This window comes from Burkholderia perseverans (assembly GCF_022870505.1).
Lineage (GTDB): Bacteria > Pseudomonadota > Gammaproteobacteria > Burkholderiales > Burkholderiaceae > Burkholderia > Burkholderia plantarii.
This window is the reverse complement of record NZ_CP045094.1, coordinates 622,920-664,732: the sequence shown is the minus strand read 5'-3', so window position 1 is coordinate 664,732 and position 41,813 is coordinate 622,920. Positions and strand designations below refer to the sequence as shown.

Genomic DNA, 41,813 nt, shown 5'->3' with positions numbered 1-41,813 from the left:
CACTTCAGCGCAGCGTTTACAACCACTCCTTCCCAAAACAAAAATGCCGTCCAGTTGCTTAACTGAACGGCATTAGCCCGCCTGGGCCGGTTTTTTTTCGTCCGCGCGAAGCGGGCCTGCCGCGATGGCCCGCACAGCCGTTGCGCACAGCGCCCGGTGGACAAGCACTGTGCGCGAACGCCGCCAGACCTGTGCCGCGCGGCCTGGCCAAAAAACAAACCGCCGCGCCCGTTGCCGGGTCGCGGCGGTTTGCTTCGTGCTGGACGTTCCGGCGCCGGGCGCCGGCCAGGTCGCGCTTACTGCGCGACGGCCTCGGCCGAGATCAGCAGCTTGGTCTTCATCTTGAAGCCGTACTGCTTGCCGTAGTCGACGCCGAACTCGTCGCGGTTGAATTCGCCGACGGCGTCCACGCCGCACACTTCACGCTTGAGCATCGGGTGCTGCATGCACTTGAACGAATCGATCTTCAGCGTCAGCGGCTTGGTCACGCCGTGCAGCGTCAGGTTGCCGACCACCGCCACCGGCTTGTCGCCCTCGAACTTCAGCGTGCCCTTGTAGGTCGCGTCCGGGTACTTGGCCGCGTCGAAGAAGTCCGGCGTCTGCACGTGCTCGTCGAGCTTCGCGCTGCCGGTGTGGATCGAGGCGATCTTGGTCGTGACCTCGACGCTGCCCGTCTTCGCGGCGCGATCGAGCGTCACGGTGCCGCTCGATTCGTCGAACTTGCCGCGCCACACCGAGAGGCCGCCGAAGTGGTCGGTCTCGAAGCTCGGGTAGGTGTGGCTCGGGTCGAACTGGTACGTCACCGGCGCGGCCATCGCCGGGATCGACAGCGCGGCGGCGAGCGCACCGGCCGCCATCATCAGGGACTTGTTCAAATCATTCTCCTAGCTTGCGGTTGAGCGGACGCCACGGCAGCGCGCGGCGTCCGGATACGATTCGCCGGCCGCGATCACTTCGCGGCGACGAGATGGAACTTGATCTGGACTTCGTCGGCGACGACCGAGGTGTCCTTCCACTCGCCGGTGCCGATCTCGAAGGTCGAACGCTTGATCGGCAGCACGCCGTCGAACACGCGCGTCGCGCCGCTGTCGGTCACCGTCACGGGCACGGTGACCGGCACCGTCCTGCCCTTGATGGTCAGCTTGCCGGCCACGTTGTACTTGTTGCCGCCCGCCGGCGCGATCGACGACGAAATGAAGGTGGCCTGCGGGAACCCCTTCGCGTCGAACCATTCCTTGCCGGCCACCTGGTCGTTGTACATCTTGTCGCCGAGATCGAAGCTGGCGATGTCGATGCTGACCTGCGCGCTGCCCTGGGCCGCCTTGGCCGGATCGAACTTCAGGTCGGCGCTGAACTTCCTGAACACGCCCTCGGTCGGCACGTTCATCTGCTTCGAGACGGCCGACACCTTGCTCTTGGCGAGGTCCACCTGCGCGAGCGCGCTGCCCGAGACGGCGAGCGCGGCGGCGGCCACGGCCGCGAGCACGGAACGATGCAATGCTATCTTCATGACGAGCCTTTCTTACTTGAGGAACGGGAGCATGCGGGCGAGCACGCCGTCGCGGTCGAGCAGCTGATGCTTCAGCGCGGCCAGCACATGCAGCGACACCAGCACGAGCAGCGTGTAGTTCAGCGTGACGTGCAGGGTTTTCAGCGTTTCCTTCAATGCCGGATCGGGATCGATCAGGCGCGGCAGCGGGATCAGGCCGAGATAGACGACCGGGATGTTCGAGGCCGAACTGTAGAGATAGCCGGTGATCGGGATCGCCAGCATCAGCAGGTAGAGCAGCGCATGGACGGCGTGCGCGCCGCCCGTGGCGAGCCGCGAGGTGCCGGCCGGCAGCGGCGGCGGCACGTGGGTTGCTCGCCACAGCACGCGGATCACGGCCAGCGCGAACACCGTCACGCCGATCCACTTGTGCCACGAGAAATATTTGAGCTTGGTGGGCGTGAAGCCGGGGATGTCGGTCATCACCCAGCCGAGCGCGAAACCGCAGACGATCAGCAGCGCGATCAGCCAGTGCAGCGCGATCGCGGTGCGCGTATAGGCGGCCGGCCGGTTCAGCGACAGGGACGATGCCATCGGATTGCCTCGGGAAAAACGGGGAGCGGCGCCGGCCCTGGCTGTCAGGAATCCGACACATTCAAGGGCGCCATGCTACCGCAACATGCCGGTGGCTGCGGGGGCTGAAAACTGGCCGGGACGCCGGATCCGGCCCGATCGTGCGGCAGCGGCACGGCCCGCCCGCGCCGGCCCGAAAACGGGGTTGACACCGCAAAAATCGCGTTTTGGTAAGATTGGCGCGGGTTCCCGCCCTCCCCAGCGTCCCCGTGATGGCGCGCAACCGTCGTCCCCTATGGAAAGAAACGATCTGATTGCCTGTCATGAGTGCGACGCACTGTTGCACAAACCGCAGCTTAGCCGCAAGGAAAGCGCGCGCTGCCCGCGCTGCGACGCGCTGCTGTACCGCAGCGGCTCGACCCGCATCGAGCCGCTTTGCGCGCTCACGCTCGCCGCGCTGATCACGTTCGTGATCGCCCAGACTTTTCCGATTCTCGAAATGGACGTCAACGGCATCCGCGTCCAGACCACCCTGCTCGGCGCGCTCGGCGCGCTGTGGGACCAGGGCATGCAGATCGTCGCGATCATGGTGTTCTGCTCGACGCTGCTGTTCCCGCTGATCGAGATGGCCGCGCTGCTCTACGTGCTGTTCTCGCTGCGCGCCGGCTACGTGCCGCCCGGCTTCAACGCCGTGCTGCGCGCGATCCAGCTGGTGCGGCCGTGGGGCATGATCGAGGTGTTCATGCTCGGCATCCTCGTCACCATCGTCAAGATGGTGAGCCTCGCGCGCGTGGTGCCGGAGACCGCGCTGTTCGCGTTCGGCGTACTCACGCTGATGCTGGCCGTGGTCGTGATGTTCGATCCGCGCGCGCTGTGGGACGTCGCCGACGCGCTGCGCGCGCGCCGCGACGGCGCCCCGGATGGCGAGGCTCCCGGCGCCCCCGACACCTCGGACGCGTCCGGCCACGCCGCCGCGCCCGCCTCGATCCGGTCCACCCCGCCCGCCGGCCCTGCCGGCCCCGCCGCGCCCGCCACCGGAGCCCCGCGCCAATGAAGATCGTCTCCGCGGCCCGCGAGGGCCTGGCGAGCTGCCACGCCTGCGGCCACGTGCAGAAGCTCGCGCGTCCCGACGCGCATCCGGCCGAGCCGTGCGCGCGCTGCGGCGCGCCGCTGCACCTGCGCAAGCCGGACAGCATCATGCGCACCTGGGCGCTGCTGCTGGCCGCCGCGATCCTGTATATTCCCGCGAACCTGTTGCCGATCATGCGCACCGCCTCGATCGTCGGCGCGCAGGAAGACACCATCATGAGCGGCGTCGTCTACTTCTGGGTGTCGGGCGACTGGCCGCTCGCGGTGGTGGTGTTCGTCGCCAGCATCCTGGTGCCGATGCTCAAGCTCGGCGCGCTGACGATCCTCGTGATCAGCGCGCAGCGCCGCTCGAGCTGGCGGCCGGTGCAGCGTACCAGGCTGTTCCGGATCGTCGAGCGGATCGGCCGCTGGTCGATGCTCGACATCTTCGTCGTCACGCTGACCGTCGCGCTGGTCCACTTCCGGTCGCTGGCCGAGATCACGGCCGGCCCCGGCGCGCTCGCGTTCGGCTCCGTGGTGATCCTGACGATGCTCGCGTCGATGCAGTTCGATCCGCGCCTGATCTGGGATCACGTCGTTACTTCTGGAAAACACCATGAATAGTCCGCAAGGCCCGCAGCACGACCCGAATGCGGCTCCCCCCGAACGCCCCGAACTGCCGTCGGCCGTCGTCACGCGCCGCACCGGCTGGCTGCCGTCGCTGGTCTGGCTGGTGCCGCTGGTGGCCGCGCTGATCGGCGTCGGGCTGGTCGTGAAGTCGGTGTTCGACCGCGGCCCCGAGATCACCATCAGCTTCCGCAGCGCCGAGGGGCTCGAACCGGGCAAGACCCAGGTCAAGTACAAGGACGTCGAGATCGGCACGGTCAAGACCATCAAGCTCTCGAAGGATCTCTCGCACGTGCTCGTCAACGTGCAGCTGAAGAAGGAAGCCGAGGACTTCGCGGTGAAGGGCACGCGCTTCTGGGTGGTGCGTCCGCGCGTCGGCGTGAGCGGCGTGTCCGGGCTCAACACGCTGCTGTCGGGCGCCTACATCGGCGTGGACGCGGGCCGCTCGCCCGATACCGAGACCGACTTCGCCGGGCTCGAGACGCCGCCGCCCGTCACCGGCGACGAGAAGGGCACCTCCTACGTGCTGCACGGCGATTCGCTCGGCTCGGTCGACATCGGCTCGCCGGTCTACTACCGGCGCGTGCAGGTCGGCCAGGTGGTCGGCTTCTCGCTCGACAAGGACGGCAAGAGCGTGACGTTCAACGTGTTCGTCAACGCGCCCTACGACCAGTACGTCGGCACCAACACGCGCTGGTGGCAGGCGAGCGGCGTGGACTTGCGGCTCGATTCGAGCGGCTTCAAGCTCAACACGCAGTCGCTCGCCACGGTGATCCTCGGCGGCCTCGCGTTCCAGTCGCCGCCGAACCAGTCGGCCGGCAACCCGGTGAAGAACGGCGCGACCTTCCCGCTCGGCTCCGACGAGGCCGACGCGATGCGCGACCCGGACGGCCAGCCGGTGGCGGTGGTGATGAACTTCAACCAGTCGCTGCGCGGCCTGTCGGTGGGCGCGCCGGTGGACTTCCGCGGCATCGTGCTCGGCAACGTCACCAACATCGGAATCGACTACGACCCGCAGCACAAGAATTTCCTGATGCCGGTCACCATGAACGTCTATCCGGAGCGTCTCGGCAAGCGCTTCCGCGAACTCGTCGCGAGCCAGGGCGAGGCCGCGCAGCAGGACATCCTGCGGCGCCTCGTCGAGCACGGCCTGCGCGGCCAGCTGCGCACCGGCAACCTGCTGACGAGCCAGCTCTACGTGGCGGTCGACTTCTTCCCGAAGGCGCCGCCCGCCAAGCTCGACCTGAGCCGCAAGCCGGTCGAACTGCCGACCGTGCCGAACACGCTCGACGAGCTGCAGCTGCAGGTGGCCGACATCGCCAAGAAGCTCGACAAGGTGCCGTTCGACCAGATCGGCAACAACCTCAACGACGCGCTCAAGCACGCCGACAAGCTGTTCCAGCAGCTCGACACGCAGGTCGCGCCACAGGCGCGCGACACGCTGTCGGCCGCCAAGCAGACCTTCACGACGGCCGAGGCGACGCTGCAGCAGGATTCGCCGCTGCAGTCCGACGTGCGCGGCGCGCTCAAGGAACTGACGCGCACGCTGCAGACGCTGAACAATCTCGCCGACTATCTCGAGCGGCATCCCGAATCGCTGCTGCGCGGCAAAGCCGGAGACCAGAAATGACCGACCGCATGCCCCGTTCCGTTCGCCGCGCCGCATCAGGTGGCCTGACGACGCTCATCGCCGCTGCCGTGGTCGCGCTCGCGGCCGGCTGCGCGTCGCCGCCGTCGCACTTCTACACGCTGTCGGGCGACGCCGCCACGGCGACGGCCGGCCGCGCGATGCCGGCCAACCCGGCGTTCCTGATCCAGGTGCCGGCCGTCAACGTGCCCGAGCAGGTCGCCAAGACCCAGCTGGTGGTGCAGCGCGACGCCGCGCGCGTGGACGTGCTCGAGGAGCACCGCTGGGCCTCGCCGCCCGCCGACGAGATCCGCCGCGCGCTGTCGACGGCGCTCACGCGCCGGCTCGACACGATCGACGTGGCCGATGCGGCGGTGCCGCCGGGCGTGCCCGTCTATCGCGTCAGCGTCGACGTGCAGCGCTTCGAGTCGTGGCCCGGCGAGCGCGCCGCGCTCGACGCGGTGTGGAGCGTGCGCTCGCTCGCGACGCAGTCGGTCATGACCTGCCGCAGCACGCTCAGCGAGCCGGTGGGCGCCGGTTACGACGCGCTGGTGGCCGGCCACCGCAAGGCCGTCGGCGAGCTGGCCGGGCGGATCTCGGCCGGCGTGCGCGCGATGGCCGCGCAGCCGGCCGGCACGACCGCCGGGAGCGGGATGGCGACGCCGGCCGCGGTGCGCTGCCCGCTCGACACCGGCGCGACGCAAGCGGCCGACTAAGCGGCGGACCAGGCCACGGCGCCGGCGAGGCCGGGGCGGCGGCCGATCGGCACCGCCCGCGCGCTCGCCGCCATGGCCCTCGCCTCAGGCCGCCGTGCCGAGTCGGTCGCACGGTGGCCCCATCCCTTCGATTTGACAATCCTTGTTCATCGCACGCGGAACCGGCGCCGGCGGCGCCGGTCGCCTTGCGTTTTCGCGATCGATTGACGATGCTTGACGCCTTGCGGCCCGCCGGCAATCCGCCGACGCCGCCGGCCCGATCCGCCGCGCGCCCCACCGGCCAACGCGGCGCCGATCGCGGCCGCCCCTCGTGGCCCACCCTCGACCGCCCATGTTCCGATCCCTTTCGATCCTCCTGAAGAAATGGCGCGCCTCGCGCAGCGCCAGCCACCAGCTCGACGCGCTGCTCGCGAGCGCCGACGCCGACGCGCCCTACGCCGAGCGCAGCGAATGGCTGATCGAACTCGCGCACTGGCTGCGCCGCGACGGCGCGGTGCAGCCGGGCACGGCCGACGGCGACGCCGCCGCGCCGCGTTCGCCCGCGGCCACCGCGCACGCGCGGCTGCGCTACGTGCTGCACGTGCTCGACCGCAATCCCGCCTGGAAGACTCAGGTCGCGCGCATCCTGCGCGCGCTGCTGCGCGAGACCGACGCCATCTCGCTGCTCTGCGACGCCGGCATGCCGGTCCACTCGGGATTCTTCGGCGCGCTGTTCGAGCGCATCGACGCGTCGCTGATCCCGCCGGCGCCGAACCGCCGCGAGCTGGCCGCGCTGTTCACGCTGATGTTCCCGACGCCCGGCGACGGCGCCTGGATCGAGGCGCTGCCCGACGACCTGCTGGCGCGCCTGCAGGCGCTGTTCGGCCACGACGTCAGCGAGGCCGAGCGCCACCAGCCCGGCTCGTTCTCGCGCGACCTGCTGGCCGCGCTGCACAACCTGAGTTGCCAGATCAGCTCGACCGGCCTGTCGCAGACGGTGCGCAGCCGGCTCTCCGACGACGACGCGCACCGCCCGATCGACGCCCAGCCGTTCTACCGCCTGATGCGCGCGATGCTGGCGGTGGAGGCCGCGCAGGCGGCCGTCGACGACGGCGGCGAGCCGGGCCGGCTGCTGCACGAGGTCAACTACCTGCGCATGCTGCTCGACGAATGCCGCGAATCGGCCGACGACGTCTCCGCGCATCTCTATCGCAACGGCGTGTCGGTCGACATCGTGTTCCAGGTCGAGCGCATGCGCATGCGGATCCAGCGCGCCGAATCGCTGCTCAATGCCTGGATGGCGCGCGACGACCGCCGCGGCCTCGCGCGCCTGACCGCCGAGCTGATCGACGCGAACCTGAGCAGCCAGAGCGTCGCGCACCTGGTGCGCAGCAACACCTCGCTGTTCGCGCGCAAGCTGGTCGAGACCAACGCCGACACCGGCGAGCACTACATCACGCGTGGCCGCGCCGACTACCTGAAGATGATGCGGATGGCCGCCGGCGGCGGGCTCGTCACGGTGGCCACCGTCTGCGTGAAGTTCTGGATCACCGGTGTCCACCTGCAGGCGATGGTCGAGGGCTTCCTGGCCGGCCTCAACTACGCGGCCAGCTTCACGCTGATGCACTTCCTGCACTTCACGCTCGCCACCAAGCAGCCGGCCATGACCGCGCCGACGCTCGCGCGCGAACTCGACGGCACCGGCAGCGAGGAAGGCGTGCGCGAGTTCGTGGCCTCGGTGATCGCGCTGATCCGCACCCAGGCCGCCGCGGTCACCGGCAACGTGCTGGTGGTGCTGCCGGTGTGCCTGGCCGTGCAGCTCGGCGCCCACGCGCTGCTGCACGCCGACGTGATCTCGCCCGCCAAGGCGCATGCCACGCTGCACTCGTTCTCGCTGCTCGGGCCGACGCCCGTCTACGCGGCGCTGACCGGCGTGCTGCTGTGGGCATCGAGCCTGATCGCGGGCTGGGCCGACAACTGGTTCGTGCTGCACCGCGTCGGCGACGCGATCGCCTGGCACCGCCGGCTGCGGCTCACGCTCGGCGTGGCGGGCGCGGCGCGGCTGGCCCGCTTCTGCCGCAGCAACGTGGCCGGGGTGGTCGGCAACGTCGGGCTCGGCATGATGCTCGGGCTGGTGCCGGCGATCGTCAGCGCCTTCGCGTTCGGCTTCGAGGTGCGCCACGTGACGCTGTCGGCCGGCTCGATCGGCGTGGCCCTCGGCGTGCTCGGCAAGGGCGCGCTCGAATCGGCCGAGCTGTGGTGGGCGGTGGCCGGCGTGCTGTCGATGGCGGTGCTCAACGTCGCCGTCAGTTTCGCGCTCGCGTTCACGATGGCGGTGCGCTCGCGCAGCCTGCGGCCGACCCGGGTGCGCGCGCTGCTGGCCGCGATCGGGCGCGCCGTGCGCGCGAACCCGCTGAGCCTGGTCTGGCCGCTTGCCGGGCGCGGCGGGCACGAGACGCGTCCGCATTGAGCCGGCGGTGGTCTGGATGCGGCGGTAGCGCCAGATGTCGGGCGTTCGGCGTTGGGCACCAAGCGCTGCATGATGCACGGTGCATGGCGGACGGTGCGTCATCCAGCCCGGCGCGCGATCCCGTCCGGCATCACGCGTCGCTGCCATGGCAAGGCACGAAGCGCCGGTCGGCGACGGCTCCCGGTGCCGGCCGCCCCGATGCCCGAATCGTCCGACCGCCCCATTCAGCCCGCCCGCGGAGCCATCCCCATCCGGCCTCCCGCCGCGCTCCCGACCCGCGCAGCAGCGCCCACGCCACGGCGCCTCGGTCCGGCGTCGCCGCCCGCGTACAATGACGGCTTTTGCACGCCTCGCCGCCCCGCCCCATGTCCTCCTCCCTATTCGATTTCTTCGCCCCCTGCCCGCGTGGCCTCGAAGCCGCGCTTGCGGCCGAACTGGCCGAGATCGGCGCGCGGCGCACCGCCGGCGCGCCGTTCGAGGCCGGCGCCCAGGTGCCCGGTGGCGTCCATTTCCGTGGCGGCTGGATGGCCGGCATGGCCGCCAACCTGCATTCGCGCATCGCGAGCCGCGTGCTGCTGAAGATCGCCGATCGCCCGTACCGCAGCGAGCAGGACGTCTACGCGCTCGCGCTCGAACAGCAGTGGGAACGCTGGTTCGCCGCCACCCAGACGCTGCGCGTGGACATCACCGCGATCAAGTCGCCGCTCAAGAGCCTCGAGTTCGCGACGCTGCGCGTGAAGGACGCGATCTGCGACCGGCTGCGCGAGAAGACCGGCGCGCGCCCGAGCATCGACACCGCACTGCCCGACGTGCGCGTGTTCGCGTTCCTGGCCGCAGCGCATTGCACGCTCTACCTCGACACCTCCGGCGAGCCGCTGTTCAAGCGCGGCTGGCGGCTCGACAAGGGCGCGGCGCCGCTGCGCGAGAACCTCGCGGCCGGCATCCTGCGCGTGGCGGGCTGGACCCCGGCCGTGCCGCTCTACGATCCGATGTGCGGCAGCGGCACGTTCCTCGCCGAGGCCGCGCAGATCGCGCTCGACGTGGCGCCGGGCGTGGAGCGCCGGTTCGGCTTCGAGAAGCTCAAGCAATACGACATCACCGCGTGGCAGACGCTGAAGGTGGCCGCGATGGACGCCAAGCGCGCCGCGCGCGGCAGGCGCGACGCGCTGCCGGTGTACGGCAGCGACATCTCCGGCGACATGCTCGACAAGGCGCGCGCGAACCTCGAACGCGCGGGCGTGCCGGGCCTCTCGCTGAAGCAGGTCGACGCGCGCTTCATGACGCCGCCCACCGACGCGCCGGGGCTGATCGTGGCGAACCCGCCGTATGGCGAGCGCATCGAGGTGCGTGGGCGCGGCCCGCGCGGCGACGCGCGCGAGACCGGCCGCAATCGCGGCAACGACGACGCGTTCCGCCGCACCCACACCGACGCGCCCGACAGCGAGTTCTTCATCGCGCTCGGCAACGCGCTGAAGCAGCGCTTCGCGGGCTGGCAGGCGTTCCTGCTGACCTCGGACCGCTCGCTGCCGGGCCAGCTGCGCCTGCGCGAATCGGCGAAGACGCCGCTCTTCAACGGCGCGCTCGAATGCCGGCTGTTCCGCTTCGACGTGGTGGCGGGCAGCGTGCGCCAGCGCCCGGCGGACGGTGAAAGCGGCGCGGCAGGCTCCAACGACGCATAAGCAGCACCCGCGAGCCGCTTCGCGCGGCATCGAATCAGCCCCGAGGGCCGGAATTTTCCGGCCCTTTTCGTTTCCTTTTTGATTGGATCGGTGCAACGCCGGCGAGTACGGCCTTGCCGTCACGCTCCCGCCTGCGCTCCCCGAATCGAGCCCGTCATCGCGGTCGCCGCCGGCTGCTGACAGAACGGTGTCAGCAGCCCCCCGCCACACTGCGTCTGCCGCATCCGATCGATGCGATTCCACCCGCCAAGGAGACTCAGATGACCTCGACCTCGACCACCACCCCGACCACCGCCACCGCCGCTGCGCGCACGCTCGCCTGGTTCAGCATTCCCGTCCTCGATCTCGACCGCGCCACGCGCTTCTACGAATCGATGCTCGACACGACGCTGCGCCGCGAGATCTCGGGCGGCGTGCCGATGGCGATCTTCAGCGCCGCCGATGGCGCCGGCAGCAGCGACGGCGGCCTCGTGCAGGACCCGCACGGCAGCAAGCCGGCCGCGGCCGGCGCGCTGATCTACCTGAGCGCGGGCGCCTCGGTGACGGCCGCGCTCGACCGCGCGCGGCGCGCGGGCGGCGCGGTGGACGGCCCCGTCATCGAGCTGCCGCGCGAGATCGGCTACATCGGCTTCGTCCACGATACCGAAGGCAACCGCGTCGGCCTGCACGCACCGGGCCGCTGAGCGCCGGCCCGCCCGCGACGCCACGGCGTATCATCGCGACACCGTCTCCCGCCCCGACCGCCCGATGCCCCGCCGCGCCGACCGCCTGTTCCAGATCGCCGAGCTGCTGCGCGGGCGCCGCCTGACCACCGCGCAGCAGTTGGCGGAATGGCTGTCGGTGTCGCCGCGCACGGTCTATCGCGACGTGCGCGACCTGCAGCTGTCGGGCGTGCCGATCGAGGGCGAGGCGGGGATCGGCTATCGGCTGAACCGCGCCGCGCACCTGCCGCCGCTGACGTTCACCAGCGAGGAACTGGCGGCGCTGGCGGCCGGCGCGCGCATGATCGAATCGTGGGGCGGCGCGACGCTGGCGGGCGGGGCGCGCTCGGCGCTCGCCAAGATCGCCTCGGCGATGCCGGCCGACAAGCGCGTCGCGCTCGACCGGCTGCCCCTCTTCGCGCCGTCGATGCACGTGGACGCGGCGTTCCACGAGGCCGTCGACGCGCTGCATCTGGCCATCGACGGCCGGCGCGTCGTGCGCTTTGCCTATCGCGACAAGCAGGATGCGCCGAGCGAGCGGCGCATCTGGCCGCTCGGCATGGTGTACTGGGGTGGTCAATGGACGGTGGCCGCCTGGTGCGAACTGCGCGGCGCGTTCCGCAATTTCGACATCGCGCGGATGCGCGAGATCGTGGCCTGCGAGGTCTACCCCGACGTCGCAGGGCGGCGGCTCGCCGATTTCCTGCGCACCGTGGAGCGCGGCAGGTGCTGAGGCGGCGCGCGGGGCGGCCAGCCCCCGCGCGCGCCGCCAACGAAGCGGAAAAAACGAACGAAGCGAACGGCGCTACTCGACCGCCTTCACCATGTCCTCGACCACCTTCTTCGCATCGCCGAACACCATCATGGTCTTGTCCATGTAGAACAGCTCGTTGTCGAGCCCGGCGTAGCCCGAGGCCATCGAGCGCTTGTTGACGATCACGGTGCGCGCCTTGTACGCCTCCAGGATCGGCATGCCGGCGATCGGCGAGGCCGGATCGTTCTTCGCGGCCGGATTCACCACGTCGTTCGCGCCGAGCACCAGCACCACGTCGGTCTGCCCGAACTCGTTGTTGATGTCGTCCATCTCGTAGACGAGGTCATACGGCACCTCGGCCTCGGCGAGCAGCACGTTCATGTGCCCCGGCATGCGCCCGGCCACCGGATGGATCGCATAGCGCACGTCGATTCCCTTCGCGACCAGCTTGTCGGTCAGCTCCTTCAGCGCATGCTGCGCGCGCGCCACGGCGAGCCCGTAGCCGGGCACGATCACCACCGTCTCGGCGTTGCCGAGCATGAACGCGGCGTCGTCGGCCGAGCCCGACTTCACCGGCCGCTGCTCCTTCGCCGCGCCCGCGCCGGCCGCGGCCGCCTCGCCGCCGAAGCCGCCCAGGATCACGTTGAAGAACGAGCGGTTCATCGCATGGCACATGATGTACGACAGGATCGCGCCCGACGAACCGACCAGCGAGCCGGCGATGATCAGCATCGGGTTGTTCAGCGAGAAGCCGATCCCGGCCGCGGCCCATCCCGAGTACGAATTGAGCATCGACACCACCACCGGCATGTCCGCGCCGCCGATCGGGATGATGATCAGCACGCCGAGCGCGAACGCGATCGCCGTCATGACGATGAACGGCAGCCACGCCTGGGTCAGGAAGAACAGCACGCCGAAGCCGAGCATGCCGAGCGCGAGCATCAGGTTGATCAGGTGCTGGCCCGGATAGACCACCGGCGCGCCCTGGAACAGCCGGAACCTGTACTTCCCCGACAGCTTGCCGAACGCGATCACCGAGCCCGAGAACGTGATCGCGCCGACGAAGGTGCCGATGAACAGCTCGATGCGGTTGCCGTAGGGGATGAAGTTCGCGGCGGCGGCGTCCTGCGGCACCAGCCCGAACGCCGCCGGCTCGGCCACCACCGCGTAGGCGATGCAGACCGCCGCGAGGCCGATCAGCGAGTGCATCGCGGCCACCAGCTCGGGCATCTTGGTCATCTCGACGCGCGCGGCCACGTAGGCGCCCACCGCGCCGCCCACCACCAGCGCGCCGAGCACCAGCGCGAGCCCGAGCGGCAGGTTCGCGCCGAGCCAGGCGGCCTGCTTCGCGATCAGCGCGACCGTGGTGAGGATCGCGATCGCCATGCCGACCATGCCGAACAGGTTGCCGCGCCGCGCGCTCTTCGGATTCGACAGGCCCTTCAACGCCTGGATGAAGCAGACCGAGGCGACCAGGTACAGCAGCGTGACGAGGTTCAGGCTCATTGCGCGCCCTCCTTGCCCGCCGCGCCGCCGCGCTTCGGCTCCTTCCTGCGGAACATTTCCAGCATGCGCCGTGTGACGAGGAAGCCGCCGAACACGTTGACGGCCGCGAGCGCCACCGCGATGGTGCCGAACACCTTGCCGGTCGTGCCGACGGTCAGCGCCGCGGCCAGCATCGCGCCGACGATCACGATCGCCGAGATCGCGTTGGTGACCGCCATCAGCGGCGTGTGCAGCGCCGGCGTGACGTTCCAGACCACGTGATAGCCGACGTAGACGGCCAGCACGAAGATGATCACGTTGATCACGGTGTGATTGATGATTTCCATGGTCTCCTCCGTTATTTGCGCAGCACTTCGCCGTCGCGGCAGAGCAGCGTCGCGGCGACGATGTCGTCGGCCAGGTCGATCCGCAGCGCGCCGTCCGGGCCGAGGATCAGCTTCAGGAAGTCGGCGAGATTGCGCGCGTAGAGCGCCGAGGCGTCGGCCGGCACCTGGGCGGCGAGATTGGTGTGGCCGGCGATCGTCACGCCGTGCGCCACCACCACCTGGTCGGCGACCGTGAGCGGACAGTTGCCGCCGCGCCGGCCGGTGCCGTCCACCTCGGCGCCGCGCCCGGCGGCCAGATCGACCAGCACCGCGCCCGGCTTCATGGCCGCCACCGTCTCGGCGCTGATCAGCGTGGGCGCGGCGCGCCCCGGGATCAGCGCGGTGGTGATCACGATGTCGGCCTGCTTCGCGCGCTCATGCACGAGCGCGGCCTGGCGCGCGAGCCACGACGGCGGCATCGGCCGCGCGTAGCCGCCGGTACCCTGCGCGGCCTCGCGCTCCTCGTCGGTCTCGAACGGCACGTCGACGAACTTCGCGCCGAGCGATTCGATCTGCTCCTTCACGGCCGGCCGCACGTCGGACGCCTCGATCACGGCGCCGAGCCGCTTGGCCGTGGCGATCGCCTGCAGCCCCGCCACGCCGGCGCCGAGCACCAGCACGCGGGCGGCCTTGACGGTGCCCGCGGCGGTCATCAGCATCGGCAGGAAGCGCGGATAGAGCGAGGCGGCCACCAGCACCGCCCTGTAGCCGGCGATGTTGGCCTGCGAGGACAGCACGTCGAGGCTCTGCGCGCGCGTGGTGCGCGGCGCCGCCTCGAGCGCGAAGCCGGTCAGGCCGGCCGCCGCGAGCCGCGCGGCCTGCGCGGCGTCGAACGGCTCGAGCATGCCGACCAGCACCGCGCCGCGCGCGAACAGCGCCAGTTCGGCCGCGTCCGGCGCCTGCACCTTCAGCACGAGCTCGGCGCCGAACGCGGCGGCGCGCTCGCCGAGCGTCGCGCCGGCTGCGGCATAGGCCTCGTCGGGGTAACTGGCCGCGGCGCCGGCGCCGCGTTCGACCGTGACGGCATGGCCAACCGCCACGTATTTCTTGATGGTTTCGGGCGTCGCGGCAACGCGCGCCTCGTTCGCCCGCGTCTCGGCGGGCACTCCGATCAGCATCGTGATCCCTCCAGCTTGCGCTCTGTTATTGATATCGATTGCGATGGCGAGCCGGAAAGCGGCAACCGGCTCGAAAGCAACGGCGTGTTCCACGCGCCAATGTACCCGAAAGCATCGCGCGCGCCGACATCCGGCCCTTTCCCGGTGGACAAACCGTTCCGGATCGGTCAAGGCGGCGGCGAATAAATGGGGGACGCGCCCGAAAATGCTTGCTGGACGGCAACGCCGCGCTCCCGCGCGCCTCGGCACCGATCGCGCGCAGCCGGTAAAATGCGCGGTCATGAAACCCGAACTCTGGACTCCGCACGTGACGGTGGCCGCGATCGTCGAACGCGACGGGCGTTTCCTCCTGATCGAGGAACACACGTCGGCCGGCCTGCGTCTGAACCAGCCGGCCGGGCATCTCGAGGCCGGCGAGACGCTCGTCGAAGCCGTGATCCGCGAGACGCTCGAGGAAACCGCGCATCCGTTCATGCCCGAGGCGCTGGTGGGCGTCTACCAGACGCACTTCGAGCGGCCGGGCAAGGGCGGCGCGACCTACCTGCGCTTCACGTTCTGCGGCAGCGCGGGCGAGGCGCAGGCCGGGCGCGCGCTCGACGACGGCATCGTCCGCACGCTGTGGATGACGGCCGACGAGCTGCGTGCGGTCCCGGAACGGCACCGCACGCCGGCCGTGATGCAGTGCATCGACGATTACCTCGCCGGCCGCCGCGTGCCGCTGGCGTTCATTCATACGCATTCCGTCGCGCCGTATCGCGCGACGCCCGAACATCAGGCTGTCAGCAAATGAAGAAGCAACGTGTCGTGGTCGGCATGTCGGGCGGTGTCGATTCGTCGGTCACCGCGTGGCTGCTGAAGGAACAGGGTTACGACGTGGTCGGCCTGTTCATGAAGAACTGGGAAGACGACGACGACGGCGAGTACTGCTCGACGCGCCAGGACTGGATCGACGTGGTGTCGGTGGCCGACCTGATCGGCATCGACGTCGAGGCCGTCAACTTCGCCGCCGAATACAAGGACCGCGTGTTCGCCGAGTTCCTGCGCGAATACTCGGCCGGCCGCACGCCGAACCCCGACGTGCTCTGCAACGCCGAGATCAAGTTCAAGGCGTTCCTCGACCACGCGATGTCGCTCGGCGCCGAGACCATCGCCACCGGCCACTACGCGCGCGTGCGCGAACGCGACGGACGCTTCGAACTGCTGAAGGCGTTCGACCACACCAAGGATCAGTCCTATTTCCTGCACCGGCTGAACCAGGCGCAGCTCTCGAAGACGCTGTTCCCGCTCGGCGAGATGCCGAAGACGCAGGTGCGCGAGATCGCCGAACGGATCGGCCTGCCCAACGCGAAGAAGAAGGATTCGACCGGCATCTGCTTCATCGGCGAGCGGCCGTTCCGCGACTTCCTGAACCGCTACCTGCCGACCAGGCCGGGCCCGATGAAGACGCCCGACGGCCGGCGCGTGGGCGAGCACATCGGCCTCGCGTTCTATACCTTCGGCCAGCGCAAGGGCATCGGCCTCGGCGGCAGCAGGGACGGCAGCGGCGAGCCGTGGTTCGTGGCCGGCAAGGACATCGCCTCGAACACGCTCTACGTCGCGCAGGGCCACGACCACCCGTGGCTGCTGTCGCACGAGCTGGTGGCCGGCAACGTCAGCTGGGTGGCGGGCGAGCCGCCCGCCGACGGCTTCGCCTGCGGCGCCAAAACGCGCTACCGGCAGGCCGACTCGGCCTGCTCGTTCGCGCGCGCGAAGGCCGGCGAGGCGGGCGAACCGCGCTTCTCGCTCGCCTTCGACACGCCGCAATGGGCCGTCACGCCGGGCCAGTCGGCCGTGCTCTACGACGGTGAGATCTGCCTCGGCGGCGGCATCATCGAGACCGTCGCGACCGGCCAGCCCGGCTCGGCCGCCGCGCTCGCGTCGGCACTGGGCGCCGCGAGCGCCGAACCGCTCGCGAGCGGCCTTGCAAACTGATTCCCGAAGCTTTCAACGGGCCTTCCGCGGCGCGCGCTTCGAAGCGCGCTGACACATTCTCGGTTTAGACTTGCGGCGCGCGACGATATGTCGCTGCGATCTGTCGCCGTGTACTGTCACTGACTCGTCGGCGGCAGGCGTCGCGCGCCGCAGGTTGCCCGCGCCGCCCCCACCGGCGCGCCCCGCGGCATGGCGGCCAACCGAAGAACAAGGAAACACCCCATGTTTGCAAGACGTTATCTCGCGATGTGGTGCGCGACGCTCGTGCTCGTGCTGCTCGCCGCCCTCGCCTACGGCCACCTGATCGCCTGGCCGTGGCTGCTGATCCCGGCCGCGTTCGTCGCGCTCGGCCTCTGGGATTTGACCCAGGATCATCACGCGATCCTGCGGAACTACCCGCTCTGGGGCCACTTCCGCTTCATGTTCGAGTTCATCCGCCCGGAAATCCGCCAGTACTTCGTCGAGGACGACACCGACGAGAAGCCGTTCTCGCGCGCGCAGCGCAGCGTGGTGTACCAGCGCGCGAAGAACGTGGCCGACAACCGGCCCTACGGCACCGAGCTGAACGTGAAGGCGGTCGCGCACGAATGGATCAGCCACTCGCTCGCGCCCACCCGGCTCGCCAACCACGACTTCCGGATCCGCGTCGGCGCGGCGCGCGCGCAGCCCTACGACATCTCGATCTTCAACATCTCGGCGATGAGCTTCGGCTCGCTGTCGGCCAACGCGATCCGCTCGCTGAACCTGGGCGCGAAGAAAGGCGGCTTCGCGCACGATACCGGCGAGGGGTCGCTCTCGAAGTACCACCGCGAGCACGGCGGCGACATCATCTGGGAGATCGCCTCGGGCTACTTCGGATGCCGTAACGACGACGGCACGTTCAACCCGGACAAGTTCGCCAGGCAGGCCGCTGATCCGCAGGTGAAGATGATCGAGGTGAAGCTCTCGCAGGGCGCCAAGCCGGGCCACGGCGGCGTGCTGCCGGCCGCCAAGATCACGCCCGAGATCGCCGAGACGCGCGGCGTGCCGATGGGCAAGGACTGCATCTCGCCCGCCTCGCACTCGGAGTTCTCGACGCCGCGCGGCCTGCTCGAATTCGTCGAGCGGCTGCGCACGCTGTCGGGCGGCAAGCCCACCGGCTTCAAGCTCTGCATCGGCCATCCGTGGGAGTTCTTCGGCATCGCCAAGGCGATGCTCGAGACCGGCATCCTGCCCGACTTCATCGTGGTGGACGGCGCCGAGGGCGGCACCGGCGCGGCGCCGCTCGAATTCACCGACCACGTCGGCGTGCCGCTGCAGGAAGGGCTGCTGCTGGTGCATAACACGCTGGTCGGGATCGGCCTGCGCGAGCGCGTGAAGCTCGGCGCGAGCGGCAAGATCATCACCGCGTTCGACGTGGCGCGCACGCTCGCGATCGGCGCGGACTGGGTGAACTCGGCGCGCGGCTTCATGTTCGCGGTCGGCTGCATCCAGGCGCAGACCTGCCACACCGGCCGCTGCCCGACCGGCGTCGCGACCCAGGACGAGGTGCGCCAGCGCGCGCTGGTGGTGCCGGACAAGTCCGAGCGCGTCTACAACTTCCACCGCAACACGCTGCACGCGCTGCAGGAGCTGGTGCAGGCCGCCGGCCTCGCCCATCCGGCCGACCTGCGCGCGCATCACATCGTGCAGCGCGTGGCGCCGCACGAAGTCCGGCTGATGTCGCAACTGCTGAAGTACGTGAAGCCGGGCGCGCTGCTGACCGGTGAGAAGCTCGGCCTCACGCTCTACGACACCTGGTGGCCGGCTTCGCGCAGCGACACGTTCTCGATCGGCGACGCGGCCTACGCCGCCTACGAATGAGCGCGGCGCGGCCGCCGCTCCGCATGAAAAAAACGCCCCGTCGAGACGGGGCGTTTTTCATCGGCGACGGCGGCGCGGGGACGGCCGGCTGCTCAGTCGTCCTGCATCGGCGTGTCGGCGAACGACGGCCGCTGCAGCAGCTTCGCGTAGTGCTTGTCGAGGTTCGGGTGACGCTCGCGCCAGGCGAGTCCGGGCATCCCGAAGTCGAGGTAGCCGAGCGCGCAGCCGAGCGCGATGTCGGCCAGCGTGTAGTGCGTGCCGACGCACCACGGCTTGCCGCCGAGGCCTTGCGACATGGCCACCAGCGCGTCGTCGATCTTGCGCTGCTGGCGCGCGATCCAGGCGTCGCTGCGCTGCTCCGGGGTGCGCTGCGCGTGCTCGACGCGAATCGCCTCCGCGGCGTCGAGCACGCCGTCGCCGAGCGCCTCCCAGCACCGCACCTCGAGACGCTCGCGGCCCGAGCCGGGAATCAGCTTGCCGACCGGCGACAGCGTGTCGACGTATTCGCAGATCACGCGCGAATCGAACACCGCCGCGCCGTCTTCCATCACGAGGCACGGCACCTTGCCGAGCGGATTCGCGGCGTGAATCGCGGTATCCGCCCCCCACACGTTCTCGAGCTCCAGCTTGTAGTCGATCTTCTTTTCGGCGAGCACGACGCGCGCCTTGCGCACATACGGGCTGCTGAGTGAACCGATTAGCTTCATCATCCTGCCTAAATTGAAAACACCGCCCGGGAGTATACGTCGTCGGCGATCATAACCGGGCGTCGCGGCGCGCTGGCAAGTCCGCCGGGCGGCCTGTGGATCGTTTGCAACAGCGCGGACGGGCGGCCGTTCCGGCACGATCCCGGGGCGATCCCGGGGCGATTCCAATGCGATTGCGATCGGGTCCCGACGCGATCCGGACATGGCCCGGACCCGCGCCGGCACATCAGGATTCGGCTCGCTTCCGGACGCCTCCCCCGCGCTCGCGGCCCCGCCCGGACCAGCGCCCGGCCCGCGCATCGCGACGCAGCCGGCCAACGCGGGCCAACGCGCGCCGCGCGCCACAGCGCTACAATCGCCGCATGAACGCGCCGACCGAAACCGCCCTCGTCCCCGACGTCTACCGCCAGCGCCGTGCGCGCGTACTCGCCGCGCTGCGCGCGACGGGCGGCGGCGTCGCGATCGTCCCCACCGCGCCGCAGGCGCTGCGCAACCGCGACGCCGATTACCCGTATCGGCACGACAGCTACTTCTATTACCTGACCGGCTTCTGCGAGCCCGACGCGCTGCTCGTGCTCGACGCGAACGCCGCCGACGGCGCGCCGCAATCGATCCTGTTCTGCCGTGCGAAGCATCCCGAGCGCGAGATCTGGGAAGGCTTTCATTACGGGCCGGACGGCGCGCGCGACAGCTTCGGCTTCGACGCCGCGTTCGCCAGCGACGCGCTCGACACCGAGCTGCCGAAGCTGCTCGCCGACGCCGGCGCGGTCCACTACCGCTTCGGCGCGTCGGCCGAGTTCGAGCGCCGGCTCGCGGGCTGGCTCGAGACGGTGCGCGCGAAGAGCCGGGCCGGCATCGCCGCGCCGGCCGCCGCGCACGATCTCACGCCGCTGCTCGACGAGATGCGCATCGTGAAGGACGCCCACGAGCAGGCGATCATGCGCCGCGCCGCCGTGATCTCCGCGAGCGCGCACCGGCGCGCGATGGCGGCGACGCACCCCGGCATCCGCGAGTACGAGATCGAGGCCGAGCTGCTCTACGAATTCCGCCGCCACGGCGCGGCCGGCCCCGCCTACGGCTCGATCGTCGCGGCCGGCGCGAACGCCTGCGTGCTGCACTATCCGGCCGGCAACGCGGTGGCCCGCGACGGCGACCTGATCCTGATCGACGCGGCCTGCGAGCTGGAGGGCTACGCGTCCGACATCACGCGCACGTTCCCCGCCAACGGCCGCTTCTCCGGCCCGCAGCGCGCGCTCTACGACATCGTGCTCGCCGCGCAGGCGGCCGCTGCCGCCGCGACGCGGCCCGGCGCGGCGTTCGAGGCACCGCACGAGGCCGCCGTGCGCGTGCTTGCGCAAGGGCTGCTCGACACCGGCATCGTGCCGAAGTCGCGCTTCGCGAGCGTCGACGACGTGATCGCCGAGCGCGCCTACGCGCGCTTCTACATGCACCGCACCGGCCATTGGCTCGGCATGGACGTCCATGATTGCGGCGACTACCGCGAACGCGCCGCCGCGCGCGACGCACAGGGCGCGCTGCCGTGGCGCGCGCTGCGCGAGGGCATGGCGCTGACGATCGAGCCGGGCCTCTATGTGCGCGCGGCCGACGACGTGCCGGCCGAGTTCCACGACATCGGCATCCGCATCGAGGACGACGCGTTCGTCACCGCCACGGGCTGCGATCTGATCACGCGCGACGTGCCGGTGGACGCCGACGAGATCGAGGCGCTGATGCGCGACGCGCGCGTCGCCTCGGGTGCCGTGCCGCCCGCGCGGCCGTGACCGGCACGCGCCCCTGCTCCCGAACCCGCTCCACCGCCTTCGCCCGATGACGACTTCCTCCCCGCTTCCGCCCGCCGCCGCGCCGTTCGACGCGGACCTCGCGATCATCGGCGCCGGCCCGGTCGGGCTCGCGCTGGCCGGCTGGCTCGCGCGCCGCAGCGCGACGCGCGCGCTGTCGGTGGTGCTGGTCGATGCGCGCGAGCCGTCGGCGAACGCCGGCGACCCGCGCGCGATCGCCGTCTCGCACGGCAGCCGCGTGCTGCTCGAGACGCTCGGCTGGCCCGCCGACGCGACGCCGATCGAACACATCCACGTCTCGCAGCGCGGCCACTTCGGCCGCACGCTGATCGACCGCGACGAACATGGCGTCGCCGCGCTCGGCTACGTCGCGCGCTACGGCTCGCTGGTCGACGTGCTCGCGCGCGCCGTTCGCGGCACGCCGGTGCGCTGGCTGACCTCGACCCAGGCACACGCGCCGCGCCAGGACGCCGACGGCGTGAGCGTGACGCTCGACACGCCGGACGGCGCGCGCGAGCTGCGCGTGCGCGCGCTCGTCAACGCGGAAGGCGGGCTGTTCCAGGCCGGCGCGCAAGACGACGCGCCCGACGGGCGCCGCCGCCGTGACTACGGGCAGACCGCGATCGTCGGCACCGTCAGCGCCGCCGCGCCGCGCCCGCGCACGGCCTGGGAACGCTTCACGCCCGAAGGCCCGCTCGCGCTGCTGCCGCTCGGCGGCGCGGGCCAGGCCGACTACGCGCTGGTCTGGTGCTGCGCGCCCGACGAGGCCGCGCGCCGCGCGGCGCTGCCCGACGAGGCGTTCCTGCGCGAACTCGGCGACGCGTTCGGCGAGCGCATGGGGCGCTTCACGCGCATCGCCGGCCGCGCCTCGTTCCCGCTCGGGCTGGTAGCCGCGCCGACGCTCGTCGAGGGCCGCGTCGCGACGGTCGGCAACGCGGCGCAGACCCTGCACCCGGTGGCGGGCCAGGGCCTGAACCTCGGGCTGCGCGATGCGCACACGCTAGCCGACACGCTCTCCGAACACGGCGCGACGCCGCTCGCGCTGGCCGCCTTCAACGCGCGCCGCGCGCTCGACCGGCGCCTCACGATCGGCGCGACCGATACGCTCGCGCGCCTGTTTACGATCGACTCGCGCCCGCTCGCGGCACTGCGCGGCGCGGCGCTGAGCGCGCTCGAATTCGTGCCGCCGCTGAAGACGGCGATCGCGCGCCAGATGATGTTCGGCCAGCGCGGCTGAACGGCTAGGCGGCGCCTCGCGCTTGCGCGGCGGCGTCCGCGACGCGCGCAAGCGGCCGGCAGGCAGGCAGGCAGGCAGGCAGGCAGGCGGCACGACACGACAAACGACAAACGACAAAACGACAAAACGACAAAACGACAAACGGCATCGAACCCGGCCGCGCGCCGCCCGTCTCGACCATCGGAAAGCCCCGCGTCCGCGGCATTTCCGGTGCCCCGCCGAGCCGCCTGTCATCGAATCGTCACGCAAGTTTCACGACGATTTGACGCTGTTCGACAATTCGCAATGCCCGGCCGGTGCGGCGCTTACGGTAAAATGCGCGTTTCCCACGTCCCGACCGATGCCCGCGCCCACGCGGGCGCTGCCATTGCGATGCCCGTTATCGGCCCCCATATCCTGCGCAACAACCTGTTCGTCGCCCCCATGGCGGGCGTCACGGACCGTCCGTTCCGCCAGCTCTGCAAGCGGCTCGGCGCGGGTTATGCGGTGTCCGAGATGGTCGCCTCGAACGCGCAGCTGTGGAAAAGCGAGAAGACCATGCGCCGCGCCAACCACGCCGGCGAAGTCGAGCCGATCGCGGTGCAGATCGCCGGTGCCGATCCGGCGATGATGGCCGAGGCCGCGCGCTACAACGTGGCGAACGGCGCGCAGATCATCGACATCAACATGGGCTGCCCGGCCAAGAAGGTCTGCAACGTGGCGGCCGGCTCGGCGCTGCTGCAGAACGAGCCGCTGGTGGTGCGGATCGTCTCGGCGGTGGTGGCGGCGGTGGGCACCGGCCCCGACGCGGTGCCCGTCACGCTGAAGATCCGCACCGGCTGGGACCGCGAGCACCGCAACGCGCTGACCATCGCGCGGCTGGCCGAGCAGGCCGGCATCGCGATGCTGACCGTCCACGGCCGCACGCGCGCCGACCTCTACCGCGGCGACGCCGAATACGAGACGATCGCGGCCGTGAAGGCGGCCGTGAAGATCCCGGTGGTGGCCAACGGCGACATCACCTCGCCCGCCAAGGCGAAGGCCGTGCTCGACTTCACCGGTGCCGACGCGCTGATGATCGGTCGCGCCGCGCAAGGCCGTCCGTGGTTGTTCCGCGAAATCGATCATTTCCTGCAAACCGGCACCACGCTGCCGGCGCCGAGCGTCGACGAGATCCAGCAGCTGCTCAACGAGCACCTCGAGGATCACTACGCGTTCTACGGGGAATTTACCGGCGTACGTACTGCACGCAAGCACATCGGCTGGTACACTCGCGGCCTTTCCGGCGCCAACGCGTTCCGTCACCGGATGAACACGCTCGATACCACACGCGAACAGCTTGCCGCCGTCAACGAGTATTTCGACGCGCAACGCGCGCTGTCCGACCATCTCGTCTATGTCGGCGACGAAGACGGTATATCCGACCCTATTCAATAGCAGCATGAGCAAGCACAACATCGAACAATGTGTCCGCGACAGCCTGGACGGTTATTTCCGGGATCTCGACGGCTCCAACCCGCACGACGTCTACGACATGGTGATGTCCTGTGTCGAGAAGCCGATGCTCGAGGTCGTGCTCGAACAGGCGGGCGGCAACCAGTCGCTGGCCGCCGAGTACCTGGGCATCAATCGCAATACGCTGCGCAAGAAGCTGCAGCAGCACGGTCTGCTGTAGGCGGCCTCTTCTTCCCCGTTTTCCTGGCTATTGGTGCTCCCCATCATGATCAAGCAAGCGCTCCTCTCCGTTTCCGATAAAACCGGCATCGTCGAATTCGCGACGGCGTTGTCGCAGCAAGGCGTCAAGCTGCTGTCGACGGGCGGCACCGCGAAACTGCTCGCCGAGGCCGGCCTGCCGGTCACGGAAGTGGCCGACTACACCGGCTTTCCGGAAATGCTCGACGGGCGCGTGAAGACGCTGCACCCGAAGGTCCACGGCGGCATCCTGGCGCGGCGCGACCTGCCCGAGCACATGCAGGCGCTCGACGCGCACGGCATCCCCACCATCGACCTGCTGGTGGTGAACCTGTACCCGTTCGTCGCGACCATCGCGAAGGACGACTGCACGCTGGCCGACGCGATCGAGAACATCGACATCGGCGGCCCGACCATGCTGCGCTCGGCCGCGAAGAACCATCGCGACGTGACGGTGATCGTCGATCCGGCCGACTACGCGGTGGTGCTCGACGAGATGAAGGCCAACGGCAACGCGGTCGGCTACGCCACCAACTTCCGGCTCGCGACCAAGGTGTTCGCGCACACCGCGCAGTACGACGGCGCGATCACGAACTACCTGACGAGCCTGACCGACGAGCTGCAGCACGCCACGCGCAACGCCTACCCGGCCACGCTGAACCTCGCGTTCGACAAGGTGCAGGACCTGCGCTACGGCGAGAACCCGCACCAGAGCGCCGCGTTCTATCGCGACCTCGCGGCGCCGGCCGGCTCGCTCGCGAACTATCGCCAGCTGCAGGGCAAGGAACTGTCGTACAACAACATCGCCGATTCGGACGCCGCGTGGGAATGCGTGAAGACGTTCGACGCGCCGGCCTGCGTGATCATCAAGCACGCCAACCCGTGCGGCGTGGCGCTGGGCGCGAACCCGGCCGAAGCCTATGCGAAGGCGTTCCAGACCGACCCGACCTCGGCGTTCGGCGGCATCATCGCGTTCAACCGCGAAGTGGACGAAGCGAGCGCGCAGGCGGTGGCCAAGCAGTTCGTCGAGGTGCTGATCGCGCCGGCGTTCTCGGAGGCCGCGCGCCAGGTGTTCGCCGCCAAGCAGAACGTGCGTCTGCTCGAGATCGCGCTCGGCGACGGCTTCAACGCGTTCGACCTGAAGCGTGTGGGCGGCGGCCTGCTGGTGCAGTCGCTCGATGCGCGCAACGTGCAGCCCGACGAGCTGCGCGTCGTGACCAAGCGCCAGCCGACGCCGAAGGAACTCGACGACCTGCTGTTCGCCTGGCGCGTCGCGAAGTTCGTGAAGTCGAACGCGATCGTGTTCTGCGGCAACGGCATGACGCTCGGCGTCGGCGCCGGCCAGATGAGCCGCGTCGACTCGGCCCGCATCGCCGGCATCAAGGCGCAGAACGCCGGCCTCACGCTGGCCGGCTCGGCGGTGGCCTCGGACGCGTTCTTCCCGTTCCGCGACGGCCTCGACGTGGTGGTGGCGGCGGGCGCGACGGCCGTGATCCATCCGGGCGGCTCGATGCGCGACGAGGAAGTGATCGCCGCGGCCGACGAGCACGGCATCGCGATGGTGCTGACGGGCATCCGCCACTTCCGTCACTGACCGGTTCCGGTCGGGCGGACCGGTAGCCACGGTTCGTTCGGCTCACGCCGACACGCCCGGCCGCGAGGGCTCCGCCTTCGCCGCCGGGTTTTTCATTGGCGCGGCGGGATGGTGTTGCGCGGTTGGTCGGCACGATGGCGGTGGGCGTCGGTGCTTGCCATGCGCCCTCGATCGCCGCGCGCCGACGCTCGTCCATCTCGTGCGCCTCGCACATCGAACGCGCCGGCATCGCGTAACGCCAGACGAGCTTCGCGCCAGCGCCGCGCAATCCCTCGCGTCATCACAAAACCACCGCGAGGCCGGGCACGACGCCTCGCGCGCGCCGCGATCGTTGTACCATCGCCGGAACCCGTTCTTTCCTCTCGCTTTCCTTCGGCCAGCCCATGCGAATCATCGGCATCGACCCCGGCCTGCGCGTCACCGGCTTCGGCGTGATCGACGTCCACGGCAGCAAGCTCGCGTATGTCACGAGCGGCGTGATCCGCACCCCGACCGCCGACCTCGCGGTCCGGCTCGGCACCATCTTCGACGGCGTTTCGACGCTGGTGCGCGAGCACACGCCCGACCAGGCCGCGATCGAGAAGGTGTTCGTCAACGTCAATCCGCAATCGACGCTGCTGCTCGGCCAGGCCCGCGGCGCGGCGATCTGCGGGCTCGTCTCGGGCAGCCTGCCGGTGGCCGAGTACACGCCGACGCAGCTGAAACAGGCGATCGTCGGCTACGGCCGCGCCACCAAGGAACAGATGCAGCAGATGGTGGTGCGGCTGCTCGGCCTGTCGGGCCTGCCCGGCACCGACGCGGCCGACGCGCTCGGCACCGCGATCTGCCACGCGCACGGCGGCGCCAAGCTCGAAACGCTCGGCGGCCTCGCGCCCGCGCTCGTCAAGAAGGGCTTTCGCGTGCGACGCGGGCGGCTCGTCGGCTGACGCGGCGTTGCGGTGCCCGCGCCGGACACGCTGCACAAGCGGCCACGGCCACCGCAAGCGGCGCACGACTTCGTGCGGCAGCCGTCACGCACTCCCATGCGCCAAGCCCGCCATGGCGCACGCCGTCAGCCTTCGGGCGCGATCAGCGCGAGCTTCGGAAACCAGGTCCGATAGCGCCCGACGTCGCGCGTCAGCAGCCGCGCGCCCAGCACGCTCGCATGCGCGCCGATGAAGAAATCGGGCAGCACGCCCGTTTTCGTGCCGCGCGTGCGCCGGTAGCGCTCGAACGCCTTGCCGGCCAGGAACAGCGCCGCGCGCGGCATCGGATCGATGCGCAGGCCCGCGCGCGCGACGAACGCGTCGAGCGATTCGATGCGCGCGTAGCCGATCGCCAGTTCCGCATAGACGACGTCGTTGATCGCGAGCGTCCCCTGCAACGAGGCCGCCTCGAGCTGATGCTGGGACCAGTCAGCCCAGCGCGGGTCGTCGGTGACGAGATCGAGCAGCACGTTGGTATCGACGAGGATCATGCATCGTCGCCGCGCGTGAGCGCGAGGATCTCGTCGGTGGACAGCGGCGCATCGAGCGAGCCGCGCAGCGCCGCGAAACGCGACACTGGCGCCGCGCCGCCCGCCTTGCGCACGGTCACGCGACCGTCGTCGTCCATCACGAATTCGACAGCCATCCCCGGCTCCAGCCCGAGCCGCTCGCGCACTGCCTTCGGGATCGTCACCTGGCCCTTCACGGTCATCGTTGACATCGCCGCCTCATCAAAGTAATACGTCGAATTGGTAACGTAATACTTCGCCCCGGCGGCCGCAAGCGGCGCGCTGGCCACCAGCCGGCCTCGTCCGTTGCCGCGTGCGCTACACTCGCGCTTTCCTCCCCTCGTCGTCCTCGTCATGATCGGTCGCATCGCCGGCACCCTGCTCGAAAAGAATCCTCCCCACCTGCTCGTCGACTGCAACGGCGTCGGCTATGAGCTCGACGTGCCGATGAGCACGTTCTACAACCTGCCGCCCACCGGCGAGCGCGTGGTGCTGCTCACCCAGCTGATCGTGCGCGAGGACGCCCACCTGCTGTACGGCTTCCTCACGCCGCAGGAGCGCTCGGCGTTCCGCGAGCTGCTGAAGATCACCGGGATCGGCGCGCGCATGGCGCTCGCGGTGCTCTCCGGCATGAGCGTGCATGAGCTCTCGCAGGTCGTGACGATGCAGGACGCCGCGCGCCTGCAGCGGCTGCCCGGCATCGGCAAGAAGACCGCCGAGCGCCTGCTGCTCGAACTGAAGGGCAAGCTCGGCGCCGACCTCGGCGAGCTGGCCGGCCAGGCCTCGCAGTCGGACCACGCGGCCGACATCCTCAACGCGCTGCTCGCGCTCGGCTACTCGGAGAAGGAAGCGCTCGCCGCGATCAAGAACGTGCCGGCCGGCACCGGCGTGTCCGAGGGCATCAAGCTGTCGCTGAAGGCGCTGTCGAAGGCCTGAGCGGGTACCGCGAGCCACCACTCTCGCACGGCGCGGCGGCTCGCGCGACTCGGCCGTTCGGCCAGTTCGTCGGCGCGATGACGCGCGGTACAATGCCCGCATGATCGAAACCGACAAACTTGCCGGCGAGCGCATCATCGCCGCCACGCCCGCCTCGTCGCACGAGGAGGCGTTCGAACGCGCGCTGCGGCCGCGCCAGCTCGACGAATACGTCGGCCAGGAGAAGGTGCGTGGCCAGCTCGAGATCTTCATCGAGGCCGCCAAGCGCCGCTCGGAGGCGCTCGATCACGTGCTGCTGTTCGGCCCGCCCGGCCTCGGCAAGACCACGCTCGCGCACATCATCGCGCGCGAGATGGGCGTGAACCTGCGGCAGACGTCCGGCCCCGTGCTGGAGCGCCCGGGCGACCTCGCCGCGCTGCTCACCAACCTCGAAGCGAACGACGTGCTGTTCATCGACGAGATCCACCGGCTCTCGCCCGTCGTCGAGGAAATCCTGTATCCGGCGCTCGAGGACTACCAGATCGACATCATGATCGGCGAGGGGCCGGCCGCGCGCAGCGTCAAGCTCGACCTGCAGCCGTTCACGCTGGTCGGCGCCACCACGCGCGCCGGCATGCTGACCAACCCGCTGCGCGACCGCTTCGGGATCGTCGCGCGGCTCGAGTTCTACGATGCCGGCCAGCTGTCGCGCATCGTGCAGCGCTCGGCCTCGCTGCTCAACGCGCGCATCGATCCGCACGGCGCGCTGGAGATCGCCCGGCGCGCGCGCGGCACGCCGCGGATCGCCAACCGGCTGCTGCGCCGCGTGCGAGACTACGCCGAGGTGAAGGCCGACGGCGCGATCACCGAGCGTGTCGCCGATGCCGCGCTCGCGATGCTCGACGTCGATCCGGTCGGCTTCGACCTGATGGACCGCAAGCTGCTCGAGGCGATCCTGCACAAGTTCGACGGCGGCCCGGTAGGGGTGGACAATCTCGCCGCCGCGATCGGCGAGGAGCGCGACACGATCGAGGACGTCCTCGAGCCCTACCTGATCCAGCAGGGCTTCCTGCAGCGCACGCCGCGCGGGCGCGTCGCCACGCTGCTCACCTATCGCCACTTCGGGCTGCCGGTGCCCGACGGCCCCACGCCCGGCATCCCCGGCGCCGACGACGACACGCGGCGCTAGCCTCCCCGGAATCCGCACGATGTCCGCCCCGCCCCGCCGTGACGCCGCCGCGCAGCCGCCCGGGCGCGGGCTCGCCGACCGGCTGCGCGCGCGGCTCGCGGGCGGCGTGACGCTGCTGACCACGGGCGGCGGCGGACCCTCGATCGACTATGCCGTGCCGCCCGGCGACCCGGGCCTGTTCGGCCCCGACGCGGTCTGCTGGCGCGTCCACGCCGATTTCGCCTCGATGATGACGGGCGGCATCGCCGCGCTGCTGCTGCAGGCGCTGCACCCGCTCGCGCTGGCCGGCGTCTGGGACCATTCCACGTTCCGCACCGACATCCTGGGCCGGCTGCGCCGCACCGCGACGTTCGTCGCCGGCACCACGTTCGGCAACCGCGCCGACGCGCTCGCGCTGATCGAGCGCGTGAAGACGATCCACGCCGCCGTGACGGGCACCGCGCCGGACGGGCGCCCCTATCGCGCGGACGATCCGGCGCTGCTGACCTGGGTCCACGTGGCCGAGGTGTCGAGCTTCCTCGCCGCGCATCTGCGCTACGTGAATCCCGCGCTGTCCGGCGCCGAGCAGGATCGCTACTACGCCGAGACCGCACTGATCGCGACGCTGCTCGGCGCGCGCGACGTGCCGGCCTCGCGCGCCGAGATCGCCGCCTATCTCGAACGGATGCGCAGCGAACTGGTCGCCAGCGACCGCACGCGCGAGGTGATCCGCGTGCTGCGCGACACGCCGGTGCCGCGCGCCGCGATGAAGCCGGCCGCCGCGCTGCTGTTCCACGCCGGCGTCGACCTGCTGCCGGACTGGGCGCAGCGCCAGCTCGACCTCGCGGCGCTCGCACCGGTGCGGCGCGTGGTGGCGCGGCCCGGCATCCGCCTGATCGCGCCGGTGTTTCGCTGGGCGCTCGTCAACGGCGCGTCGAAGCGCGCCCGGCGGCGCGCGGCGGCGACGCCGGACTCGTCCGTGGCGCCGACGCCGGTCGCATCAGCCACCTCGGACGCACCACCGGCCGTACCGCAATGGCCGCATCCAAACGGCTCCGGCGACGCCTCGGGCGCCTCCAGTACCCCCGCTCCCGCCCACACGGGACATCCCGCCGCCGCCGCCGGCGAACCACCCACACCACGCTGAACCACCCGCCGCGCCACGCCGGCGGCGGCACCCGATCGCAAGCACTGGCACCCGCGCACGGCCCGTCCGCCGGCGCCACGCCAATCCATCACTTCGATTTCACCTGGCTTGCGATTGCCATCCGATTATTTTCAAATCACTGTCATGTCGCGACGGCAAGCTTGCGCCTTTCCGCGCGCCGCGCGCACCCTCCTCATTCGACGCCCTCCTCATTTGACGCCTTCCTTCACGATGACGATGCCTCCTTCGCTCAGCCGTTTCGCCGTGGCCGCCTCGTTCTGCTCGCTGCTCGCGCTCGCCGCCTGCGGCGGCGACGGCACGTCCCCCGCCAGCTCGCTCGCCGCCACGCCGCAGCCGGCCGCCACGCCCGCGCAGACCACTCCGGTGCCAGCCACGCAGCCCGGCAAGTGGGCCACGGCCGCCACCGGCGACATGCTCGACGTCGCGCTCGGCGATCTGCATCCGACCCAGGCCGCGCTCGGCTACGACCAGATCTACTACAAGCTCGGCCGCTACGAACTCGATCCGACCAAGAAGTTCGACGACTTCTGCGCCGACGAGGGCCTCGGCGGCCTGACGAAGGACAGCTCCTCGTCCACCTCGACGCTGACCGACGCGACGAGCTACGGTTGCACGACCACCGACACGAGCCAGCGCGACACCAGCCTGCTGAACCCGGTGGTGGTCGGCCCGAACGGCGACACGCTGTACCTGACGGACGGCCATCACGGCCTGTCGACCTACTACGAGGTGCCCGACGGCGGCCCGACGCTGCACGTCCACGTGCTCGTCAAGGACAACCTGAGCAGCTACACGGGCAGCGCGTTCTGGGCCGAGATGCAAAGCCGCGGCTACACGCGCCTGAAGGACGCGAACGGCGCCGCCATCACGCCGGCGCAGCTGCCCACCGGGCTCGGCCTCAAGCTCGGCATGCAGGACGACGTCTATCGCTCGCTCGTCTACTTCACGCGCGACGTCGGCTACAGCAAGCCGACACCGTCCACCGACTTCCTCGAGTTCTACTGGGCCGACTGGCTGCGCGCGACGTTCCCGCTGTCGGGCTACACGCTGACGAAGCTCGGCGCGACCGATCCCGATCCGGCCACGGCCGACACCGGCTACCTGAACGCCACCTGGAACGCGTCGCTGCAGATGGTCGCGTCGACCGATCCGGTGATCGACGGCAAGACCGGCGCCGATCTCGGCCGGCTCGCGCAGATCAACGCGGGCAAGAAATACACGAAGGGAACGTTCGGCGACCTGCTCGCGCCGATCACGGCATCCAAGCCGGGCAAGCTCGCCTACGCGCTCGACTACAAGACGCGCCACGGCCTGCAATGAACGGCGCCTGAACGGCACCGGATCACGGCCCCGCGAGCGCGGGGCCGTTTGCGTTTACAGCACCTTGCGGTAGCCGTCGTCGTCGCTGCCGCCGCCGAGATGGTCGACGTCGGCCCAGCGCACGATGCGCAGCGCGTCGCCGTCGGCCTCGACCACGTTGATGCTGGTGTTGAGCAGCGCGTACTGGCGCGGCGCGTCGAGCGGCAGCGACGCGGCGTGGCGATAGACGCAGTCGAGCACGCCGCCGTGCGTGACCACGGCGATGCGCCCGCCCGGATGCGCGGCCACGATCGGCGCGAGCGCATGCAGCACGCGGTGATGGAACGCGCGATGCGATTCGCCGCCGGCCGGCTCGAAGCCGGGGTCGCGTGTCTGCCATTGCGCGTACGCATCGGGAAATTTCTCGGCGATCTCGGTGCTGTCGTGGCCCTGGAACGCGCCGTAGGCACGCTCGCGCAGCCCCGCGTCGAGCCGCACCGGCAGGCCGAGCGCGTCGGCGCCCGGCTGCGCGGTCTGCCGCGCGCGCTGCAGGTCGCTCGAATAGATCGCGTCGAGCCGCGCGCCGTCACGCGCCTCGCGCGCGAGCCGTTCGGCGAGCCGCGCCGCCTGCTCGACGCCGGTCTCGGCGAGCGCGATGTCGATGTGCCCCTGGATGCGCTTGATGCGGTTCCAGGGCGTTTCGCCGTGGCGGATGAAGAGGATTTGCGTCGTGGTCATCGGTTGGCCGGTCGGAATGCGAGGGGAACGAAGCGATAAACGAAACGGGAGGCAGCCCGGCCGGCGGCGCGGGCGTCACGCGGGCCGCGTCAGGCGGCGCGCGCCTGCAGCCAGAACGTGACGGGGCCGTCGTTGACGAGCGACACCTGCATCTCGGCGCCGAACTCGCCGGTCTCGACGATCGGGTGCCGCGCGCGGGCCGCCTCGACGAAATAGCTGAACAGCCGCGCGCCCTCGTCGGGCGGCGCGGCCGGCGTGAAGCTCGGCCGCATGCCGCTCTGGGTGTCGGCCGCCAGCGTGAACTGCGAGACGAGCAGCAGGCCGCCCGCCGTGCCCGCGCCGTCGAGGTTCGTGACGGGCAGGTTCATCTTGCCGGCCGCGTCGCTGAACACGCGATAGCCGAGCACCTTCGCGAGCAGCTTGTCGGCCTGCGCCTCGGTGTCGCCGCGCTCGGCGCAGACGAGCGCGAGCAGGCCCGCGCCGATCTCGCCCGTCACGCGCTCGCCGACGCGCACGTCGGCGCGCCGCACGCGCTGGATCAGCGCGATCATGCGCCGACCGTCACGCGCGCGAAGCGCCGCTTGCCGACCTGCACCACGTACTCGCCCGCCTCGATCTTGAGGCCCTTGTCGGAGACGGTCGTGCCGTCGATCTTCACGCCGCCCTGCTCGATGTTGCGCAGCGCCTCGCTGGTCGACGGCACGAGGCCGGCCTGCTTGAGCAGCTGGCCGATCGCGAGCGGCGCGCCGCCGAGCGTGACCGACGGGATGTCGTCGGGCACGCCGCCGCGGGCGCGGTGGTTGAAGTCCTCGAGCGCCTGCTCGGCGTCGGCCTGCGAGTGGAAGCGCGCGACGATCTCCTGCGCGAGCAGCACCTTGAAGTCGCGCGGGTTGCGGCCCGCCTCGATCTCGGCCTTGAACTTCGCGATCTCGCTCATCGGGCGGAACGACAGCAGTTCGAAGTAACGCCACATCAGCACGTCCGAGATGCTCATCAGCTTGCCGAACATCTCGGTCGGCTTCTCGCTGATGCCGACGTAGTTGCCCTTCGACTTCGACATCTTCTCGACGCCGTCGAGCCCTTCCAGCAGCGGCATGGTCAGGATGCACTGCGGCTCCTGCCCGTACTGCTTCTGCAGCTCGCGGCCCACCAGCAGGTTGAACTTCTGGTCGGTGCCGCCGAGCTCGAGGTCGGCGTTCAGCGCGACCGAGTCGTAGCCCTGCATCAGCGGGTAGAGGAATTCGTGGATCGAGATCGGCACGCCGCCCTGGAAGCGCTTCGTGAAATCCTCGCGCTCGAGGATGCGCGCCACCGTGTAGCGCGAGGCGAGCTTGATCATGCCGTCGGCGCCGAGCGGCATCGACCATTCGCTGTTGTAGCGGATCTCGGTCTTGTCGCGGTCGAGCACCAGCGCGGCCTGCTCGAAATAGGTCTTCGCGTTCGCCTCGATCTGCTCGCGCGTGAGCGGCGGGCGCGTGGCGTTGCGGCCCGACGGATCGCCGATCAGCGAGGTGAAGTCGCCGATCAGGAAGATCACCGTGTGACCGAGATCCTGCAGCTGGCGCATCTTGTTGAGCACCACCGTGTGGCCGATGTGGATGTCGGGGGCCGTCGGGTCCAGCCCCAGCTTGATCCGCAGCGGCGTGCCCGTCGCCTCGCTGCGCGCCAGCTTCTGCGCGAACTCGTCCTCGATCAGCAGTTCGTCGACACCGCGCCTGGTGATCGCGAGCGCCTCGCGCACGGAATCGGTGATCGGGAGCGCGGGCTTCGTTTGGGGATCTTGGCTCATCGGTGCGGAAAAGGAGGAAAGTCGGAAAAGCGGTGATTTTCCCATAACTTGCACGCGCATCGCTTAACGGCGCGGCGGCTTGCGCGGATAATCGGACCACGCCGGCGCGGGCACGCCGCCCGCGCGCTCGACGACAGGAGAAAACCGTGGCGCCACCTCGCAAGCAAGCCGACCATCCCGCCGACGGCGTCTATCTCGGCCTGATGTCGGGCACCAGCATGGACGGCTGCGACGGCGTGGCCGTGCGGTTCGCCGCGGACGAGCCGCCCGCGGTGCTGGCCGAGGGCTTCGTCGGCTTCGCCGACACGCTGCGCGACGCGCTGTTCGCGCTGCAGCAGCCCGGCGCCGACGAGATCGACCGCGAGGCCCAGGCAGCCAACGCGCTGGCCGCGCGCTACGCGGTCTGCTGCCATGAATTGCTGCGCTCGGCGAACCTCGCGCCCGACCAGGTCCGCGCGATCGGCGTCCACGGCCAGACCGTGCGGCACCGGCCCGAGCGCGGCTACACGCGGCAGACCAACAATCCCGCGCTGCTCGCCGAGCTGACCGGCATCGACGTGATCGCCGATTTCCGCGCGCGCGACGTCGCCGCCGGCGGTCAGGGCGCGCCGCTCGCGCCGGGCTTCCATGCCACCGTGTTCGGCGCGCCGGACGAGACGCGCGTGGTCTGCAACCTCGGCGGCATCAGCAACATCACGATCCTGCCGGCCGAGGGCGCGCATGGCGGCGCCGGCGTGCGCGGCTTCGACTGCGGGCCGGCCAACGCACTGCTCGACACCTGGGCGCAGCGCCAGCTTGGCAAGCCGTTCGACGAGGGCGGCCGGCTCGCCGCGAGCGGCAAGCTCGACGCGGCGCTGCTGGCCGCGCTGCTCGCCGAACCGTATTTCGACCTGCCGCCGCCGAAGAGCACCGGCCGCGACCTGTTCAATCCGGACTGGCTCGACGCGCGCCTGCGCACGTTTGCGCAGGTCGCGCCGCCCGACGTGCAGGCCACGCTGGTGGCGCTGACCGCCGTCACGATCGCGCGCGAGATCGCGCGCCACGCGCCCGACTGCCGGTCCGTCTACGTCTGCGGCGGCGGCGCGCGCAACCCGGTGCTGCTGCGCGCGCTCGCCGACGCGCTGGCCGAGTCCGGCGTGAGCGCGGCGGTCGACACCACCGCCGCGCTCGGCGTGCCGCCGCAGCAGGTCGAGGCGATCGCGTTCGCCTGGCTCGCCCATCGCTTCACGGCGCGCGCGGCCGGCAACCTCGCCGGCGTGACGGGGGCGGCCGGGCCGCGCGTGCTCGGCGCGCTATACCCACGCTGACGGCAGGGAATCGTCGGCGCCACGACAAAAACCCCACGCCGTGCGTGGGGTTTTCGGAATCGCGGGCGGCGGGCGCCCGCGCGCTGCGTCAGTGGCGGTCGGTCAGACCGAGAAGGACGAGCCGCAACCGCAGGTGGTGGTTGCGTTCGGGTTCTTGATCACGAACTGCGCGCCGTTCAGATCGTCCTTATAGTCGATCTCGGCGCCGACCAGATACTGGTAGCTCATCGAGTCGATCAGCAACTGCACGCCACCCTTGTTCATCACGGTGTCGTCCTCGTTGACTTCCTCGTCGAACGTGAAGCCATACTGGAAGCCCGAGCACCCGCCGCCCTGCACGAACACGCGCAGTTTCAGCTCGGGATTGCCCTCTTCCTCGATCAGTTGCTTGACCTTGTCGGCGGCTGCGTCGGTGAAGACGAACGGTGCCGGCATTTCGGTGGTGGTGGTTGCCGCGGATTCGGTGACAGCGTTCATGCGAACTCTCCAAAAAAGCCCATTGCCGCTATTGTAGGGCGGTTCCGAAGATCGTGCCGAAGTCCTCGAAATCAAGCGGCTTGCGCCCTGGTTTGCGCCCTGATTACGGCCGGCGCACGGCACGCTCGCGAACCGCACGCGCATAAAAAAACCGCCAGTCGGAACTGGCGGTTTCTGCTCGGCGGCATCGCCCGCGGGCGATGGACCGAAAAGCGCTTAACGCTTCGAGAACTGCTTGGCGCGACGTGCCTTGCGCAGACCAACCTTCTTACGCTCGACTTCACGCGCATCGCGCGTGACGAAGCCGGCGGTCGACAGTTGCGGCTTCAGCGTCGCGTCGTAGTCGATCAGCGCGCGCGTGATGCCGTGGCGCACTGCACCGGCCTGACCCGTTTCGCCGCCGCCCGTCACGTTGACCTTGATGTCGAACGTTTGAGCGTGGTTCGTCAGTTCCAGCGGTTGACGCACGATCATCAGCGACGTCTCGCGCGAGAAGTAGTCGGCGATGGGCTTGCCGTTGACGATGATGTCGCCCTTGCCAGCCTTGATGAAGACACGAGCGACTGCGCTCTTGCGGCGGCCCGTACCGTAGTTCCAGTTACCGATCATTTGGTGGGTCCCCTTAGATCTCGAGCGCCTTCGGCTGTTGTGCCGAATGCGGATGCGTCGCTTCTGCGTAGACCTTCAGCTTCTTGATCATCGCGTAGCCGAGCGGGCCCTTCGGCAGCATGCCCTTGACCGCCTTCTCGAGCGCACGGCCCGGGAAGCGTTCCTGCATCTTGCCGAACGTCGTTTCATAGATACCGCCCGGGTAGCCCGAGTGACGGTAGTACTTCTTGTCCAGAACCTTGTTGCCCGTGACTTTCAGCTTGCTGGCGTTGATAACGATGATGAAATCACCGGTGTCGACGTGCGGGGTGAACTCGGGCTTGTGCTTGCCGCGCAGACGGCGTGCCACTTCGCTGGCGACACGTCCGAGAACCTTATCCGTCGCGTCAATCACGTACCATTCACGCGTCACCTCATGGGCTTTTGCGGAAAACGTCTTCATGATCGATCCAAAAATAATGACTGCTGCCCTTGCTTTTTTCCTGCTTGGATTTGGTTGCGCTCTGGGCGCTGTGCAGGCTCTCCCTGATTCTTCTCCGCGGGCATGAATGCGGAAAACCCTGAATTATAAAGGAATTCAGGTAGACCGGTCAAAGAAATCGCTTGAGTGGGGGAACCGGGGGCCGGGTGCCCTCTGGCAATGCGGCCCACGGGTACGCCGCGCGTTGGTCCGGCCACGTTGCCGCGGCCCGGAAAGCTGCCGTTTCATGCACGCCGGACGAAAAAAAGCCCGAACCGTCGTTCGGGCTCAATCCACCTTTGGAGGAGGGTGGAGGAGACAGCCGGAGATTGCCGCAACGCGACAATCAATGGATCCAATTATAGGAACCTGCGCCGGGCAACACAAGAAAATCTACATGATGAAATCGCAACCCATAATGTGAAATTTTCATGCGGCGCCGCAACATCACCGCCTTCCCCATTGGAATCAGGGCGTTGAGCGAAATCATCAGACCATTCGTGTGCGGCAATCTAGAGCAAAACCCCTAACCCGCCGCCTCGAACTACGCAAAGCCGCGCCGCGCGGGACGTTCGATGCTTGCCATTCCCGCACCGCGTCAGCCGCGCGTGGCGACGCGGGCTACAATGCCGGTTGGTAATCGAAGCCGAAGAGGCTGGAGCACACGCATGGAATGCAAAGTTAGCTGGATGGGCCAGGATGGCATGGCGTTCGTCGCGCAGACGGGCAGCGGCCACCTCGTTGCCATGGACGGCGCGCCCGGGGGCGGCGGCAACAACCTCGCCCCGCGCCCGATGGAAATGGTGCTGGTCGGCACGGGCGGCTGCACCGCGTATGACGTCGTGCTGATCCTGCAGAAGAGCCGCCAGGAAGTGACGGACTGTTCGGTGACGCTGAAGGCCGAGCGCGCGAGCGAGGATCCGAAGGTATTCACGAAGATCCACTTCCACTTCACCGTCACGGGCCGCAACCTGAACCCGGCCACGGTCGAGCGCGCGATCAACCTGTCGCACGACAAGTACTGCTCGGCATCGATCATGATCGCGAAGACGGCCGAGCTCACGCACTCGTTCGACATCGTCGCGGGCTGAGCGGCGCGGCGGCCGGCAGCGGCCGCCCCGTTTGTTCCGTTCGCTCCGCCGCAAAACGAAAAGGCCGGCGCCAATCCTGGCGCCGGCCTTCGTTCGTGTCGGGCGGCAAAGCGGGCCGATAAGCCGGATTCTGTGCATCGCGCGTGTCCAGGACGCGCGCGAAGTGGCAGTCATTCCTCTAGGCGCGCCATTGCTGACGCGCTCAAGCTTCCTACCCGCAGACGAGACGGGGGCACCGTCCTGCATCGCGAAGATGCGCGCCTGCCTACTTGGAATTGCTCCGGGTGGAGGTTACCGTGCCGGTCTGCGTCGCCGCAGCCGCGGTGCGCTCTTACCGCACCGTTTCACCCTTACCTGATCCCGGCTTGCGCCGGGCCATCGGCGGTCTGTTCTCTGTTGCCCTGTTCCGCGTGTCGCCACGGATGGCCGTTAGCCATCACCCTGCCCTGGCGGAGTCCGGACTTTCCTCGCCCCGCACGACCGGAAGCCGTGCGGGCCGCGACTGCCTGGCCCACTTTGCGAGGCGAATTCTAGCATCGACGCGGCCTCGCCGCGAACCGGCAAAGCGGGGAACCAACCGGAGAACGCGCGGGAACCCCGGCCGCGACCCTGCCCCGTTTCAGCCGCGCGTGCGGCGCCCTGCGCGAAACACCTGCGGGTCGTCGTAGAAGCCCGGCTCGGCGTTCGCGGCGCACCAGCCCGGCACGCCGAGCACCGGGACCGGCGCGAAGCCGCCGTGCGGCGGCAGCCGCGCGTCGAAGCCGGCGGCCACGTGCGCGTCGAGCCAGTCGAGGCGCGCCCCCTCGTCCCAGTCGAACCAGGCGGGCGGCGCCTCGACGATCCAGGCATGCGCGCAGCAGGCCTTGTAGGGCGCGACGAGCTTCTCGAGCAGCGCGTGGCCGACCAGCCGCAGTTCGCAGGCCCGGCCCCAGGCCGCGCGCGCCTCGACGAACAGCGCCCGCCAGCCGAAGCGGCGTAGCGCGTCGCCGAGCGCCGGATCGGCGGTGACGAACAGCGCGCCGTTCTCGTCGAGCAGCGTCAGCGCATCGCGCAGGCCGCCGCGCGCGCCGCCCACGCCGAGCGTGTCGATCGCCGCCGACTGCCGCGCGTTGATCGCGGCCTTGAGGCGCGGGTAGGCGAACCAGACCAGCGCGTTGAAGAAATCGTGGAGATTGTGGCGGGTCGGCACGCCGCCGGTAGTGGCGATCTGCGTCTCGTAGGCGACGCCGGCCGGCAGCGCGGCCTGTTCGATGAAGCGCAGCGGCAGGCCGCGCCCGGTATCGATGCCGGCCGTGGCCGCATCGGCGGCCAGCGCCGCGAGCCAGGCGGCCTCGCCGGCCAGCGCGGCGGCCTGCCAGCGCGGCCCGTGTAGCGCGAACGGCGCGAGCCACGGCGCCTGCCAGTCGATCGCCGCGAAGCCGGCACGGGACGGGCCACCGGCGGGGCCGCCCGCGGCCCCGCTCACGCGAGGCGCCAGCCGATCGGCTCGCCGCCGCGCAGTGGCACGACCGAGGTGTCGCCGGCTTCGATGGTGGCCGGCAGCTGCCAGGTTTCGCGGCGCAGCGTGACAGTCTCGGTGGCGCGCGGCAGGCCGTAGAAATCGGCGCCGAAGAAGCTCGCGAAGCCTTCCAGCCTGTCGAGCGCGCCGGCTTGGTCGAACGCTTCCGCGTAGAGTTCGAGCGCATGCAGCGCGGTATAGCAGCCGGCACAGCCGCAGGCCGCTTCCTTGGCGTCCTGCGCGTGCGGGGCGCTGTCGGTGCCGAGGAAGAAGCGTGCGTTGCCCGAGGTCGCCGCGGCCACCAGCGCGACGCGGTGCGTCTCGCGCTTGAGCACCGGCAGGCAGTAGTAATGCGGCCGGATCCCGCCCGTGAAGATCGCGTTGCGGTTGTAGAGCAGGTGATGGGCCGTGATGGTCGCGCCGAGCGTGCCGGGCGCCGCGTCGGCATCGCGCACGTAGTCGGCCGCGTCCTTCGTCGTGATGTGCTCGAACACCACCTTGAGCGCCGGGAAATCGCGGCGCAGCGGCGTCATCACGCGATCGATGAACACCTTCTCGCGATCGAACAGGTCGATCTCGGCATTGGTGACCTCGCCGTGGACCAGCAGCGGCATGCCCGTTTCCTGCATCGCCTCGAGCGCGCCCGCGCATTTGCGCAGGTCCGTCACGCCCGCGTCGGAGTTGGTCGTGGCGCCGGCCGGATAGAGCTTCACGCCATGCACGAAGCCGCTCGCGCGCGCGCGGCGGATCTCGTCGGCCGGCGTGTTGTCGGTCAGGTAGAGCGTCATCAGCGGCTCGAACGCCATGCCGGCCGGCAGCGCGGCGAGGATCCGCGCGCGGTACGCCTCGGCCTGCGCCGTGGTGGTCACGGGCGGCTTCAGGTTCGGCATGATGATGGCGCGGCCGAACTGTCGCGCCGTATGCGGCAGCACGGCGGCCAGCATCGCGCCGTCGCGCACGTGCAGGTGCCAGTCGTCGGGACGGGCGAGGGTCAGCGAGGTGACGGAGGCGTCGGGGGAGGCGTTCGGAGCGGTCATGGGGCGTCGTCGGGGATGGCGGGCGGCAGCGCGCGCGGGCCGCCGCGTTCGCGCCCCGCGGCCCGTCGCGAGTGACGGAAAACCGCAACAGGGGACCGCGGACACGCGGGTTCCACTTTTGGCCGCCCGGGGCTCGGTGATATGCTTGAAACCGCCATTGTACCGGTTCCTCCCGGTGTTCCCCCTGCCTCGTCTGCCGTAACGTCCTATGTGCCAACTCTTCGGAATGAACTGCGCCGAGCCGACCGACGTGACCTTCTCGTTCACGGGTTTCGCGGCCCGCGGCGGGCTCACCGATCATCACGCGGACGGCTGGGGCATCGCGTTTTTCGAGGACAAGGCCTGCCGGCTGTTCCTCGACCATCAATCGTCGGCCACCTCGCCGATCGCCGAGATGGTCAAGCGCTATCCGATCAAGTCGAAGAACACCATCGCGCATATCCGCAAGGCCACGCAAGGCGCGATCCTGCTCGAAAACAGCCATCCGTTCATGCGCGAGCTGTGGGGGCGCCACTGGATCTTCGCGCACAACGGCGACCTGCCCGGCTTCGCGCCCGGCCTCGACGACGGCGTCTACCAGCCGGTCGGCACCACCGACAGCGAGCGCGCGTTCTGCCTGCTGATGCAGGGCCTGCGCGACACCTTCCCGGGCGCGCAGCCGCCGCTGCCCGAGCTGTTCGAGCGGCTCGCCGAGCTGACCGAACAGATCACCGCGCATGGCGTATTCAACTTCCTGCTGTCGAACGGCCAGGCACTGTTCGCGCACTGCTCGACGCGGCTGCACTATCTGGTGCGGCGCTGGCCGTTCTCGACCGCGCACCTGATCGACGAGGATCTCTCGATCGACTTCGCGAAGTACACCACGCCCGAGGATCGCGTCGCCGTGATCGCCACGCAGCCGCTGACCGACGATGAAGTCTGGACCGCGTTCGAGCCGGGCGAGCTGCTGATGTTCCAGTGCGGCGACGTCGCCGCGAAGACGCGCGTGGCGGTGCCCGAGATCGTGCTCGAGAAGCTGCGCAACCCGGCGCTCGATCCGTCGGCGTCGGTCAACTGCCGGCGCGCGGCGGTGGCGAGCGCGTCCGCCGGCACGGACGCCACGCTCGAAGCGGCCGCCGCGGCCATCGCGCACGGCGACGATCCGGTCGACTTCTGAGCATCGCGCGGCGCCTCGCGCCTTGCGCTCCACCCATGAAAAACGCCCGGCAGCGCCGTAATGCCGTTCAGTTAAGCAACTGAACGGCATTTTTGTTTTCGGGAAGGAGTGGTTGTAAACGCTGCGCTGAAGTG

Annotated in this window: 41 protein-coding genes, 1 other RNA gene and 1 pseudogene; 24 read left to right on the top strand and 19 right to left on the bottom strand. The window is 69.9% G+C overall.

The features are described from left to right. Nucleotides 1-296: 296 nt before the first annotated feature. The 3 genes from BpN12_RS17595 to BpN12_RS17585 form a co-directional block, all read right to left on the bottom strand. On the bottom strand, nucleotides 297-875 hold the full coding sequence (locus tag BpN12_RS17595) for a YceI family protein (protein WP_246796775.1): 579 nt from the start codon (nucleotides 873-875) through the stop codon (nucleotides 297-299). 74 nt (nucleotides 876-949) lie between these two features. After that, nucleotides 950-1,510, bottom strand: coding sequence for a YceI family protein (locus BpN12_RS17590; RefSeq protein ID WP_246796773.1), 561 nt, complete (start codon nucleotides 1,508-1,510; stop codon nucleotides 950-952). A 12-nt stretch (nucleotides 1,511-1,522) separates the two neighbouring features. After that, nucleotides 1,523-2,083: a cytochrome b gene (locus tag BpN12_RS17585; RefSeq protein WP_198250275.1), complete on the bottom strand. Its 561-nt coding sequence runs from the start codon at nucleotides 2,081-2,083 to the stop codon at nucleotides 1,523-1,525. Between the two features lie 274 nt (nucleotides 2,084-2,357). On the opposite strand from BpN12_RS17585, the gene BpN12_RS17580 reads away from it, so the two are divergent. From BpN12_RS17580 to BpN12_RS17545, 8 genes are all read left to right on the top strand, one after another. Then, the gene (locus BpN12_RS17580; protein ID WP_246796771.1) at nucleotides 2,358-3,116 is read left to right on the top strand and encodes a paraquat-inducible protein A; all 759 of its coding nucleotides are present in this window, start codon (nucleotides 2,358-2,360) and stop codon (nucleotides 3,114-3,116) included. Then, the gene (locus BpN12_RS17575; RefSeq protein ID WP_246796770.1) at nucleotides 3,113-3,754 is read left to right on the top strand and encodes a paraquat-inducible protein A; all 642 of its coding nucleotides are present in this window, start codon (nucleotides 3,113-3,115) and stop codon (nucleotides 3,752-3,754) included. Before BpN12_RS17580 ends, BpN12_RS17575 begins: the two co-directional genes overlap by 4 nt. Then, on the top strand, nucleotides 3,747-5,387 hold the full coding sequence (locus BpN12_RS17570) for a PqiB family protein (protein ID WP_246796769.1): 1,641 nt from the start codon (nucleotides 3,747-3,749) through the stop codon (nucleotides 5,385-5,387). Before BpN12_RS17575 ends, BpN12_RS17570 begins: the two co-directional genes overlap by 8 nt. Continuing rightward, the gene (locus BpN12_RS17565) at nucleotides 5,384-6,100 is read left to right on the top strand and encodes a PqiC family protein (RefSeq protein WP_246796768.1); all 717 of its coding nucleotides are present in this window, start codon (nucleotides 5,384-5,386) and stop codon (nucleotides 6,098-6,100) included. The genes BpN12_RS17570 and BpN12_RS17565 overlap by 4 nt, the downstream gene beginning before the upstream one ends. Before the next feature lie 331 nt (nucleotides 6,101-6,431). After that, nucleotides 6,432-8,549, top strand: coding sequence for a site-specific recombinase (locus tag BpN12_RS17560; protein ID WP_246796767.1), 2,118 nt, complete (start codon nucleotides 6,432-6,434; stop codon nucleotides 8,547-8,549). 365 nt (nucleotides 8,550-8,914) lie between these two features. Beyond that, nucleotides 8,915-10,228 carry a THUMP domain-containing class I SAM-dependent RNA methyltransferase gene (locus BpN12_RS17555; protein ID WP_246796766.1) on the top strand — a complete coding sequence of 438 codons (1,314 nt, stop codon included), beginning with the start codon at nucleotides 8,915-8,917 and terminating at the stop codon, nucleotides 10,226-10,228. A 260-nt stretch (nucleotides 10,229-10,488) separates the two neighbouring features. Further along, on the top strand, nucleotides 10,489-10,911 hold the full coding sequence (locus BpN12_RS17550; protein ID WP_246796765.1) for a VOC family protein: 423 nt from the start codon (nucleotides 10,489-10,491) through the stop codon (nucleotides 10,909-10,911). A 64-nt stretch (nucleotides 10,912-10,975) separates the two neighbouring features. Next, nucleotides 10,976-11,662 carry a helix-turn-helix transcriptional regulator gene (locus BpN12_RS17545; RefSeq protein ID WP_246796764.1) on the top strand — a complete coding sequence of 229 codons (687 nt, stop codon included), beginning with the start codon at nucleotides 10,976-10,978 and terminating at the stop codon, nucleotides 11,660-11,662. 72 nt (nucleotides 11,663-11,734) lie between these two features. Here the strand turns inward: BpN12_RS17545 and BpN12_RS17540 are convergent, their stop codons facing one another. From BpN12_RS17540 to BpN12_RS17530, 3 genes are read right to left on the bottom strand one after another with little or no spacing between them, the layout of a single operon-like run. Then, nucleotides 11,735-13,189, bottom strand: a complete 1,455-nt coding sequence (locus tag BpN12_RS17540; protein ID WP_246796763.1) for an NAD(P)(+) transhydrogenase (Re/Si-specific) subunit beta — start codon at nucleotides 13,187-13,189, stop codon at nucleotides 11,735-11,737. After that, entirely contained in the window at nucleotides 13,186-13,515 is a 330-nt protein-coding gene (locus BpN12_RS17535; RefSeq protein ID WP_246796761.1) for an NAD(P) transhydrogenase subunit alpha part 2, read from the bottom strand. Before BpN12_RS17535 ends, BpN12_RS17540 begins: the two co-directional genes overlap by 4 nt. 11 nt (nucleotides 13,516-13,526) lie before the next feature. Beyond that, nucleotides 13,527-14,672, bottom strand: coding sequence for a Re/Si-specific NAD(P)(+) transhydrogenase subunit alpha (locus tag BpN12_RS17530; protein ID WP_246796760.1), 1,146 nt, complete (start codon nucleotides 14,670-14,672; stop codon nucleotides 13,527-13,529). Nucleotides 14,673-14,952: 280 nt separating this feature from the next. Between BpN12_RS17530 and BpN12_RS17525 the strand changes: the two genes are divergently transcribed. The 3 genes from BpN12_RS17525 (at nucleotide 14,953) to BpN12_RS17515 (ending at nucleotide 18,485) form a co-directional block, all read left to right on the top strand. Next, on the top strand, nucleotides 14,953-15,462 hold the full coding sequence (locus tag BpN12_RS17525) for an NUDIX hydrolase (protein ID WP_246796758.1): 510 nt from the start codon (nucleotides 14,953-14,955) through the stop codon (nucleotides 15,460-15,462). Continuing rightward, entirely contained in the window at nucleotides 15,459-16,643 is a 1,185-nt protein-coding gene (gene mnmA / locus BpN12_RS17520) for a tRNA 2-thiouridine(34) synthase MnmA (RefSeq protein WP_246796757.1), read from the top strand. The genes BpN12_RS17525 and mnmA overlap by 4 nt, the downstream gene beginning before the upstream one ends. Nucleotides 16,644-16,865: 222 nt before the next feature. Further along, complete coding sequence (locus tag BpN12_RS17515; RefSeq protein ID WP_246796755.1) at nucleotides 16,866-18,485, top strand: FMN-binding glutamate synthase family protein; 1,620 nt, start codon at nucleotides 16,866-16,868, stop codon at nucleotides 18,483-18,485. 92 nt (nucleotides 18,486-18,577) lie between these two features. Here the strand turns inward: BpN12_RS17515 and BpN12_RS17510 are convergent, their stop codons facing one another. Further along, entirely contained in the window at nucleotides 18,578-19,195 is a 618-nt protein-coding gene (locus BpN12_RS17510; protein ID WP_246796753.1) for a glutathione S-transferase family protein, read from the bottom strand. Between the two features lie 359 nt (nucleotides 19,196-19,554). Between BpN12_RS17510 and BpN12_RS17505 the strand changes: the two genes are divergently transcribed. From BpN12_RS17505 to ruvC, 6 genes are all read left to right on the top strand, one after another. After that, on the top strand, nucleotides 19,555-20,973 hold the full coding sequence (locus tag BpN12_RS17505) for an aminopeptidase P N-terminal domain-containing protein (RefSeq protein WP_246796752.1): 1,419 nt from the start codon (nucleotides 19,555-19,557) through the stop codon (nucleotides 20,971-20,973). Nucleotides 20,974-21,019: 46 nt separating this feature from the next. Continuing rightward, nucleotides 21,020-22,228: a UbiH/UbiF/VisC/COQ6 family ubiquinone biosynthesis hydroxylase gene (locus tag BpN12_RS17500; protein WP_246796751.1), complete on the top strand. Its 1,209-nt coding sequence runs from the start codon at nucleotides 21,020-21,022 to the stop codon at nucleotides 22,226-22,228. 372 nt (nucleotides 22,229-22,600) lie between these two features. Continuing rightward, a complete protein-coding gene (gene dusB / locus BpN12_RS17495; RefSeq protein WP_042626400.1) occupies nucleotides 22,601-23,644 on the top strand; it encodes a tRNA dihydrouridine synthase DusB in 1,044 nt (347 codons plus the stop codon). A gap of 4 nt (nucleotides 23,645-23,648) precedes the next feature. Then, entirely contained in the window at nucleotides 23,649-23,882 is a 234-nt protein-coding gene (locus BpN12_RS17490) for a Fis family transcriptional regulator (RefSeq protein WP_042623876.1), read from the top strand. 45 nt (nucleotides 23,883-23,927) lie between these two features. Then, nucleotides 23,928-25,493, top strand: coding sequence for a bifunctional phosphoribosylaminoimidazolecarboxamide formyltransferase/IMP cyclohydrolase (gene purH / locus BpN12_RS17485; protein ID WP_246796750.1), 1,566 nt, complete (start codon nucleotides 23,928-23,930; stop codon nucleotides 25,491-25,493). Nucleotides 25,494-25,876: 383 nt separating this feature from the next. After that, nucleotides 25,877-26,419, top strand: a complete 543-nt coding sequence (gene ruvC / locus BpN12_RS17480) for a crossover junction endodeoxyribonuclease RuvC (RefSeq protein ID WP_246796749.1) — start codon at nucleotides 25,877-25,879, stop codon at nucleotides 26,417-26,419. Nucleotides 26,420-26,544: 125 nt separating this feature from the next. Here ruvC and BpN12_RS17475 read toward each other — a convergent pair whose 3' ends face one another. Beyond that, nucleotides 26,545-26,949, bottom strand: a complete 405-nt coding sequence (locus BpN12_RS17475; protein WP_246796748.1) for a type II toxin-antitoxin system VapC family toxin — start codon at nucleotides 26,947-26,949, stop codon at nucleotides 26,545-26,547. Continuing rightward, entirely contained in the window at nucleotides 26,946-27,179 is a 234-nt protein-coding gene (locus BpN12_RS17470) for an AbrB/MazE/SpoVT family DNA-binding domain-containing protein (RefSeq protein ID WP_246796747.1), read from the bottom strand. Before BpN12_RS17470 ends, BpN12_RS17475 begins: the two co-directional genes overlap by 4 nt. 142 nt (nucleotides 27,180-27,321) lie before the next feature. Here BpN12_RS17470 and ruvA point away from each other — a divergent pair, with 142 nt between their 5' ends. The 4 genes and pseudogenes from ruvA (at nucleotide 27,322) to BpN12_RS17450 (ending at nucleotide 31,538) form a co-directional block, all read left to right on the top strand. Beyond that, nucleotides 27,322-27,903: a Holliday junction branch migration protein RuvA gene (gene ruvA, locus BpN12_RS17465; RefSeq protein WP_246796746.1), complete on the top strand. Its 582-nt coding sequence runs from the start codon at nucleotides 27,322-27,324 to the stop codon at nucleotides 27,901-27,903. 100 nt (nucleotides 27,904-28,003) lie between these two features. Further along, a complete protein-coding gene (gene ruvB, locus BpN12_RS17460; RefSeq protein WP_246796745.1) occupies nucleotides 28,004-29,071 on the top strand; it encodes a Holliday junction branch migration DNA helicase RuvB in 1,068 nt (355 codons plus the stop codon). A 19-nt stretch (nucleotides 29,072-29,090) separates the two neighbouring features. Then, nucleotides 29,091-30,023, top strand: a pseudogene (locus BpN12_RS17455) (oxygenase MpaB family protein); the annotation flags it as partial. A gap of 411 nt (nucleotides 30,024-30,434) precedes the next feature. Continuing rightward, nucleotides 30,435-31,538, top strand: a complete 1,104-nt coding sequence (locus BpN12_RS17450; RefSeq protein WP_246796743.1) for a ParB/Srx family N-terminal domain-containing protein — start codon at nucleotides 30,435-30,437, stop codon at nucleotides 31,536-31,538. A 54-nt stretch (nucleotides 31,539-31,592) separates the two neighbouring features. On the opposite strand, the gene BpN12_RS17445 is transcribed toward BpN12_RS17450, so the two are convergent. From BpN12_RS17445 to tyrS, 3 genes are all read right to left on the bottom strand, one after another. After that, nucleotides 31,593-32,255 carry a histidine phosphatase family protein gene (locus BpN12_RS17445; RefSeq protein WP_246796741.1) on the bottom strand — a complete coding sequence of 221 codons (663 nt, stop codon included), beginning with the start codon at nucleotides 32,253-32,255 and terminating at the stop codon, nucleotides 31,593-31,595. 89 nt (nucleotides 32,256-32,344) lie between these two features. Then, complete coding sequence (gene dtd, locus BpN12_RS17440; RefSeq protein WP_246796739.1) at nucleotides 32,345-32,806, bottom strand: D-aminoacyl-tRNA deacylase; 462 nt, start codon at nucleotides 32,804-32,806, stop codon at nucleotides 32,345-32,347. Beyond that, on the bottom strand, nucleotides 32,803-34,044 hold the full coding sequence (gene tyrS / locus BpN12_RS17435; protein WP_042623869.1) for a tyrosine--tRNA ligase: 1,242 nt from the start codon (nucleotides 34,042-34,044) through the stop codon (nucleotides 32,803-32,805). The genes dtd and tyrS overlap by 4 nt, the downstream gene beginning before the upstream one ends. Nucleotides 34,045-34,247: 203 nt before the next feature. Here tyrS and BpN12_RS17430 point away from each other — a divergent pair, with 203 nt between their 5' ends. Then, the gene (locus BpN12_RS17430; protein ID WP_246797928.1) at nucleotides 34,248-35,351 is read left to right on the top strand and encodes an anhydro-N-acetylmuramic acid kinase; all 1,104 of its coding nucleotides are present in this window, start codon (nucleotides 34,248-34,250) and stop codon (nucleotides 35,349-35,351) included. 102 nt (nucleotides 35,352-35,453) lie between these two features. Here BpN12_RS17430 and erpA read toward each other — a convergent pair whose 3' ends face one another. The 4 genes from erpA to BpN12_RS17410 form a co-directional block, all read right to left on the bottom strand. After that, nucleotides 35,454-35,828: an iron-sulfur cluster insertion protein ErpA gene (erpA, locus tag BpN12_RS17425; protein WP_042623868.1), complete on the bottom strand. Its 375-nt coding sequence runs from the start codon at nucleotides 35,826-35,828 to the stop codon at nucleotides 35,454-35,456. A 216-nt stretch (nucleotides 35,829-36,044) separates the two neighbouring features. Further along, nucleotides 36,045-36,437, bottom strand: coding sequence for a 30S ribosomal protein S9 (gene rpsI / locus BpN12_RS17420; protein WP_042623867.1), 393 nt, complete (start codon nucleotides 36,435-36,437; stop codon nucleotides 36,045-36,047). 13 nt (nucleotides 36,438-36,450) lie between these two features. Then, nucleotides 36,451-36,879 carry a 50S ribosomal protein L13 gene (gene rplM / locus BpN12_RS17415; protein WP_012734653.1) on the bottom strand — a complete coding sequence of 143 codons (429 nt, stop codon included), beginning with the start codon at nucleotides 36,877-36,879 and terminating at the stop codon, nucleotides 36,451-36,453. A gap of 364 nt (nucleotides 36,880-37,243) precedes the next feature. Next, a complete protein-coding gene (locus BpN12_RS17410; protein WP_246796738.1) occupies nucleotides 37,244-37,387 on the bottom strand; it encodes a hypothetical protein in 144 nt (47 codons plus the stop codon). Between the two features lie 178 nt (nucleotides 37,388-37,565). Between BpN12_RS17410 and BpN12_RS17405 the strand changes: the two genes are divergently transcribed. Next, nucleotides 37,566-37,988: an OsmC family protein gene (locus BpN12_RS17405; RefSeq protein ID WP_042623866.1), complete on the top strand. Its 423-nt coding sequence runs from the start codon at nucleotides 37,566-37,568 to the stop codon at nucleotides 37,986-37,988. Nucleotides 37,989-38,091: 103 nt separating this feature from the next. Here BpN12_RS17405 and rnpB read toward each other — a convergent pair. The 3 genes from rnpB to pyrC all read right to left on the bottom strand — a co-directional run bounded on the left by rnpB (nucleotide 38,092) and on the right by pyrC (nucleotide 40,523). Continuing rightward, nucleotides 38,092-38,506, bottom strand: an RNA gene (rnpB, locus tag BpN12_RS17400) — RNase P RNA component class A. Nucleotides 38,507-38,607: 101 nt separating this feature from the next. Further along, on the bottom strand, nucleotides 38,608-39,453 hold the full coding sequence (locus BpN12_RS17395) for a DUF3025 domain-containing protein (protein WP_246796737.1): 846 nt from the start codon (nucleotides 39,451-39,453) through the stop codon (nucleotides 38,608-38,610). Further along, nucleotides 39,450-40,523: a dihydroorotase gene (gene pyrC / locus BpN12_RS17390; RefSeq protein ID WP_246796736.1), complete on the bottom strand. Its 1,074-nt coding sequence runs from the start codon at nucleotides 40,521-40,523 to the stop codon at nucleotides 39,450-39,452. Before pyrC ends, BpN12_RS17395 begins: the two co-directional genes overlap by 4 nt. Before the next feature lie 208 nt (nucleotides 40,524-40,731). On the opposite strand from pyrC, the gene BpN12_RS17385 reads away from it, so the two are divergent. Beyond that, a complete protein-coding gene (locus tag BpN12_RS17385) occupies nucleotides 40,732-41,679 on the top strand; it encodes a class II glutamine amidotransferase (protein ID WP_246796735.1) in 948 nt (315 codons plus the stop codon). The last annotated feature ends 134 nt before the right edge of the window (nucleotides 41,680-41,813 follow it).

Bases quoted from the DNA above. Each gene is read 5' to 3' on its own strand.
- BpN12_RS17590 (WP_246796773.1), bottom strand. From the start codon at position 1,510: ATGAAGATAGCATTGCATCGTTCCGTGCTCGCGGCCGTGGCCGCCGCC.
- BpN12_RS17585 (WP_198250275.1), bottom strand. From the start codon at position 2,083: ATGGCATCGTCCCTGTCGCTGAACCGGCCGGCCGCCTATACGCGCACC.
- BpN12_RS17580 (WP_246796771.1), top strand. From the start codon at position 2,358: ATGGAAAGAAACGATCTGATTGCCTGTCATGAGTGCGACGCACTGTTG.
- BpN12_RS17575 (WP_246796770.1), top strand. From the start codon at position 3,113: ATGAAGATCGTCTCCGCGGCCCGCGAGGGCCTGGCGAGCTGCCACGCC.
- BpN12_RS17570 (WP_246796769.1), top strand. From the start codon at position 3,747: ATGAATAGTCCGCAAGGCCCGCAGCACGACCCGAATGCGGCTCCCCCC.
- BpN12_RS17565 (WP_246796768.1), top strand. From the start codon at position 5,384: ATGACCGACCGCATGCCCCGTTCCGTTCGCCGCGCCGCATCAGGTGGC.
- BpN12_RS17560 (WP_246796767.1), top strand. From the start codon at position 6,432: ATGTTCCGATCCCTTTCGATCCTCCTGAAGAAATGGCGCGCCTCGCGC.
- BpN12_RS17555 (WP_246796766.1), top strand. From the start codon at position 8,915: ATGTCCTCCTCCCTATTCGATTTCTTCGCCCCCTGCCCGCGTGGCCTC.
- BpN12_RS17550 (WP_246796765.1), top strand. From the start codon at position 10,489: ATGACCTCGACCTCGACCACCACCCCGACCACCGCCACCGCCGCTGCG.
- BpN12_RS17545 (WP_246796764.1), top strand. From the start codon at position 10,976: ATGCCCCGCCGCGCCGACCGCCTGTTCCAGATCGCCGAGCTGCTGCGC.
- BpN12_RS17540 (WP_246796763.1), bottom strand. From the start codon at position 13,189: ATGAGCCTGAACCTCGTCACGCTGCTGTACCTGGTCGCCTCGGTCTGC.
- BpN12_RS17535 (WP_246796761.1), bottom strand. From the start codon at position 13,515: ATGGAAATCATCAATCACACCGTGATCAACGTGATCATCTTCGTGCTG.
- BpN12_RS17530 (WP_246796760.1), bottom strand. From the start codon at position 14,672: ATGCTGATCGGAGTGCCCGCCGAGACGCGGGCGAACGAGGCGCGCGTT.
- BpN12_RS17525 (WP_246796758.1), top strand. From the start codon at position 14,953: ATGAAACCCGAACTCTGGACTCCGCACGTGACGGTGGCCGCGATCGTC.
- mnmA (WP_246796757.1), top strand. From the start codon at position 15,459: ATGAAGAAGCAACGTGTCGTGGTCGGCATGTCGGGCGGTGTCGATTCG.
- BpN12_RS17515 (WP_246796755.1), top strand. From the start codon at position 16,866: ATGTTTGCAAGACGTTATCTCGCGATGTGGTGCGCGACGCTCGTGCTC.
- BpN12_RS17510 (WP_246796753.1), bottom strand. From the start codon at position 19,195: ATGATGAAGCTAATCGGTTCACTCAGCAGCCCGTATGTGCGCAAGGCG.
- BpN12_RS17505 (WP_246796752.1), top strand. From the start codon at position 19,555: ATGAACGCGCCGACCGAAACCGCCCTCGTCCCCGACGTCTACCGCCAG.
- BpN12_RS17500 (WP_246796751.1), top strand. From the start codon at position 21,020: ATGACGACTTCCTCCCCGCTTCCGCCCGCCGCCGCGCCGTTCGACGCG.
- dusB (WP_042626400.1), top strand. From the start codon at position 22,601: ATGCCCGTTATCGGCCCCCATATCCTGCGCAACAACCTGTTCGTCGCC.
- BpN12_RS17490 (WP_042623876.1), top strand. From the start codon at position 23,649: ATGAGCAAGCACAACATCGAACAATGTGTCCGCGACAGCCTGGACGGT.
- purH (WP_246796750.1), top strand. From the start codon at position 23,928: ATGATCAAGCAAGCGCTCCTCTCCGTTTCCGATAAAACCGGCATCGTC.
- ruvC (WP_246796749.1), top strand. From the start codon at position 25,877: ATGCGAATCATCGGCATCGACCCCGGCCTGCGCGTCACCGGCTTCGGC.
- BpN12_RS17475 (WP_246796748.1), bottom strand. From the start codon at position 26,949: ATGATCCTCGTCGATACCAACGTGCTGCTCGATCTCGTCACCGACGAC.
- BpN12_RS17470 (WP_246796747.1), bottom strand. From the start codon at position 27,179: ATGTCAACGATGACCGTGAAGGGCCAGGTGACGATCCCGAAGGCAGTG.
- ruvA (WP_246796746.1), top strand. From the start codon at position 27,322: ATGATCGGTCGCATCGCCGGCACCCTGCTCGAAAAGAATCCTCCCCAC.
- ruvB (WP_246796745.1), top strand. From the start codon at position 28,004: ATGATCGAAACCGACAAACTTGCCGGCGAGCGCATCATCGCCGCCACG.
- BpN12_RS17450 (WP_246796743.1), top strand. From the start codon at position 30,435: ATGCCTCCTTCGCTCAGCCGTTTCGCCGTGGCCGCCTCGTTCTGCTCG.
- BpN12_RS17445 (WP_246796741.1), bottom strand. From the start codon at position 32,255: ATGACCACGACGCAAATCCTCTTCATCCGCCACGGCGAAACGCCCTGG.
- dtd (WP_246796739.1), bottom strand. From the start codon at position 32,806: ATGATCGCGCTGATCCAGCGCGTGCGGCGCGCCGACGTGCGCGTCGGC.
- tyrS (WP_042623869.1), bottom strand. From the start codon at position 34,044: ATGAGCCAAGATCCCCAAACGAAGCCCGCGCTCCCGATCACCGATTCC.
- BpN12_RS17430 (WP_246797928.1), top strand. From the start codon at position 34,248: ATGTCGGGCACCAGCATGGACGGCTGCGACGGCGTGGCCGTGCGGTTC.
- erpA (WP_042623868.1), bottom strand. From the start codon at position 35,828: ATGAACGCTGTCACCGAATCCGCGGCAACCACCACCACCGAAATGCCG.
- rpsI (WP_042623867.1), bottom strand. From the start codon at position 36,437: ATGATCGGTAACTGGAACTACGGTACGGGCCGCCGCAAGAGCGCAGTC.
- rplM (WP_012734653.1), bottom strand. From the start codon at position 36,879: ATGAAGACGTTTTCCGCAAAAGCCCATGAGGTGACGCGTGAATGGTAC.
- BpN12_RS17410 (WP_246796738.1), bottom strand. From the start codon at position 37,387: ATGATTTCGCTCAACGCCCTGATTCCAATGGGGAAGGCGGTGATGTTG.
- BpN12_RS17405 (WP_042623866.1), top strand. From the start codon at position 37,566: ATGGAATGCAAAGTTAGCTGGATGGGCCAGGATGGCATGGCGTTCGTC.
- pyrC (WP_246796736.1), bottom strand. From the start codon at position 40,523: ATGACCGCTCCGAACGCCTCCCCCGACGCCTCCGTCACCTCGCTGACC.
- BpN12_RS17385 (WP_246796735.1), top strand. From the start codon at position 40,732: ATGTGCCAACTCTTCGGAATGAACTGCGCCGAGCCGACCGACGTGACC.